The sequence below is a fragment of the Streptomyces sp. KM273126 genome (assembly GCF_004337435.2).
Taxonomy (GTDB): domain Bacteria; phylum Actinomycetota; class Actinomycetes; order Streptomycetales; family Streptomycetaceae; genus Streptomyces; species Streptomyces acidicola.
This window is the reverse complement of the sequence record NZ_SJXB02000002.1, coordinates 2,297,194-2,353,676: the sequence shown is the minus strand read 5'-3', so window position 1 is coordinate 2,353,676 and position 56,483 is coordinate 2,297,194. Positions and strand designations below refer to the sequence as shown.

The following is a 56,483-nucleotide window of genomic DNA, read 5'->3' as shown; positions in this document are numbered from 1 at the left end:
CTCAACTGCAACGGCAACCCCCTCAACCCGCTCCCGGGGGTCGGCCCGAAGCACGCCGACGACCTTCGCCGCACCATCCGCCTCGCGGGCCTGCTCGGTGTGAAGCACATCGTGACCATGTCCGGCACCCCGGGCTCGGACCCCGACGCCAAGTACCCCTCCTGGGTCGTCAACCCCTGGGACGGCGTCTACATGGACGTCCTCGACTACCAGTGGGGCGTGGCCGTCGAGTTCTGGAAGGAGATCGACGGCCTCGCCCGCGCGAACGACGTCCGGGTCGCCATCGAGATGCACCCGCACAACCTGGTCTTCTCCCCGGTCACCCTGAAGCGGCTCGTCGACGAGGTCGGCACGACGAACATCGGTGCCGAGATGGACCCGTCCCACCTGATGTGGCAAGGCATGGACGTGGTCGCGTGCATCAAGTGGCTGGGCCCGCTGGTGTTCCACGCCGCCGCGAAGGACGCGACGCTCTGCCCGGGCGCCGACATCCGCGGCGTACTCGACACGTCGTTCACCCGCGTGCCCGCCGACGTGCCCGGCAAGGTGCCCACCGGCTACGGGTTCTGGTGCAACGCCTGGCCGGAGAACCCGGCGTGGAAGTTCGTCGCCGTCGGCATCGGAAACGACGTCCCCTACTGGACCGAGTTCCTGCGCGCCCTCGCCGAGATCGACCCGGACATGGCCGTGAACATCGAGCACGAGGACGCCGCCTACTCCCAGACCGAAGGACTCGCCCTGGCCGCCAAGAACCTCCATGCCGCCGCCGCGGCTCTCTGACCCGGCCTGCGTGGCCCCGTGCCCGGTCAGCGGGCATGGGGCTGTGGCTGTGGCTGTGGCTGTGGCCAAGAATCCGGCGGCTAACCCGCCAGTGCCTCGTCCTCGACCGGCTCGTCCTGGGCCATGAGGCCGGCCACCCACAACGGCATCAGCCAATGGGTCACGAGGACGGCGATGAGTACGGGCGCCACGTACGCCCTCAGCGCGTCGCCACCGACCCCGCCGACGATCAGCAGGCCGGCCGCGGCCGAGGCCAGCAGCAGGGTCATCGCCCTGTGGGAAACGGCCAGGACCCGGCGGCGTTCGGCCGACTGGCGCTCGTCCAAGGCCCGTTCGCGCAGTTCCAGCAGGCCGCGGGTGGCGCCGTTGATCACCCCGGTGGCGACCATCCAGGGCAGCAGCAGTACCGCCGTCGCGATGATGGCCCACAGGGGCTCCGCGTTCGCCAGGTAGATGTAGGCCATCAGCGCCTCCATGGCCACGGTGAGCGCGACATGCACAGCCACGACCACCCGCCGGCGCGCGGCCGTGGCGTACAGCGGCCGCCCCGCGGGGTCGTTCATCAGTTTCAGCATGCTCCGGTCGTAGCCGGTCATCCGCGTCGCCGTCATGGCTGTTTCCTCCCGTAGACCTCGTCCGTGAGCGGCCGGAACGGTTCGAGGGAGAACAACGCCTCCACCGGCAGCTCGAAGTGCTTCGCGATCTTCAGCGCCAGGTCGAGGCTCGGGTTGTACTGCCCCCGCTCGATGTAGCCGATGGTCTGGTAGTGCGCCCCCACCGCCTCGGCCAGGCTCTGGCGCGACACCTTCCGTTCGGCACGCACCATCGCCAACCTGTTATGCACCTGCTCGCTCATGTATAAGAAGTACTACATTCCAGAGGGCAACTGCAATCCCACTCGCCGCCGTCTCGCTGCCGTGCGCACCCGACCGGGGCTGTGGAACTGCGTGGCGGCCGGTTCCAGTGCATTGTGGTGGCATGGAGAGCCACGCCCCTGTAGTGGTGCTGCCGCCCTCGCCGGACGGTGGACGGCAGGTGACGATCCATGGCGAGGACGTGGGCACCGCGTACAGCCTGTTCGACGTGCTGGACCTTCTGCGCGATGCCGGCCTGCCCACCGAGGACCGGGCCGTCGACGATCCCGAGCTGATCGAGTGGCGCGGCGGCGGGCCGTACGACTGGAACGGCGCCGCGTAGCGGCCTGCGCACCGGCCCTCCACAAGTGGATCCGCACCTCCCTGCGCGGGGTTGCCGTTTCGCCGCCTTCGAGTTCGTTTAGTGCACGTAGGTACGAGGGAAACCACTTCTGTCCCACAGGAAGTCAATTGACCTTGTTGGTGGCCGTAGTTGACCGGGGGGAACGGAAATGCGCAACGGGGATCGTGACAGACTGCCGACCTGCTCGGCGGATCATCCCGGGATGTCGACCGAGGGCGGGATCGAGGTTCAACGGCAGCTGGAAACGCTCGTCAGGGACTTCCGCACCAGTGAGCCGCCGATGCCGGTCGTGGTCCTGCACGCCGAGGAAGCAGCCGACGACGCTCAGGTCACCCGTCTTGTCACCGAACTGCGCGATGGGCAGGACACACACGGAACACGCTGCGCCGTCGCGCCCCCGGCACAGGAAGGCCCGACGGAGATCCTGCGGGCCGCGCGTCTCGTGCGCGAACTCGGCGATCCGAGGCGTTGGGGCAACCGGCGCTCGATCTACCGGCGGTACGCGTTCCCGCGCGTTCGACTCGTGCACGCCATCGAGGACGCCGTCCGCGCACTGGGCACCGACTGGCCCGGTCCGCCGGCCGGATCCGCGGCACCTGAGGCCGGGCATGATCCCGCGCAGGCTCTGCTGAACCAGCTGGCCAGACAGCGGTGGCGGCCCGAGGGGGCCGCGCGCTGGCATTCGGGGCTGCCCATGTTCGACATGGCGCACATACTCCCGGCCAGCCTGGTGACGGTGCTTGCCGCGCTCCTCGCCCGAAGCGACTGGTACATGGCGGTCGCGTCAGGCGTCGGCTTTCTGTTGCTGCTCGCGGTGCTCAACTACGTACTGCCGGGGCGCGCGCCGATCTTCCTGTGGTTGCGCCGGGAGAGCCGCTGGTTCATGACCACGACCTTCCTCAGGGCAGCGGCGCAGGACCGTCCCACCGAGGTCTCGCTGCTGCGGCCGGTCCGCTCCTGGAAGGCGATCGCGGCGCGCGCGTACGACGTGGCGGAGGCGCTGAAGGCGGGCCACGAGTTCCAGCTCCAGCTCTACGTGCTGGCCCTGTTCGAGGACCTGCGGGACAACCACCGTCGGCGCAGCTGGGATCTGCGCGGTTTCAAACGGCTGCGACCGCCGCTGCTGTTCGTACCGGGGGCCGGCACGGACAACGGCGGCATCGAGCTGATCAAAGCCGTCAGCGACGTGCGCAGCCGCCGGAGCGAACTGGATCCGCTGCTCCTCGTCGCGGCCGTGGGCGCTGACGACGTACGGCGACTGGAGCGCAGCGTCGTCCAGGGGACGCGTGCCGACGGGCCGGACCAGCAGGGGTTCCAGACCCGGTTGCGGGGCTGGTACGACGAGTGGGCGAGGAACCTGCGCGCGGAACAGTCACCGAGCCGTGAACGAGCCGTTCTGCCCTGGGTGTTGAAGATCCCCCTCCCCCGGGACGAGCTGAGACGTCTCCCGGACAGACAGCGGCACTGTGTGAAGGCTCCCGCACGGCCCTCGGTCGCCCGCATGGTCTGGGCCCTGCACACCCTCGCCCTGGTGCTGGTCCTGACCGCCGCGACCACGGCCTGGCGCGCCGAGAGACTCTCCAAGGAGTACTGCTCCTCGTCCGTCCTGTCCGCCAACCGGGACACGGAACGCAGACCCGCGCCCGACGGCGGTACGGAGTGCATAGGGATCGCCACGGGCGACGTGCGCTTCGCCGACTGGCTGCCGGACGACGCCAAGGAACCGGACACCAAGGCACAGACCGACAGGAGCGGGGCGCCCTGGACCCTCGCCGAGCTGGAAGATCGTATCGCCCGGCAGAACGACGAGGTCCTCGGCGACGACCGAGGCTACGTCACCCTGGTGTACGCGGGCCCGCTCAGCGCCGACCCCGACGGCGGCTCCTCACCGGTGAAGGGCCTGGAGGAACTGGCGGGCGTGTACCTGGCGCAGGCCGTCATCAACGACACCTTCCCCGTGAAGCTGCGCGTCCTGGTCGCCAACGGCGGCGTGGATCTGCACCACCAGACCGACATGGCCGACGCCATAGCGGCGTACGCGGCGAAGGACCCGACAGTGGTGGGCGTCGTCGGTACCGGACGCGACCTCAAGTCCAGTGCGGCGACGACTCTCAAACTCAGGAACGCCGGGCTGCCCGTCGTGTCCGGGACGAACTCCGCCACCTATCTGCCACGCGACTTCGCCAACTGGTTCAGCCTGGCCGCCACCGACGAGTGGCAGTCCGCCCAACTCGGTCTGATCGCCCAACAGTTGCGTACACGTGCCCGCACCCAGTACGGCCTGGTGCTGGCCCGGGACACCAAGAAGACCGACGACCGCTACACCACCGAGCAGGCGCGCTACGGCGGGAGGATGCTCGACAGGTACGGCTTCACGCTGCTGTCCGAGCGCCGATACACCCTCAGCGGCGGCAAGCCCGAGTTCCGCCGGCACACCGAGGAGCTCTGCCGGGGGACGCACGTACCGTCCGTGATCTACTTCGCGGGCCGTGTCGAGGACGTCGACCCGCTGATGACCCAGCTCGGTACGGAACCCGGTTGTGCGGGGAAGAAGATGTCCATCATCACGGGCGACGACCTCTCCAAGGCCAACTTCTCGCAGGGCGAGGACGGCGTGGCCCCCAACGTCACGCTGTACCACGCCGCGCTCGCCGAACTGGCCAAGGCGGCCCGTGACACGGACTTCTACAAGGACGCCCGCACCTACCTTCCGGGGCTCGACGAGCAGCGTGTCGGCCCCGACACGCCCGCGTTCGCCAGCGGCCAGACTGCCTTGTCACACGACGCGACGCAGGCCCTGTACTGGGCGGCCTCCCTCGACAACGCCCCGCAGAGCCGGGCGGCGACCTGGGTGAACCTCCGAACCGTCAAGCTTCAGGGCATGGCCACGGGCACGATCGACTTCACCGACGCGCCGCTCTTCGGCGACAGGAAGGGCCACGGCATCGTCCTCACGGAAGTCTGGCGCACCGCCGACGGGGACTCGAAGTCTCGTGTCGTGTGCAGCAGGGTGGCCGGCGACGCTCGGGCGCTGACCGTGAAGGAGTGTGCCATCGAGCGCCGCGGCTGAGCCACGCTCCACGAGCACGCCGGGCGCACCCACGAGTCGTTCTTCCGCCTCTTGTTCGCCTCCGACATTCTGGAGGTCTGCCGCCGGGCCGGTCGACACCTCCCGGTGGCTCTTCGGTGAGGACCGCCAGGGCGTACGGCCCGGCGGCCGACGAACAGCGCGACAGCTCCCCACCCATGGCCCACCGGGTCACCCACGGGATCAGTCCACCCGCATCAGTCCACCCGGATCAGTCCACCGGATCGAGAGAGGTGCCGGATATGAAGCACTCCCAGCGGCTCGGCGTCAGTGCCGCCGCCCTTGCCATCCTCGCCGCGCTTTCCGCCTGCGGAGGAGGGGATTCAGCGTCCTCGTCGTCGCCCAGAGGCACGTCAGGTGCCCCGGCGACGCTCAACGTCGCCATCCCCTCGGCCGTGGTCGCTCCCAAGGAGGAGGTCGCCACGTACGCGGTGGGCGACGCCGAGGGTTACTTCGCCGAGGAGAAGCTGAAGGTCGACGTGATCAACACCGACGGCTCGGTCGCCGCGGTCCAGGCCGTCGCCTCGGGCAGCGCCGACATCACTCCGGCCGACGCGGGAGCCATCCTCGCCGCGCGGGAGAAGGGCGTCCCCGTCAGGGCCGTCGGCGGTCTGGTGCGGAACTGGCCGTGGCGCATGGCCGTCCGGCCGGACAGCGAGATCAAGACCCCTGCCGATCTCAAGGGCAGGAAGGTGGGGGTCATCAGCCTCGCCTCCGGCTCGGCCATCTACGCCCGGGCGTACGCGGGCGACGCCGGACTGGACGCGGCCAAGGACGTCGAGTTACTGCCGGTCGGTGTGGGCGCGCAGGCCCTGTCCGCGCTGGAGGACGGCAAGGTCGACGTGCTCGCGCTGTTCACGCAGGCGTACACCACGATCGAGAACACCGGCGCAGAGTTCCGCTACCTGGACAACTCCGAGGCCTTCGAGGGCATCCGCTCCCTGACCTTCGCGGTGACCGAGAGGACCCTGAAGGAGAAGAAGGACGTGTTGACGCGCTATCTGCGCGCTTCGTACAAGGCACTGCTCTTCTCCGCCGTCAACCCCGAGGCCGCCATGCGCGACGGCTACGAGGTCTTCCCCCGGCTGCTGACCGGCAAGAAGGCCGACGACCGCGTCGGCGACGACAGCAGGAGCCTCGACGCGTGGATCAGGACCGCCGTCCCCGCCGCCGGTGAGCCCGAGAGCTTCAGCAACTGGGGGGCGATCAGCGAAGCGGAGTGGAACAAGACGGTCGCCTACACCAAGGCGTCCGGCCAGATCACCCAGGACATCGATCTCGCGGAGCTGTGGGACGACAGCCTGCTCCAGGGTGCCAACGACTTCGACAACGCGGCCGTGATCGAGAAGGCGAAAGCCGCCGAACAGTGAGCGACCCGACGCCGCCGGCAGGGAGATCAGGAAGCCGCTATGGACGAAGACCGCTGGATCGAAGTCGACGGACTGCACAAGATCTACCGGCCGCGCAAGTCCCGGCCGACCCACGCACTCTCGGACATCACCTTCACTGTCCGGCGCGGTGAGTTCGTCTCGGTCGTCGGGCCCTCGGGGTGCGGCAAGACCACATTGCTGAAGATCCTCGCCGGGATCGTCCGCGGGAGCGAGGGGACGGTCCGTGTCGCGGGCCGCGACGTGACCGGGCCGCTGCCCGAAGTGGGCATGGTCTTCCAGGCGGCCACCCTCCTGCCGTGGCGCACGATCCTGCAGAACGTGATGGTGCCCGTGGAGGTGCGGAAGCTCGACGCCCGTGTGTACCGGGAGCGGGCCGAGAGGCTGCTCGGGATGGTCGGCCTCGACGGCTTCGAGGGCAAGTACCCGCATGAGCTGAGCGGCGGGATGCAGCAGCGCGCCGGAATCTGCCGGGCCCTGGTGCACGACCCGGCCGTGTTGCTGATGGACGAGCCCTTCGGTGCGCTGGACGCCCTGACCCGCGAGTACATGAACGTCGAACTGCTGCGGATCTGGCGGGAGAGCGGCCAGACGATCGTGTTCGTCACCCACTCCATCCCCGAGGCGGTCTTCCTCTCCGACCGGGTGGTGGTGCTCAGTCCCCGTCCCGGCCGGGTCGCCGAGATCGTCGACATCGGGCTGGAACGCCCGCGCTCGATCGGCGCCATGGCCTCGGACCGGGCCGGGGCCCATGTGGGCCGGATCCGCAGACACTTCAACGCCACCTGGGTGATCGACTCATGAAACGCTTCCGAGTGGACCTGAGGGAACGCCCCGAACTGCTGCTGGTTCCGGGCGTCTTCGCGATCGTCGTGCTGGCCTGGGAGTTCGCCGTTCCCGCCTTCGGGATCGACGACTACGTGCTGCCGCGCCCCTCCCAGATCCTCGACGCCCTGCTGGCGCAGTTGGGCGACCCGTTGTTCTGGGGCCATCTGAAGGTCACGGTGCTGGAGTCGCTGTACGGCTTTCTCCTCGGCGTGGGGGCGGCGCTGGTGCTGGGTACGGCGATCTCGCAGGTGCGGCTGATCGAGCGCACCTTCATGCCGTACGTCGTCGCCTTCCAGACGGTGCCCAAGGTGGCCCTCGCGCCGCTGTTCGTGGTGTGGTTCGGCTTCGGTATGACGAGCAAGGTCGTCATGGCGGCGGTGATCTCGTTCTTCCCGATGCTGGTCAATGTGATCGAGGGGCTGCGCTCGGCCGATGCCGACCGGATCCAGATGCTCACGGTGTTCGGCGCCGGCCGGTTCCAGGTCTTCAGGATGGTGCGTCTGCCGAGCGCGCTCCCCTTCATCTTCGCCGGTCTCGACATCGGGATCGTCTTCTCGATCCTCGGCGCCGTCGTCGGCGAGTTCATCGGCGCGAAGGAGGGCCTGGGATACCTCCTGCTGCAGACCAACTACAACTTCGACATCGCGGGGATGTTCGCCGTGCTGGTGGTGCTTTCCGTACTGGGGCTGATCGCCCACTTCATCATCCGGTTCGCCCAGCGGCGCCTGGTGTTCTGGGCCGAGGAGAACCGGGTGATCGGCGCATGAGGAGTTCAGGACAACAGCGGCAGGAGGCCGACGTGGCTGAGATGACAGAGTATGACCTGTTGGTGAAGAACGCCCGCGTCGTCACCCACGACCGTGACGACGCCCGGACCGCGGACATCGCCGTCAGCGGAGGGCGCATCGCCGCCGTGGCGCCCGGCATCCCCGTGGGGGGCACCCGTCGCGTGGTCGACGCCGGCGGCAGGCTGGCGTTCCCCGGCGTGGTCGACGCCCACCAGCACTGGGGGATCTACAACCCGCCGGCCGAGGACGCGGTCACCGAGAGCCGCGCGTGCGCGCAGGGCGGGGTGACCACCGCCCTGACCTACCTGCGGACCGGTCGGTACTACCTCAACAAGGGCGGCGCGTACGCCGACTTCTTCCCCGAGGTACTGGACGCCGTCTCGGGCCGCGCCCACATCGACTACGGCTTCCACCTCGCGCCGATGTCACGCGCTCACATTGCCGAGATCCCCGACCTGATCGAGCGGTTCGGCGTCAGCTCGTTCAAGGTCTTCATGTTCTACGGCGGCCACGGCCTGCACGGCAGGTCCGACGACCAGAACGCGTTCCTCATGCTCCCCGAGGACGAACGGTACGACTACGCGCACTTCGAGTTCGTCATGCGCGGGGTGCAGGCCGCACGCGAGCGGTTCCCCGGCCTCGCCGACGAGATCTCGCTCTCCCTGCACTGCGAGACCGCCGAGATCATGACCGCCTACACCAAGCTGGTCGAGGAGGCGGGCGACCTCACCGGGCTCGCCGCGTACAGCGCCTCCCGGCCGCAGCACTCCGAAGGACTCGCGGTCTCCATCGCCTCCTACCTGGCGCACGAGACGGAGCTGCCGACCATCAACCTGCTGCACCTGTCCTCGCGCAAGGCGGTCGACGCCGCCGTACGGATGAGCCGGGCGTTCCCGCACATCGACTTCCGCCGCGAGGTCACCGTCGGGCATCTGCTCGCCGACATCACCACCGCGCACGGCCTCGGTGGCAAGGTCAACCCGCCGCTGCGGCCCCGCGACGACGTCGAGGCGCTGTGGGAGTACGTACTCGACGGCACGGTCGACTGGGTCGTCAGCGACCACGCCTGCTGCCGTGAGGAGGTGAAGTTCGGCGAGCCCAAGGACGATGTCTTCCTCGCCAGGTCCGGATTCGGCGGAGCCGAGTACCTCCTCGCGGGCGTGATCACCGAGGGGACGAAGCGCGGCCTGTCGCTGGGCCGGATCGCCGCGCTGACGTCCTGGAACCCGGCCCGGCGCTACGGGCTGCGCACGAAGGGCGCCATCGCTCCCGGCTTCGACGCGGACATCGCTCTGGTCGATCCTGGCCGTACCTGGACCGTGCGCGCCGCGGAGTCGGAGTCGACGCAGGAGTACACCCCCTTCGAGGGCTTCGAGCTGACCGCGCAGGTCACCGACACCTTCCTGAGGGGCCACCACGTCCTGCGGGCGGGCAAGGTCGCCGGTGAGCCCGTCGGCGCCTACCTGCATCGCCCGGCCCGCACCACGTAGGCGGTGTCCGTCTCGGACGCTGTGTCAGCCGCTGCGGTCCGTGAAGGCGCCGTGGGCGTCGAAGGCCAGCGCGGCGAAGCGTTCGCCGATGCGGCGGTGGGTGGCGGCGTCCGGGTGGAGCTCGTCGGGCAGGGGCAGTTCGGCGAAATCGGCCTCGCCGTAGAGGTCGCGGCCGTCGAGGTGATGGAGGTTCGGGTCCTCGGCCGCCCGCTGCTCCACGATGCGGGCCAGCTCGTCCCGTATGACGCCGAGGGTCAGCTTCCCGAGGGCGCGTTCCGCCGGGTCGCCCATGGCGACGAACCGCAGTCGGCCGGCGCTGAGGTTGCTGAAGTCCGGGGCGCTGGGCCCCGGCGTGTCCTCGTGGATGGGGCACAGGATGGGCGAGACGACCAGCAGCGGTGCCGTGGGGTGGCCTTCGCGGATGGTGTCGAGGAAGCCGTGGACGGCGGGGGTGAAGGCGCGCAGGCGCATGAGGTCGGCGTTGACCAGGTTGATACCGATCTTGACACTGATCAAATCGGCGGGGGTGTCGCGGATGGTACGGGCCGTGAACGGGTCGAGCAGCGCGCTGCCGCCCAGGCCCAGGTTGATCAGTTCCACACCGCCGAGGGAGGCGGCGAGTGCGGGCCAGGTGGTGGTGGGGCCGACGGCGTCGGAGCCCTGACTGATCGAGCTGCCGTGGTGCAGCCACACCCTGCGGCCCGGATCCACGGCGGGTTCGATGGGGGCATCCGTGCGCAGGGCGGCGAGTTCGGTGGTCTCGTTGTGCGGCAGCCAGATCTCGACGTCCTTGACGGTGCCGGGAAGTCCGGTGAAGCGGAGGGTGCCGGGCGGGCCGGAGTGCCGCTCGGCCGTCCCGCCGGACATGTCGATGGTCAGGGTGTTGCCGCCCGTCACGCTGCCCTGGCCGGCCAGGCGGCCGTCGACGATCAGGTCGTACACGCCGTCCGGGCGGGGTGGGGCACCCACGTAGACACGTTTGGTGGGCAGCGTGTCCAGCTCGACCGCGGTGGCCCGGGTGCGGAAGGCCAGGCGTACGCCCGACGGCTGGGCCTCGGCCATGGCCAGTTGCGGGTCGGCGCACTGGGCGCGGGCCCGGGCCGGCAGCCGGTGCGGCAGGACGCCGTACTCGGTGCGCTCCACGTCCAGGGCGCCGCGCAGGAGGTCCGCGGTGACGGGCGTGGTGATCCAGTGGTTGTCCATGTTGTTATCCATGGGTGTGTGCTGCCTCACCTTGTTGATCAGTGTGCGGGACCTGCTGGACTAGGCGGACGGTGCCGGCCAGTTCCGCAGCAGGGCATCGAGGGCGTCGACGATGCGTGTCCAGGTGGTCTGCGTGTCGGGGGCGCTGTGACTGAACCCTCCTCCCAGTTCCAGGCTGACGTAGCCGTGGAAGACGCTGCCCAGGAGCCGGACGGCGTGCGTCTGGTCCGGCTCCGTCAGGTCGTAGCCGCGCAGGATCGCCCGCGTCATCTGGGCGTGTCTGACACCCGCGCTGGCGGCCGCCGCCTCCGGGTCGAGCCTCAACTGGGCTGCGGCGTAGCGGCCGGGGTGCTCCCGGGCGTAGTCACGGTAGACGTTCGCCAGGGCGGCCAGGGCGTCCTTGCCGGCCCGCCCGGCAAGCGCGGCGGCACCCCGGTCGGCGAGCTCTTCCAGGGCGAGCAGACAGATCAGGGTCTTGAGGTCGTGGGAGTTCTTCACGTGTGAGTACAGGCTCGCGACCTTGACGTCGAACCGCCTGGCGAGCGCCGAGACCGTCACCTCGTCGAAGCCGACCTCATCGGCCAGTTCCGCACCCGCCCGGGCCAGGCGTTCCCGGGTCAGCCCTGCGCGCGCCATAACCATCCCCTCGTTGAACCATATCGATTATGCAATAACCTAAAGGCTCTAGGCAAACAGCTAGGCAAACAGGGTAGCGGTGTATGAGACGGCTCTCGTACGTCGCAATCCGTCGCAACCCGGGGGCCGACGTGCGCCGACGCCCCGCCCGGTGGAGTCTGAAGGGCATGGAGCTCAAGGGCGCACGCCGACGGGGCGGCGGGGAGGACGATGTGGAGGCCGTGCTCGACGACCTCTACACCACTCCCCCGGCCCACTTCGTCCCGCGCCGCGAGGAGCTGGCCGCCGCCGCGAGGACGGCGGGCCGCGCCGAGGACTCCAGCCGGATCCGCGCGGCCCGCCGCCCCACACTGGCGGCGTGGGCCGCGAACCTGCTCCTCCGCTCCAAGCCGCAGGAAAGCCGGCAGTTCCTGGAGCTCGGGAGCGCGCTGCGCGAGGCCCACCGCACCCTGGACCCCGGCGCGGTCAAGGACCTGTCCGCGCAGCGGCGGCGCGTCGTCGCCGCCCTGTCCCGGCAGGCGGCACAGCTCGCCCTCGATGCCGGGCACCGGCTGTCGGACTCGGTGCAGTACGAGGTCGAATCCACCCTGAACGCGGTGCTCACCGACCCGGACGCCGCCGACCTGTGGGCTACCGGCCGCCTGCACGGCGCCCTCACCCCACCGGCCGCCTTCCCGTCCGGCGCCGCTCCGGCGGCCGGAACCCGGCCGAAGGCGGCACCCCCGACGACCGCACCTGCGTCGCCCCGGGCGCAGCGGACCGACGAACTCGCCGAGCGGCGACGCGCACGGGAGGAGAAACTCGCCCAGGCCCGCAGGGCGGCCGAGGATGCTGCGCGGCGGCTCCGCGACCAGCGCAGGGAGCACGCGGCTGCCGAAGCCTCGCTGGAGCAGGCACGCGACCGCCAGGACCGGGCTCAGCAGCGGGTGGTCGACGCGGAACAGCAGTTGCAGCAGGCGCGCGAGGCCCTCAAGCCGGCCGTCCGGGAACAGCGGCAGGCGGAGAAACAGCTCCGGGCCTCCGCCGATGCCCTGGCCCGCGCCGAACGAGAGGCCCGCGAGACCGCGCGGGAAGTGCAGCGCCTCGGCAGGGGGCAACGCTCATGAGGCGGAAGCCACCGGCACCGTGGCGGGAGAGGACCGACGAGTCCCAAGATCGGGACTCATCGATCCTGATCAACGCTGTTGTACGGGTTCACGTTGTACGGGTTCACGTTGAAGACTCGCCTCCAGGTCGTCGAGGGCCTGGCGCGCGGCTGTGATGCGGTCGCGCAGTTCGCGTTCGGCGTCGGCCGGAGGCCCGGCGGACGCGGGAAGGGCCGTCCCGGGCCGCCTGTTCCCGTCGCCCTGTTCCCGCTCCAGTTCGCGTGCCTCCTCCAGAGAGCTGATGACCACACCGATGAGGACGTTCACGAGCACGAAGGAGGCGAACAGGACGTAGGAGGCGTAGTAGACGATGCTCCAGCGGGAGATCTCCAGACCCGCGCGGACCGCGTCGCCGAGTCCGTCCAGGGTCATGAGGAGGAAGAGGGTGAGCACCGCGCGGCCGAGAGAGCCGTAGTGCTCGGGGTTGGCGTCGGCGAAGAAGACCCAGCCGACCATGGCGTAGACGTACAGGAGCAGGGCGCCGACGACCAGGAAGCTGAACGTGCCGGGCAGACTGCGGCCCACGGCGACCATGAAGACGCGCAACTGCGGCAGGAAACGGGCGGTGCGCAGGACACGGGCGAGGCGCAGCAGCCGCAGGACCGTGCTGTTCTCGCGGACGAAGGGCAGGAACGCGGAAGCGACCACGGCCAGGTCGAACAGGTTCCACGGGTCGCGGAAGAACTCGCGCGGACGGTCGGCGTGCGCGCAGGCACGCAGGAGTATCTCGACGGTGAAGGCGGCCAGGCAGAGGTGTTCGGCGAGGCGTAACCAGTACCGCCAGCCCTCGGCGAGTGCGCTGTACGTCTCCACTCCCAGCAGGGCCCCATTGGTGAGGATGAGGATGAAGACGGTGAGGGCGAACCACCGGGCCTCCGTGACGGTGCGTGCCCACTGTGCCAGCGCCTGGCGGGAGCCCCACCATGCCTTGGCCGTACGATCGTGACGGTCGATCATCCTGCTGTACCTGCTCCTTCGCGCAGCGCGACATTCCCGGCCAACCGGGGTGGCAGCCGGGTCTGTCGAGCGATCATGCTCCAGGAGAGACTTTTACAGCACTGTAGATACGCATATCTCGCGGGTGGCCATCCGAACGGGTCAGGGGCGCGCTGCCCGGTGTCGCCGCGACGTCACCGTATGGCGGCGGGATCGAGGTCCGTCCCGACGACGAGCGTCACCACGCCCGCGGCGGCGCTCGCGTCCTGTGTGGCCTCCGTGCCGGGCAGCCGGGACGACAGTACCTCGGCCTGCTCACGCAGCTCGCCCGGGTACGTGACCTTGGTCGTCCGGGTGGTCTCGGGAGCGTTGCCCGTTCCGACGACGGTGAGTCCGGCCTCACGCAGCCTCTCGGCGACGGCGGCGGCACGCCCGGTGACGCCCGTGCCGTTGAGGACCTGGATGCGTACGGAGGAGGCGTACACCTGGTTCTTCCCGTCCGCCGTCAGCTTCTTCTTGTCGACCTCCCGGTCCTTGGCGAGGGAGGTGAACAGGTCGGCGGCCTGGGGGTACTGCCACACGACGTTGGCCTTGTCGGTGGCCACGTCGGCCTCGCGCGGGTAGTTGGGGACGGTGAGGAAGGTCAGCCGGTCGTTCGGTATGCCCTTGAGCTCGGAGGCGAGGCCGTAGAGCGGCTTGATACCGGCCAGGTCCTCGTCCGTGGTCAGGGACTTCGTGGCGGACTCCAGGAAGCCGTACAGCGCGTTGGGGCTGGTCAGTTTGGACTGTGCCTTTTCCGCCAGAGCCTTCATGAACTCCTGCTGGCGGCCGATACGGCCGATGTCGGAGCCGTCTCCGACGCTGTAGCGGGCGCGTACGTAGCCCAGCGCGGCCTCGTCCTTGACGGTCTGGCAGCCGGCTTCCAGATCCAGGTGCGCCTTCTCGTCGTTGATGGCCTGCTCGGGGCAGACCTCTATGCCGTCCAGGGCGTTGACCATCCCCTTGAAGCCCTGGAAGTCCACGGACATGAAGTGGTCGATACGCAGGCCGGTGTTCGCCTCGACCGTCCTGATGCTGCAGGCGGCCGCCTCGCCGACGTCGCCGCTGCTGCCACCGATCGCGAACGCCGCGTTGATCTTGGAGTGTTGGGAGGCGGAAGTGGCGCCGTCGCCGCTGTCGCACTCCGGTATCTCCACCCACGAGTCACGCGGGAACGACACCACCGTGGCCCACTTCCGGTCCGCCGGGATGTGCACCACCATCAGCGTGTCCGACTGCATGGTGGTCAGGCCCTTGCCGTACCCGGCATTGGCACCGTCACGGCTGTCCGAGCCGACGACCAGGATGTTCTTCGAACCGGGGCTGAGGTTGACGGGACGGTTCCCGCCGAGCTTGTTGTCGAGATCGGCGGACCCGATGTTGTCGTCCAGGCTCTGGTACATCCAGGCACCGACCCCGCCGGCGCCGAGGACGCACACGGCCAGTCCCCCGGCGCCCCACACGACGATCCGCCCCCGCCTGGTCAGCCGCGTCGGCCGGCCCTCACGCGGCGTACTCCTCGGTTTCCCCCTGTTGCCCACCGGCGCCCTTCCCCCGTCTCGGCCGCACCGGGCCGGTCAACTCCCTCTGCACGTCCGATGCCGGTGCGCACCGAACGACGTAACTCTAGGCCCACACAGGGACACTTAGGCGCGGTCACCGCGTTCAGTGGTGTCCCGGGCCGAGGCGGGCGAGATGGCGGTCGTGGACGCGGCTGAGGAGCAGCAGCGAGCACGTGGCGCCGATCAGGGCGCAGAACATGTCCCACTGGGTGTCCCACACGTCGCCCTGGGTGGCCAGGAACGCGTCGGCGGCGTGACCGCCCGTCACGGCCGCGGCCCACTCCAGCATCTCGAAGACCGCGCTGAAGGCGAGGCAGGCGCACACGGTGAGCGGGGCCAGCCAGCGGCTGCCGCGCAGCGGTGACGTCCTGGTGAGGATCTCGCGCACCAGGATGGCCGGTACGAAGCCCTGCATGAGGTGGCCGAAGCGGTCGTAGGGATTGCGCTCCAGGCCGAGCCAGTCGCGCACCCAGTCACCCGCGGGCACCTCGGCGTAGGTGTAGTGACCGCCCACGACGAGGACCAGGGCGTGGGCGGCCAGCAGGCAGCACAGCAGATCGCTGAGCGGGAACCGCTTGCGGAACAGGACCGCCAGTGGCAGGCCGACCATCACCCACACGGTTTCCAGCAGCCAGGTCGTCGGGTCCTTCGGGTGCCACGCCGACACGGCGAGCGCGAGGGCGACGACGGCGAGCAGGACGGCCGGCAGCCGCCGTCCGTTGCCACGGCCGGGGCGTCGAGCCGCGGACGGCCGGGATTCCGCCGAGGGGCGGACGGCGGTCGGGAAGGCGGACATGATGATGATCTCCTCGTTTCAGGGTGGTCATCATCTTCCGGTCGCTCCCGACCGCCGGGCATGAGTACGGGTACTCATCGGCACTGGTACACATCGGCACCTCGGGTGCCGGCCGGGTACTACTTGGTCGTGTCGCCCACCCGCTTCGTCACGTCGACGACCTTCCACCGCTGGTTGGACCCGGAGTTCGGGGTCCAGGTGGTGACGGCCGCGCCCTCGTTGGTCGCCTGGCCGCCTACCTCCAGGAGCCGGTGGGTGGCGACGTTGACGAGCGTCCAGGTGCCGTCGCCCGTGCTGGACATGAGCCACTGGGCGGCCTTGTCGCGCTCGCCCTCGTCGGGCTCCACCACCGGGGAACCGTCACGGACGGCGAGCCGCTTGCCCTCGCCTGGGTTGGTGAAGACGTACCGGTCGAGGACCCCGGGGCCGGAGCGCACCGAACGCAGCTGCCACTGCTGGCCGGGGGCGGCGGCGTCCGTGGCGCCGGACCGGATGACCAGGTTGGTGCCGTTCTCGGCGACGGTGACGGCCTTGCCGCTCTGGACGCCGGTCAGGGTGTAGGTGTGTCCCTTGCGCAGCAGCGGGGCGTCCTTGGCGACGCCGGACACGCCCTTGATGACGAAGGACGTCACGGACTGGGCGGGCACGGTGAAGGTGGCCTCGCGGTCGGTGACCTTGATCGGGTCGTGCTTCTCCAGCTTGCCGTTCGCGTCGGTGACGACCGGGGTGACGGTCGCGCCCCGGCTGACGTCGCGGAACTTCGACAGGTCGACCGTGACCGTGCGGGCCTCGGTGGTGCTGTTGACGTGGACGAGCGAGGCGCCCTCGCCGTCCTTCGCCACCGCGGCCGCGCTGGAGGTGTCGTTCACCTTGATCAGCCGGTCGCCGGGCTTGATGAAGTGGGTGAAGTTCCGCGCGGTGTCGAACTTGGTGTTCGTGTAGATGGGGCAGGTATCGAGGGTGTCCTCGGAGGTGCAGCTGAACGGGAGCTGGATGCTGCCCCAGTTGCCGCCCTTGGCGGACTCACCGCCGGGCTTCATGTTGTCGTAGTCCTCGACGGGCTGCCAGAACACCCAGGCGCGCGGCTCCAGTTCACGCAGGTCGTCGACGATGCGCTGGGCGAGACCGAGACCCGGCCGCATGTCCGTGAAGCTCTGGCCGTCGCCCCAGTCGCCCTCGACCTCGCTCATCCACAGCCGCTTGTTCTCGGCCTTGGAGATGTCGCGCACGGTGGTGCGCTGGCCCGTGCCGTAGGTGTGGACGTTCATCTGGCCGACGAGGTCACGGGACTCGGGCGAGTACGTGTTCCAGTTCTGCGCGAAGATCGACGGGTTGGTCTCGTCCATCGCGGCGATCTGGGCCCTGGTCTTCGCCTTCTTCAGGGCGGGCGCCAGGGCCCTGATCACCTTGTCCTGGAGCTCGGGGCCGATGTGCGCCCCTTCCTGGCGTCCGCCGACGGGCTCGCCGTCGGGGCCCAGGCGGGTGCTCCAGTAGTTGGTGTTGGGCTCGTTGAAGGGGTCGACGGTGTCGACCTTGATGCCCTCCGCCCGCTCCAGCCGCCTGGTCGCGCCCGCCATATAGGCGGCGAAGTCGTCGATGGACTCGGTCTTGAGCTGGTCGTCGGTGGCGTTGAAGCCGCCGGATACATAGCCGCTGACCGTCATGAACCACGGCGGGGAGTTGCTGAACGTCTCCCAGTGGTCGATGTCGTCCTTGATGCGCTCGACCCACCAGCGCTGGGTGACGTCGGCGTTCTCGTTCCAGTCGGCCGGGTCGTCGGCGCTCCACCAGTCGGTGTCCTCGCGGGTGGTGCCCTCGGGGGCGTTCCACCAGCCCTCCACGGCTCCGCCGGCCCGCAGGTAGTCCTTGACGTCGGGGGCGTTGCCGCCGCCGATGTTGTAGCGGGCGATGTTGAGGGCGAGGCCGTCGTCGTCGAAGAGGAGCTTCGCGAGCTTCTCGCGGATCTCCTTGGGATAGTCGCCGGTGGCGTTGGCGAACCATACGAGACTCGTGCCCCAGCCCTCGAACTTCTCCTGCTGGTACGAGGGGTCCGGCTGGACGGTGACGGAGGCGGCGGCCGCCTCCGGCGTCTGCGCCTGGAGCGGCGGGGCGGTGACCAGAGCGGCCCCGGTCGCCAGGGCGGTGAGACTCGCGGCTCCGAGGAGCCGTCTGCTGCGGGTACGGCGTGCCATCGTGTGCTCCCAACTCAGGTGTGGTCGCTGCGGTGGCCCCTCCCGCCCGTCGGGGGCGGGAGGGGATGGCCCTCGAACGCGTGCGGAGCCGTTCGAGGAGTCAGGCGGTGGGCTGTCGCAGTACGGCGACGTCCCTGGGGTGCAGGACGGGAGAGCCGTCGGCGCCGGTCGTGCCGACCAGGACCTCTCCGGCCAGGCCGGGCAGCGGCACCGTCCCGTCGGTCCGGTTGACCAGGAACAGGAAACGGCCGCCGGGACCGCTGCGTACGGTCAGCTCGACCAACCCCCGTGCGGAGGCGGGCAGTTCGCTCTCGACTCCGGCCGGGGCGAGCAGCCGCGGCAGCAGGGCGGTGAGCCCTTCGGTGCCAAGGCGGGTGGAGACGTACGCGGCCGAACCGCTGCCCGTGGACCGGCGGGTGACGGCGGGGCGCCCCGCGTGCATGCCGGTGCGGTAGGCGGCCAGGACGTCCGTCTCCGGGTCGGTGACGGTGATCCGGTCGGTCCACAGGCTGCCGGTGGTGGCGTCGTCCAGTTCGACGGTGTCCCCGGCGAGCAGTGGGCCGAACTCCTCGATGCGGATGCCGAGCAGGTCGCGCAGGGCGCCCGGGTAGCCGCCGAGCCAGATGTGGTCGTTCTCGTCGACGATTCCGGAGAAGTACGTGGTGACGAGGTGGCCGCCGCTCTCGGCGTACCGCGTGAGCTCCTTGGCGAGGTCGGCGGGGACGACGTGGAGCACGGGCGCGATGAGCACCTGGTAGCGGTCGAGGTCGGTGCGGGTGGTGACGATGTCGGCGCGGACACCGAGGGCGAGGAGCGCCGAGTACCAGTCGAGCGCTTCCTGGCGGTAGTCGAGCAGGGAGGTCGGGTGGGAGTCCTGCTCACTCGCCCACCACGACTCCCAGTCGAAGACGATGCCCACCGGGGCGGCCTCGCGCTCGGAACCGGCCACGGAAGCCAGGGTCTTGAGGGTGTCGCCGAGGGCCACGACCGCGCGGAAGAGGTCGCTGTCCTCCCCGGCGTGCGGCACCATCGCCGAGTGGTACTTCTCGGCGCCCGCGGCCGACTGCCTCCACTGGAAGAAGCAGACGGCGTCGGCGCCGTGCGCGACGTGGAGGAGCGAGTCGCGGGCCAGATCGCCGGGCCGCTTGGCGAGGTTGACGGGCTGCCAGTTGACGGCGCTGGTGGAGTGCTCCATCAGGAACCAGGGCCGTCCGCCGGCGATGCCGCTGGTGAGGTTGGCGGAGAAGGACAGCTCGTCGCGGTCCTGGGGGCCGGGGTGGACGTAGTGGTCGTTGGAGACGAAGTCGATCTCGTCCGCCCAGTCCGGGTAGTTCATGCCCTTGGTGCCGCCCATCACCATGAAGTTCGTGGTGACGGGCACGTCGGGGGTGATCTCCCGCAGCACGTCCCGCTCCGCCCGCAGGTACTCCTTCAGCGCGTCCGAGGAGAAGCGCTTGAAGTCCAGCTGCTGGGTGGGGTTGGGGTGGGAGCCGGCCAGCCGGGGCGGCAGGATCTGCTCCCAGTCGCCGTAGCGCTGGGACCAGAACGCGGTGCCCCAGGCGTGGTTGAGCGCGTCGAGTGTCGTGTAGCGGGTGCGCAGCCAGTCACGGAAGGCGCGGGCCGCGTCGTCGGAGTAGTCGTAGACGTTGTGGCAGCCGAGCTCGTTGGACACGTGCCAGGCCACCAGGGCGGGATGACCGGCGTAGCGCTCGGCCATCGCCCGCACCAGGCGCAGGGCGTGTTCGCGGAAGACCGGAGAGGTGGGGCGCCAGTGCTGTCGCGCTCCCGGCCACACGGTCTCACCGGTGGCGGTCACCGGGAGGATCTCCGGGTGGGCCGTGGTGAGCCAGGGGGGCGGGGACGCGGTGGCGGTGGCCAGGTCGACCCCGATGCCGCCCTGGTGCAACAGGTCCATGACATCGTCGAGCCACGCGAAGTCCCATGCGTCCTGGGCCGGCTGGATGCGGGCCCAGGAGAAGATCCCCACGGAGACGACGGTGACGCCGGCCTCGCGCATCAGCCGGACATCCTCCTCCCACACCTCGCGCGGCCACTGCTCGGGGTTGTAGTCGGCGCCGTAGCCGAGACGGGGGGTGGAGTCACCGTCCGGCCCGCTCAGCAGGCGGGTCAGGCGGGTGGAGGTCATGGTGGTCCTTCCGGTGTGTCGCACGGGGGCGGCACGATGGTGCCGCCCCTCGCACGGCGGTCCTACTTCTCGACGGTGAAGCCCTGCTCGTTGCCGTACTTGACCGAGGCGTCCTGCCAGGCCTTCAGGCCGTCGGCAAGCTTGGTGCCGGACACGTAGGCCTTGCCGACGGTGTCGTTGAAGATCGAGTTGGCGTACTGCTGGAAGGGCAGGTACGACCAGTCGTCGGCGACGTTCGCGGCCGACTCGGCGAAGATCTCGTTGGCCTTCTGCCCGCCGAAGTACTCGAACTCCTTGTTCTTGAACTCCGTGGACTGGACGTCCGCGGTGGTCGCCGGGAAGGCGCCCTCCTTGATGCGGCTCTGCACACCGTCACCGGAGTTGGCGTACTCGACGAAGGCGTAGGCGAGTTCCTTGTTCTTGCCCAGCGTGGGGATGGTCAGCGAGCTGCCGCCGTTCTCGGCGCTCGCCTTGTCGCCCTTGGTCCAGGCAGGCAGCGGGGCCGCTCGCCAGTCACCGGAGGCGTTCGGCACACCGGTGACGAAGTTTGCGGGCATCCAGGCGCCGCTGGGCAGCGTGGCGATGGTGCCGTCGCCCAGGCCCTTGTACCAGTCGTCGGTCCAGCCGGTGATGGGCGCGACGAGCTTCTCGTCGATGAGCTTCTGCCGGTTGTCGGTGAACTTCTTGGCAGCCGCGTCGGAGAAGTCGATCTTCACCTTGGTGCCGTCGACCTGGTAGGGACGCGAACCGGCCTGCCAGAGCAGGCTGGTGGTGAGGCCCGCGTCACCGGCGTCGGCGGCGATGAAGACCTTGGGGTCGGCCTGTTGCAGCTTGCGGGCCGCGTCGACGTACTCGTCCCAGGTGGTCGGGACCGCGACCTTGTACTTGTCGAAGATCTTCTTGTTGTAGAACATCGCCATCGGGCCGGAGTCCATCGGCAGGCCGTAGACGGCGTCACTTCCCTGGGTCACCGCGTTCCACGGACCCGCGGTGTACTTGTCCTTCAACTTGTCCGCACCGAAGGGGGCCAGATCGGTGAGGCCCTTGGTCAGGGCGTACTGACCCAGCGCGAAGTACTCGACCTGCGCGACGTCGGGCACGCCCTTCTCGGCTTCGATGGCGTTCGACAGGGCGGTGTAGTGCTTGTCGCCGGACCGCTCGCCGACGAGGTCGATCTTGACCTTGGGGTACTTCTTCTGGAAGTCGGCGGCGACCGTCTTGAGGGTGGGCTCCCAGGCCCAGACCGTGACCGTGCCGCCCTTCTCCAGGGCTGCCTTGAGGTCCGCGGCGGAGACCGGCTTCTGGTCGGAGCCCCCGTCGTCGGAGCCGCCGCAGGCGGTCGCGCCCAGGGCGAGGGCGGAGAACAGGGCTATGCCGCGCAGCAGGCGGCCGGTGGTTCTGCGCATGGAGGTGCTTCCACTTCTTTGTGGGTGGGACAGATGAGGGTGGAACGAGGTGCGACTGAGGAGGTGGTGCGCAGGAGGGCTACTCCTTGACGCTTCCCGCGGCGAGCCCGGACTGCCAGTACTTCTGCAGCAGCAGGAACGCGGCGATCAGCGGCACGATGGTGAGCAGTGATCCGGTGATCACCAGGTTGAAGATCACGTCCCCGCCGATCGTCTCGGCCTGGGAGTTCCAGACACTCAGGCCCAGGGTCAGCGGGTACCAGTCCGAGTCCTTGAGCATGATCAGCGGCAGGAAGTAGTTGTTCCAGGTCGCGACCGTCGTGAACAGCAGCACGGTCACGATGCCGGGGGCGAGCAGCGGCAGGGCGACCTGGAAGAAGGTGCGTGCCTCGTTCGCTCCGTCCATGCGGGCGGCTTCCAGCAGTTCGGTGGGGATGGCCTCGGTGGCGAAGACCCACATCAGGTACAGGCCGAAGGGCGAGACGAGCGAGGGGATGATCACCGCCCACGGGGTGTCGGTCAGCCCCATCTTGCTGAACATCAGGAACGTCGGCACCGCGAGGGCGGTCCCCGGGACGGCGACCGCGCCGATGACCACGGCGAACACGGCGCGTTTCCCCGGGAAGTCGAACTTCGCCAGCGCGTAACCGCCCAGGATCGCCAGGAAGGTGGCCCCACCGGCACCGACCACGACGTACAGCAGGGTGTTCAGCAGCCAGCGCGTGAAGACGCCGTCGTTGTAGGTGAACGTGTCCCTGATGTTGTCCCAGAGGGCGAAGTCGTCGGCGAACCACAGCCCGCCCGAATCGGCCAGCCCCTCCTGGGTCTTGGTGGCGCTGATGACGAGCCAGATCAGCGGCACCACGGTGTAGAGCAGCATCAGACCGGTGAGCACGGTCAGCAGAACGCTGCGCTTGGGGCGCCCGGGAGTGTGCCGACGGGGCGTACGCAGACGGGACGCGCCCTTGCCCGCGCCGGCGGCCTGGGCGGGTATGGACTCGGAAGCGGTGGTGACGGGGCTGCTCATCGGGTCACGCTCCCTTGCGCATGCCGCGCAGCTGCACGATGTAGGCGATCACCATGGTGATCAGTCCCATGATGATCGCGACCGTCGCGGAGTAGTTCTGCTGCTGGCCGTTGAAGGACAGCGAGTACGTGTAGAAGTTCGGGGTGAAGTCGGTGGTGATGGCGTTGCGTGCGAGCTGCCGGAGGATGTTCGGCTCGTTGAACAACTGGAAGCTGCCGATGATCGAGAAGATCGTCGCGATGACGAGGGCTCCGCGGATGGCGGGGAGCTTGATGGCGGTGATGACGCGGATCTGTCCGGCGCCGTCGATCTCCGCGGCCTCGTAGAGGGAGTGCGGGATGACGCGGAGCGCGGAGTAGAAGATCAGCATGTTGTAGCCGACGAACTCCCAGGTGACGATGTTGCCGATCGACGCCAGCACCAGGTCGGGCGAGAGCGGGTCGGGCAGGGTCACGCCGAAGGCCTCGTTGATGTCCCCGACGAGCCCGTAGCGGGTGCCGTACATGAAGCCCCACATCAAGGTGGCGACCACGGCCGGTACCGCGTACGGCAGGAAGATCGCGATGCGGAAGAAGTCCCTGCCGTAGAGGCGGCCGCTGTCCAGGGCGAGAGCGATCAGCAGGGCGATGCCCAGCATGATCGGTACCTGGACGACGAGAAACAGCGAGACCCGTCCGAGGGAGGCCCAGAACCGGTCGTCCTCCAGGGCCTGCGTGTAGTTGTCCAGGCCGACGAAGGTGGTGCCGCCGATCAGCTGGTCACGGAAGAGGCTGAGATAGATCGAGTACGCGATCGGCGCCAGGAAGACGAGGGCGAACACGGCCACGAAGGGGCCGAGGAAACCCCACCCGGTCCAGGAGCGGCGGTCTCGTCTCGCCGGGGGCGGCGCCGGTCGCGGTTCCACGGCCGCCGGAGGTTGTTGCGTCGTCATGTCGTTCCTCGCTCGTCACATCCCGGAACCGGCGGTGCCGCCCGATGTCGAGGAGGCCGCACCGCGCGATGTTTACGTAAACATCTCCTCGGAAAGGAGGCCGTGCGCTGTTATGTTTACGTAAACATCCAATGGCGGAATGTCTACACCGCCCCGATCACGGCGGTCAAGGGATCCTTGGCGAATCCGTGACGCAAGCTGCGCAGGAGAGGAGGCGGCCGAGGGATGGACACGGCTGACAGAACGCCGACGGGCGTCCCCGGTGGTGGTCGAAGACGATCCCGGGCCGGGATCAGGTCCCAGACCGCCTCCATGGCCGACGTCGCCCGGCTGGCGGGGGTCTCCTCGCAGACCGTGTCACGCGTCTCCAACGGCTACACCGGGGTGACCGAGGAGACCCGGCAGCAGGTGCTGGCGGCCATGAAGGAGCTGGGCTACCGGCCCAACAGCGCCGCCCGGGCCCTCAAGCGGGGCGAGTTCCGCACGATCGGCGTCATCACCTTCTCGCTCTCCACCACGGGCAACGTCCGCACCCTGGAGGCGATCGCCAACTCGGCGGCCCACGAGGGGTACGCGGTGACGCTGCTGCCGGTCGCCGTGCCCACCCAGGACGAGGTCCGTGGCGCGTTCTCCCGGCTCGAGGAGCTCGCGGTCGACGCGGTGATCGTCATCATGGAGGTCCATCTGCTCGACGCGGCGACCATCGCGCTGCCGCCGCACGTCCAGGTCGTGGTCGTCGACTCCGACGCCGGCGACCGCTACACCGTCGTCGACACCGACCAGGCCGGCGGCAGCCACGCCGCCGTACGGCACCTGCTCGACCTGGGCCACGCCACGGTGTGGCACCTGGGCGGCCCGGACGGATCCTTCGCCGCCCAGCGCCGAGCGGACGCCTGGCACGCGGCCCTCATCGAGGCGGACCGCACCCCGCCGCCGCTGGTCCGGGGCGACTGGTCCGCGGAGTCCGGCTACCGCGCCGGGCTCGTCCTCGCCGACCACGAGGACTGCACCGCAGTCTTCGCGGCCAACGACCAGATGGCGCTGGGCCTGCTGCGGGCCCTCCACGAACGCGGCCGGCGCGTCCCCGAGGACGTCAGCGTCATCGGCTTCGACGACATCCCCGAGGCGGGCTCCTTCCTGCCCCCGCTCACCACCCTCCACCAGGACTTCGCCGAGGTGGGGCGGCTCTGTGTCGAGAACGTCCTGCGCAAGATGCGCCACGAGGGCGCGGAGCGCGGCACGACCCTGGTGCCGACCCGGCTGGTGGTACGGGAGAGCACGGCTCCGCCGCCTTCGCTCGCCTAGGGCCTCGTCGAATTCCTCTGCCCCGCGACGCCTGGCACGCTCCCCCACCGCCTCAAGGGCGTGGGAGGTACCCCCACTCGCCGCACCGGGCGAAAGCCCACGTACGTCCGGTCCGTCAACGGGGTCTTCCGCCCGGCACGCCGAGAGCACGCACCAGACGCCGCGGGGCCTCCCTTCGGGCGACGACAGGAATTTGACGACAGGCCCTGGCCGCCTTCGCGAATTCCGGGTTCCCCGGACGACGCGGGACGGGAATCCTGTCGTCCGCGCGGCCTCTCCCCCACACTGGTTCGGATCCCGCGGAGGGGAGCCGTATGAACGCCGAGCCCGAGCAGCGGACTTCCGCTCCCCGACGTCGTGAACTGGACGTCCTCCGGACGCTCGTGGTACTGGGTCTGGTCTTCTTCCATGCCGCCCTGGTGTTCGACCCCAGGGACGACTTCTACGTCAAGAACGCGGACACGACCGAAGCCGTCACCGTCCTGGCGGGCCTGGCGGTGGTGTGGGCGATGCCCATGTTGTTCCTCGTCGCCGGTCTCGGTGCCCGGCACTCCATCCGCCGCCGCGGCACGGGGCGCTTCGCCCGTGAACGCCTGCTGCGCCTGGGCGTTCCGCTGGTGTTCGTCACGGTCGTCCTCAATCCCCTCCCCCAGTGGCTGCGGGCGCGGGCAGCCGATCCCGGCCACCACGAGTCGTACTGGAGCTTCTGGCCCCGCTTCCTCACCGTCCACCTGGACCTCGGTGACTTCCCGTTCCTCCTCGACGGGGACCACTTCGACACGGGGCACCTGTGGTTCGTCGTCCTCCTGCTCACCTTCTGTCTGCTCCTCGCCCCCCTCGCCGCCCTCCTCCCGGCCGGCACCGACGGTGCGGGTATGGCGGTGGCGCGCCGCCCGTGGCTGCTCCTGCTGCCCGCGCTGCCGCTCGCCGCGGTCAACTCCCTGCTCGGCATGGAGGAGGGGTACGCGGGCTGGAACCGCTGGGCGTATCTGATCTTCTTCCTCTGCGGCTACGCCCTCGCCGACGACGACCAGGTCCGCACCGTCCTGCGCCGCCTCGCGCTGCCGGTGGGCGTGCTCGGGCTCGTCCTGTTCGCCGCCACCGCGCCCGGCTTCCTCTCCGGCGACGACCCGTTCACCGCACGGACCGGGACCGCGATGGCCACGCGGGCCCTCTTCGGTGCGGCCGGGTGGTGCTGGGTGACCGCCATCCTCGGGTTCCTCGACCGGCCACGCGAACCGGGCGCGTCCGCCCTCGACCGGCACGGGCGCGGACGGGACCTGCTCGCGTACTTCGCCGTCGCCGCGCTGCCGCTGTACGTGCTGCACCAGCCCGTCGTGGTCGCCTTCGCGTACGGAGTGGTGGGGTGGTCCGCACCGATCGTGGTCAAGTACGTGGTCATCGTGACCGCTTCCCTGGCCGTGCTCCTCCCCGTCTACGAATTCGCGGTGCGCAGAACCCGTGTGACGCGCTTTCTGTTCGGCATGCGCCCCGAGCCCAGCTCCGTGCGGCCCCGAACCACCTGACCCACCGCTGACCCGTCACCAACGAGGGGTGGGTGCCCGCGATTCCGGCCGGCGCCACGACAGCCACAGGGCGACCGCTTCCGCGATGGGCTGCCCCGTCTCCAGTTCGACGAAGCCGAACTGCCCGCCCTGGTTGCACTCCAGGAACCACCACACCCCGTCCTCGTCCTCGGCGAAGTCGAAGGCGGCGTACGCGAGACCGGCGAGGGACAGGTACTCCAGCGCCGACGTGGTGATGCGGTCGGGCACCGGGACGGCCTCCCAGCCGTACTCGGTATCGCCGTAGCGGCCGTCGATCTGACCGGGGGCGGCCCGCTTACGAGCGGCGAACAGACGGTCGCCTACGCAGGTCAGGCGGATGTCGGCCCTCTTTGGTACGTACCGCTGCAGCAGCGCGGGGCCGGCGGCCACCGCGCCGAAGTCGATGCCGGGCCCGATCAGCGTCGTCGGCAGGGCGACGGCGGGGTCGTCGGGCGGCGGGCCCGAGGCCGACTTCACGACCACGTCCCGGTGCAGCTCGGCGAACTGCTCGGCCACCCTCGGTGCCGTGGTGAAGACGGTCGGCGGTACGGCGAAGCCGCTGAAGTGGGCGACCCTCAACTGCCATGGTTTGTGCCGCGCCTGGTCGGCGTTGCCCGGGTGGTTCATCCACGCGGGCGAGGCCGAGTAGAGCATGCCGTAGAGCGCCTGCCGCGTCTCGGCGGTCAGCCAGGCGGACGGCTGGGCCGCGTGGGCGGCGGGGTCGCCCGGCCTGCGCACCCACACGGAGCGCAGGCCGCCCATGCTCAGCACATGCCCGTTGACCGACAGATGGCCGTCGAAGTCGCCGTGTGCGTAGTCCGCCGACAGCACGGCCTTACCCGGGATGTCGGCCGGATCGAGGCGCATCACCGGCGCGCCCAGCCTGTTGAGCTCCGCCACCACCATGTCGGCGGTGACGTCCTGCTCCGACGTGAGGATCAGTACGGTCACGGGCGGCGGCTGTCAGTCGTCGAAGTGTGTCTGGGAGCCCGCCGTGGACGTCGTGGTGCCGACCGCGAGCAGGAGGTCCCGGTCGGCGACGGCGGGACGGCCGTCGCCGAGCACGTTCAGCTGCAACGAAGCGTCGAAGCTGTAGGGCTCCACCACGATCGGCAGGGCTCTGGGCCGGACGTAGTTCAAGGTGAACGGTCGCAAGGCGAACCTCCCAGGTCGAACGATGTCTGTACGCATTCCTTAACGTCCGTATCTCGTAAGGAATTCATCACTTTCCGCCACATCAGGGTGAAGGTCATCACATCAACCTCGGGGCTCGTTTTTGCGTCCGCCCCCTGTGGGCACGGGTCCTGAGGCGCCGTCAGAGATGCGGAATGCATGCCGTTCACGACCCCGGCGCATGGTGGTGAAGGTCAGGCACGGCGTGAAAGGCTCGCCCCGCACGGTCACCGTCAGGGGTCGGTGACGTACGGGATCGGCACAGGAGAGGCGGCGGCATGCGCATCGGACTGCTCGGTACAGGACCGTGGGCCGACATGGCTCATGCCCCGGCGTTGAGCGGGCATCCCGGACTGGACTTCGTGGGGGTGTGGGGCCGGCGCGCGGAGGCGGCCGAGGAACTGGCCGGCCGGCACGGCACACGGGCGTACGAGGACATCGACGCGCTGCTCGCCGAGGTGGACGCGGTCGCGGTCGCGCTGCCTCCGTCCGTACAGGCCCCGCTCGCCGTGCGTGCCGCGCGGGCGCGGTGCCATCTGCTGCTGGACAAGCCCGTCGCGACCAGCGTCGAGGAGGGGCGGGCCGTCGTCGAGGCGGCCCGCGGGACCGGGGTTTCCTCGGTCGTGTTCTTCACCTCGCGTTTCCAGACGGCGACAGAGGCCTGGATCACCGAACAGGCGGCCATGGACGGCTGGTTCACGGCGCGGGCGGAGTGGCTCGGCTCGGTGTTCACCAGCGACAGTCCGTTCGGTGCGTCGCCGTGGCGCCGGGAGAAGGGAGGACTGTGGGACGTCGGTCCGCACGCCCTGTCGCTGCTGCTGCCGGTGCTCGGCGACGTCGCGCGGGTGGCGGCCGCCGCACGCGGCCCGGAGGACACCGTCCATCTGGTCCTCGAACACGCGGGCGGGGCGTCGAGCACTCTGACCCTCGGCCTCACGGCTCCGCCGGCGGCCGCCGGGGCCACGGTGGAGCTGCGCGGCAAGGCCGGAGTCACGGTTCTGCCCCCGTCCTCCGAAGGGGCGGTGGAGGCTCTCAAGCGGGCCGCCGACGCCCTCCTCTCCGCCGTCGAGAGCGGCCGCCCGCACGACTGCGACGCCGCCTTCGGCCTGCGGGTGACGGAGATACTCGCCGAGGCCGAGGGACAGTTGGGCGGTGCGGGCGAGTAGCGCTGACCACGCGTACCTTCTCGTTCCCTACGACACCGCGCCGCAACTCGGCCGCTACGAGGGCTGGTCGACACGCACCGTGGTGACGGATGCTGTGGCCGCACTCGTTCATGTCACACACGACGGCGAAGGAGGCTGCCCGGTGCTGGCTGTGGCTGTGGGGGATCCGGTCCGTTGACTTCCTCCCCCTCGTGAACGAGGGGGAATCCTACGGCTCGCGCCGTGGGGCTTTCTGCTTCATCGCCGACTGCCCGCCCGGAGTTCCCCGTTGAGGTCTAACACCGGCTCCACAGACAGACACCGCCAGCCCGGCGGCCAGAAGGTTCTCCGCCGCGTTCACGTCCCGGTCGTGGGTCGTGCCACAAAGGCCGCACGTCCAGGTACGGACGTTCAGCGGCATCGCCTCGGCGAGGCTGCCGCAGGCGGAGCACAGCCTGGACGAGGGAAAGAAGCCGTCCACCGCGATCACTTCCCGCCCGTACCAGTCGGCCTTGTACTCCAGCATGCTGCGGAACTCGGCCCATGCGGCATCCGAGATGGCGCGGGCCAGGTTCCGGTTTTTGACCATGTTGCGTACGGTCAGGTCCTCGATCACGAGCGTTTGGTTTTCGCGCACGAGTCGAGTGGTCAGCTTGTGCAGGTGGTCCCGCCTGCGGTCGGTGATCCGGGCGTGGATCTTCGCGACCCGCTCACGGGCCTTGCGCCGGTTGGCGCCATCGCCCTTGGCCTTGCGGGACAGCTGCCGCTGAGCCTTCGCCAGACGCTCGCGGTCGCGGCGCTCGTGCCGGGGGTTGGCGATCTTCTCCCCGCTGGAGAGGGTCAGCAGGTGGTCCAGGCCGACGTCGATGCCGACTGCCGTACCGGCAGCCGAGAGCGGCTTCACGGACGGGTCCTCGCACAGCATCGAGACGAACCAGCGTCCGGCGCTGTCCCGGCTGACGGTCACCGTGGTCGGCACCGCCCCCTCGGGCAGGGGACGCGACCAGACGATATCGAGCGGGTCGGCCATCTTCGCCAGCATCAGACGGCCATCGCGCAAGCGAAACGCCGACGAGGTGTACTCCGCGCTCGCACGGGACTTCTTCTTCGCCTTGAAGCGCGGGTACTTGGCGCGTTTGGCGAAGAAGTTCGCGAAGGCCGTCTGCAGGTGCCGCAGTGCCTGCTAGGACACCTCGCCCAGGTAGGCCAGTTCCTCGGTCTTCTTCCACGCCGTCAGCATCGCCGAGGTCCGGTTGTAGTTGACCCGCTCCTGCCGCGCCCACGCCTCGGTACGGGCCGCGAGCGCCATGTTGTAGACCTTCCGCACACATCCGAACGTGCGCGACAGCTCGGCTGCCTGCGCATCTGTCGGATAGAAGCGGTACTTGAAAGCCCGCTTCACGTGAGCGGCCATGACTCACAAACCAGCACAGCAACGTGTGAGCATCTGCTGACAGTTGGTCACAGACGCCGATCCGCCCAGAGGGTCAATCGGCTCTCCCTGCCCTGCTCCGCAGGAGTCCGTTTCCTTCCCCGCCTGAAGGCGGGGGTATCCACGGAGGAATCCAGATGAGCGATGCCGAGGACGACGCGCGGAAGATCGACAGGGGGCGCCCCCACCCGGGTTGTCCGGTCCGCCGGGCGGACGACGGGTCGTGGCAGGTGCACGGTTATACGGCCGCACGCTCGGTGCTGCGCAGTTCCGGGACCGTGCAGGCCGGGCTGGGCATCGAGACCGTGGAGAAACTGCCACCGAACGTCCGCCGCCCGGTGCTGTACCGGGACGGCCCCGAACACCGGGAACACCGGCGGCAGACCGCGCGCTTCTTCACCCCGCGCCGGGTGGACGAGCACTACCGCGAGCTCATGGAGCGCATCGCGGAGCAGCAGTTGGAGACGCTGCGTACGAAGGGCGAGGCACAACTGGCCGACCTCGGCTTCGGCATGGCCATCGGAGTGGTGAGCGAGATCGTCGGCCTGCGGTACAGCAGGCCGGGCATCCGCCGACGGCTGGAGCGCTTCTTCCCGGAGAAGTTCGGTAAACCGGGTCTGACCAGTGCGCGGGGCATCTACTGGTTCTTCCGGCAGAACACCAACTGGCTCCGTATCTACCTCGCCGACGTCCGCCCCGCCATCCGCGCGCACCGGCGCCGCGCACACGACGATCTGATCTCGCATCTGATCGACGAGGGCTGCACGGACGCCGAGATCCTCGGCGAGTGCCTCACCTTCGCCGCCGCCGGAATGGTCACCACGCGGGAGTTCATCTCCGTGGCCGCGTGGCACCTGTTCAGCGACGCGGAGCTGCTCGGACGTTACCGGGCCGCGGACGAGGCAGGACGCCTCGCTGTCCTCCACGAGATCCTGCGGCTGGAGCCCGTGGTCGGCAGGCTGCGCCGCCGGGCAACGGCCGAACTGCGGGTGCCTTCGGCCGACGGGCCCGTTCTCGTGCGGCCCGGCGAGTTCGTCGACATCTTCCTCGACGACGCCAACACCGATGCGGACGTGGTGGGTTACCGGCCATTGCGGGTCCAGCCGGGCCGGGACCTGGCGGAGGGCCCCGGCGCGGCGGGCCTGTCCTTCGGCGACGGCGCGCACCGCTGTCCCGGGGCGGTCGTCGCGATCCAGGAGGCCGACATCCTTCTCACTCGTCTCTTCGCTCTGGACGGCGTCCGGATGACGGCACAACCACGTATCTCCTTCAAGGACGACATCGGGGGTTACGAGATCCGTGGCCTGACGGTGGCGCTGGGCGGGGCCTGACCGGGACCTGACCGGGGTCAGCGCGTCTTGGCGAAGAACTCGCGTACGTCGCCGACGAGGAGGTCCGGTGCCTCCATGGCGAGGAAGTGTCCGCCGGGGTCGAGTTCGGTCCACCGGACGACGTTGTGGTCGCGCTCGGCCCGGCGGCGGACGGTCACGTCGTGGGTGGAGGAGCATGGGCGCGATGCCCGAACTGCCGCTTACCTTGCACACATTCCTTGACCGCGCGATCACTGCGCTATACGGCCGGTGGGGTGGAGAAACCGAAACCCGGCAGCGACGGCACGACCAGGTGGAAGGCGACCGCCGGGTCATCGCCGTGGGCGCGGGAATCGACGCGCTACGGGCCGGGTAGCCGCTCGCTCTTCCGGTCCGGTCTCACGGGGCCCGGGCCCAGGGTCGCGTCAGGAGCTCGTCAGGATGACGAGTTGCCGGGTGGCCCGGGTCATCGCGACATAGCGGTCGACGGCTCCTTCGACACCCTCACCGAACTCCTCCGGGTCGACGAGGACGACCAGGTCGAACTCAAGCCCCTTCGACAGCTCCGGGGTCAGCGACCGGACGCGGGACGTCGTCCGGAACGTGGGATCGCCGATCACGCAGGCGATCCCGTCGGCATGCTCGGCGAGCCAGGCGTCGAGGATCGAGCTCAGATCCGAAGCGGATCCGTGTACGACGGGGACGTCGCCACTGCGGATGGAGGTCGGCACGTTGGCGTCCGGGAGCACGGCCCTGATGACCGGTTCGGCTTCCGCCATGATCTCTTCCGGCGTCCGGTAGTTGATGCTCAGGGAGGCCAGATTGATCCGGTCGAGCCCGATCCGATCGAGCCGTTCCTGCCACGACTCCGTGAACCCGTGCCTGGCCTGGGCGCGGTCCCCGACGATGGTGAAACTCCGGGACGGGCACCGGAGCAGCAGCATCTGCCACTCCGCGTCGGTCAGTTCCTGCGCCTCGTCCACGACGATGTGCGCGAACGGCCCGGCGAGCAGGTCCGGATCGAGGACGGACAGTTCCGACTCGTCCACCAGGCTGACCTGGGCGTCCTCGCCACGCAGCATCCTCACCAGGCCTTCGCCCTCGTCACCGTCGGCGCCGGAGTCGGCTGCGGCCTGGATGAGGTTGTCGACGACCTGCGTCATGCGTGCGCGCTGGGCGGCGAGGACGGCCTCGTGGCGGCGCTTGCGCCGTGCCGCCTCCGGGTCGCCGAGCCGCTGCCGTGCCGCGTCCAGGAGCGGCAGGTCGGACACCGTCCAGGCCTGGGGATCCGCGCGCTGGAGCCGCTGAACGTCGTCGCGGCTGAGCCACGGAGCGCACATCCGCAGGTAGGCGGGGACCGACCACAGGTCGCCGACGAGGTCGGCCGCTTCCAGTAGCGGCCACGCGCGGTTGAAGGCCGTGAGCAGCTCCCTGTTCTGCGTCAGCGATCTGCGGAGCAGGTCGGGCGAGACGTCGCCGTCGACCGCCGCGTCGTCGTCGTGCTTGTCCACCAGGATCGTGAGCAGGTCCTCCCAGACCTGGTCGCGCGCCTCGTTGTGCGGAGTGCCGGGTTCCGCCGCTTCGAAGGCGATGGCCCAGTCGTCGGCGCTCAGCCGGATGTCGGACCAGTGGGTGGTGATAGCCATCCCCTCGGTGGGCGGCTCCTCGTAGAACCTGACGGCCTTCTCGATCGCCTTCACGAGGTCCGCGGACGACTTCAGGCGGGCCACGTCCGGGTCGGCCTCGACCGTCGCCTCGGCTCCCTCGGCGACGAGGTCCCGCAGGGTGCAGATCTGCACGCCCTCCTCTCCGAGGCTGGGGAGGACGTCGGCGACGTAGGCCAGGTAGGGCCGGTGCGGACCGACGAACAGCACGCCGCCCCGGCGGTGACCGAGACGCGGGTCGGAGTGGAGGAGGTAGGCGGAGCGGTGCAGAGCGACGACGGTCTTGCCCGTACCCGGACCGCCGTCGACGACGAGAGCGCCGCGGGATCCCGCGCGGATGATGGCGTCCTGGTCGGCCTGGATGGTGCCGAGCACGTCTCGCATCCTTGGTGACCGGTCGCTGCCCAGGCTGGCGATGAAGGCGGACTGGTCGTCCAGCGCGGCGTGCCCGGTGAAACCGTCCGAGGTGAACACCTCGTCCCAGTAGTCGCTGATCCGGCCGCCGGTCCAGCGATACCTGCGACGGCTCGCCAGACCCATCGGGTTGGCGTGGGTGGCTCCGAAGAACGGCTCGGCCGCCGGGGAGCGCCAGTCGACCAGCAGCCGACGCCCCGTACTGTCCGTGAGGCCGAGTCGTCCGACGTACACGGGCTCGGAGTCGTCCGCGCCGACCACGTGGCCGAGGCACAGGTCCAGACCGAAGCGACGCAGTGTGCGCAGGCGAGCGGTCAGCCGGTGGATCTCCACGTCCCGGTCCATCGCCTGCTGGCCCATGCCGCCGGGCGCCCTGCGCTGGGCGTCGAGGCGTTCGGACAGTTCGGCGATCGTCTGCGCGAGGCACTCCGCGATGGCCGCGAAGTGCTGCTCGTCGTCGGCGATCAGCTTCGGGTCGGCCTTGGGGGCGAGGCGGTCGGGAAGGTCGAACGCGCTGGTGGTCAGGGGTTCCATGTCATCAGTTCCGATCTGAGGCCGCTCGCGGCCATGGCGTGCGGCACGGCGTCCGGACCGGCGTGCCGAGCCTGGGGGCCATGACGGGCGGCGCTCCGCCTGAGGTGGCCCCGGGCCGTTGTCGGTTCAGATCGCCAGGGTGTGCGGGTTCTCGTGTTCCGGGTCCTGGCTCGACAGTCCCGCGTGGCTCACGCGGGCACTGGCGGCCTTTCGCGGCTGATCTCGAACAGCAGCTGCGCGGCCACCGTCGCCCCGTCGGTGCGGACCATGCCGGCCACGGCGGTCGCTCGTGCGCGGGACTCGGGGGTCAGGGCCGTCCTGAGCGCGGCCGACAGGGACTCGAAGGTCGGCGTCGGACCGTCGTGAGCCGCGCCGATGCCCAGGTCGGCAACCCGGCCGGCCCAGTACGGCTGGTCCGTGCCCTGGGGTACCACCACCTGGGACGCGCCGGCCCGCGTGGCCGTCGTCGTGGTGCCCGCCCCACCGTGGTGCACGACGGCGGCCACCCGGCTGAACAGCGCCTGCTGGTTGACCTCGCCGACGACGAAGCAGTCGTCCCGGTCGTCGATCAGGGCCAGGTCGGCCCAGCCGCGGGCGACGACCGCGCGGCGGCCCTGCGCGCGGACCGCCTCGATGGCCACCCGGGCGACGTCCGTCGAGGTGTGCATGGGCATGCTGCCGAAGCCCACGTACACCGGTGGTGTGCCGGCGTCCAGGAACGCCACCAACTCGGCCGGGAGCGGCTGAAGGTCGGGCAGGATCCACGCGCCGGTCTGGACGACGTCGAAGTCCGGCGTCTCCTGGCACGGGTCCAGGACCGGGTCCGTCGCCAGCCACGGCCGGTCGCCGATGACGTAGTCGCGGACGTTGTCCACCGGTGGCAGGCCGTGCGCCGCCCGGTTCGTGTTGAGCGCCTCGCCGAACAGCGCGTTGATGCTCTGGGCGTCCAGGTCCCACAGCACCCGGTTGTCGGTCACCTCCGGCGGGAACGGCCGGCCCGGATACGCCAACGGCGCGTGGTGCGGCGACGGCAGGGTGAGCTGCTGGAAGGTCACGGACACGGAGGGGATGCCCAGCTTCTCGGCCACCGATCGAGCGCCGGCTGCGGCCGGCATCACGCCGGTCGCCACCAGCACGTCGCATCCCTCGGCCGCCGCGGTGACCGCGTCGAACTGGTGGGCGATCAGCTGGGCCGCGCGCTCGGGCAGCGACGACGGCGGCGGCGCCGCGGTCGTCAGTGCGCGCGCCGACGGGCCGACCGGCACCAGCGGCACGCCGACCCCGGCCAACCGCTGCGCGAAGTCCTCGTCCGGTGGCGCGCACACCCGCACCTCCGCACCGAGTGCCCGCAACCGCTCGGCGAGTCCCGCCAGCGGTTCGACGTCTCCGCGCGACCCATACGTCGACAGCACCACACGCACTTCGCAACACCCATTTCCGTAGGTTGTGGCTTCGGCCGGTGATTCTGCGGCACGACCCGGGTCTTGCGGCAAGCCCCCCAGTGCGCTATAAGTTGAGAGTGGCAAGGAATGGGTGTTCTCCTTGCCCTCTTTTTTTGCCCTGTTTTGTCCGCTGTGCATGGGCAGCCCCCTCGCGAAGGGGCGGCGCGCCGCGAACTCAGCTCCTCAGTTTCTCCGCCGTCTTCCGCCGTCAGTCGAAGCGCACCGGCAGCGCGGTCAGGCCGCGGAGCAGCGTGCTGGTTCGCCAGGCGAGTGCCGTCGGGTCGGTGGCGAGCCTGAGCGTGGGGCGGTGGGCCAGGAGCAGGCGCAGAGCCACGGTCGCCTCGACGCGGGCCAGGGGCGCGCCGAGGCAGTGGTGCAGGCCGTGCCCGAATCCGAGGTGTGCCGGCCCCTCCCGCCGTATGTCGAAACGGTCGGGCTCGGGGAAGTGCAGGGGGTCGCGGGAAGCCGCGGCGAGCGAGATCAGCACGGGGTCGCCTGCCGGAATGCGCGTGCCCGCGAGGTCCAGCGCTTCGGCCGCGAAACGGAACGCGGCCGCGTGGACGGGTGAGTTGTAGCGCAGGGACTCCTCGACCGTGGCCGCCGTGAGGCGTGGATCGGCGCGGAGGAGGGCGAACTGGTCGGGGTGCGCCAGCAGGACGTGGACGGTTGAGGAGATCAGGTTGACCGTCGTCTCATGGCCGGCGACGAGGATGAGGAAGGCCATGCCGAGCAGTTCCTCGGCGGTGAGGTGCGCGGGAGCCGGGCGGGCCGTCCCGTCGTGAAGCGCGCTGTCGTGGGGTGCGCGGGCGCCGGCGTCGGCCGCGTTTTCCCCGGCAGCCGCGACGAGACCGCCGAGCAGGTCGGCGTCCGGTGCTCCCGGGTCACGTACGACCGCGTCGTGCTTGGCCTCGATGAGGTCGGTCAGGTAGGCCGTCAGGGCTGCCGCGGCCGAGGTCGCCACCTCGGGCGAGGTGGGCATGACGAGTTCGTTGGACCAGGTGTGGAAGCGGGCGCGATCAGGATCGGGGACCCCCAGCACGTCGCAGATCACGGTGACCGGCAGCGGCAGCGCGTACCGGCTCACCAGGTCCACCGGCCCGCGTTCCGGGAGCGCGTCGAGCAGATCACCAGCCACGGATTCGATCCGCGGGCGCAGCGCGGCGATCCGTCCGGCGGTGAAGTGCGCCGCGACGAGACGTCGCAGCCGGGTGTGCTGCGGCGGGTCGGTCTGGAGCATGTTGCGCCCGATGGCGTGGCCGCCGTCGCTGCGCCAGGACGCGGAGTGCCGGATGTCGTTGCGCAGGCGCGGGTCGGTCAGTGCGGCACGGGCCGCGTCACGCGTGACGACCAGCCAGCACTCACCGCTTCCGGGTACGAGGGCGCGGTGTACGGGACCTTTGGCGCGCAGGGCGGCGTAGACGGGATACGGGTCCGCGGCCAGGTCGTGGCCCACGGGGGCCAGGTCCTGCAGGGTGGGCGCTGTCATGCTGCTTCCCTTTCGGTGCCGGTCTCTTGGTTGGCGGGATGCCGGAAGGCTGTGCCGATGGCCGTGACGGCGTCGACGGCCACGGTCCGCGGCGCGTGCCCGACCCCGGCGACGGGGCCGCCGCAGGCTCCCCCCAGAAAACGGGGAGCACACCCCATTTCATGTCCTGACGGTAGCATCTCTTCCGGGGAGCACTCCCCGATGACAGGGAGAGCTTCCCGGCAGGACGGAGGGCGAGAATGACGGTCGGCACCGGCAGTGCCAACACCGCGAGGACGCCGGGGCGGCGGCGCGACGCGCGACGCAACCGGGAGCTGTTGATCGAGGCGGCACACGAGGTGTTCTCCGAGCAGGGGCTCGAAGCACCGCTGGACGTGATCGCCCGCCGGGCAGGGATCGGCAACGCCACTCTGTACCGGCACTTCCCCAGCCGCCCGGCCCTCGTCGACGCCGTGTTCCGCGATGTACTGAGGGACACCATGACCGTCGGTGAGGAAGCACGGGCCGTCGAGGACGCCTGGGCGGGCCTGACCGGCTACCTGGAGGCCGTCTTCTCGGTCCTGGCCGCCGACCGCGGCACGAACGACCTGATGACCACGCATCTGGAGGGCGTCGACGCGCTACAGTCGGTGCACGCCCACAACCGGGAGACGATCGAGCTGCTGCTGAGCCGTGGCCGCGACCAGGGGACCGTCCGCGCGGACGTCACCACGGAGGACGTCCTGTTCTCCCTTGCCGCTCTCGGCCGGGCTGTCCCGGCCCTCGCCTCGGCGGCCGCCCCGGACGCCTGGCGCCGCCCCCTCACCCTGCTCCTCGACGGGCTGCGCGCCTCGCCGGCCGCGTCCCCCTCCCTCCCCTCGCTCACCACTCCCCAACTCGGAGATGTCCTGCGGGGGTTGGGCCCACACCGTGCACCCCGTGGGCCGGTGGCAGGTCCGGCCTGAGGACGGAGAGCACCCGTCGCGGACCTCCGGCGTGCGCAACCCCGGCCGAGGTAGGAGCGTGGTGGTGTGAGTCGGGTGCGTACCGAGCGGTTGCGCCGGAACCCGGACCGGGACCGGGACCGGCGGAGCTGGTTGCGCGGCGCCGCGCCACCGCCGATATGGGTGCGGGTGCTGCCGGTCGCCCTGCTGGGGGTCGTGTGCGCGGCGACGCTGGCGAGCCGCGAACCGCTCGACATCGGGTTCCTGCTCGGTGCCATCCCGCCGCTGGCCGTGCTGTCGTACGGGCCCGCGGCCACCGCGATCCTCGGCGCCCTGGTGATCGGCCTGTTTCACGTGCCCGCCCTGCAACTGAACCGCCCGGGCAACAGCGATCTGCTGACCCTCGTCTTCGTCGCCGTGCTGAGCGTGTTCGTGGCCTTCGTGCGCAGCCACCGCGACGCCCAGCTGGTCACCGTGCGCACCGTCGCCGAGGCCGCCCAGCGGGCCGTCGTGCCGCCGCTGCCGGAGCGGGTGGGGCCGGTGCGGTGTACGGGCCTGTACCGGGCGGCGCAGCGCGGGACACTCGTCGGCGGTGACTTCTTCGACGTGCGCGACGGCCCGTACGGTGTCCGGGCGGTGATGGGTGACGTTCAGGGGCACGGTCTGTCGGCCGTCGCCACGGTCGCGTCACTACTGGGGGCGTTCCGGGAGTCGGTCCTCGACCAGCGTGACCTGGAGTCGGTCGCGGCCCACCTGGACCGCAGGCTGGTGGTGGACTCCGCAGCCGTACAGCACGCCGAGCTGTTCGCGACGGGCATGCTGCTCGAATTCTCCGCCGACGCCCACACGGTGCGGATCGTGGCCTGCGGTCACCCGCCGCCGCTGCTGATGCGCGACGGGCACGCCACCGAGCTGGCGGTCGCACCGGGGCTGCCGTTCGGGCTCGGCCTGGGCGACGGCCCCCCGGCGGAGGAGCTCTCGGTGGAACTGCGGCCCGGTGACCGTCTGTTCCTGGCCTCCGACGGCGTCCTGGAGGCCAGGGACGAGAGCGGTGCCTTCTATCCCTTGGTCAGCCGGATCGCCTCCCTCGACGATGGGGACCCGGCGACGCTGACCGAGCGCGTCTGGGCCGATCTGGTCCGCCACTGCGGCGTCATCCGGGACGACGCGACGATGCTCGTCCTCACGCCCGACCACGCGGGCCCCGCGGACCCCGCGGACCTCACGAATGGCCATTGATCACACCAGGCACGGCCACGAAACGGGGCGACGGGCGACGGGCGACGGGAAAAGCGGGAGTCGGTGACTGCTGCAGAAGACACGTCCGGCATCAGCCCCTTAACACCCCATCCGTCACTCCAGCATCCCGGACACCATGCGGGCGGTGGCGGGTGATGCTGTCGAGACCGTTGACATGTACGCACCTCGACGACAGTCTGAGAGCGCTCTCAACAGGTACGGACCAACCCCCCACTACGGCTCTCGTACAGGAGGCGGAGAGTGCAGATCGGACGACACAAGCACCGGACCCTGGCCATCACCGCGGCGATCGGTATGGCCCTCACGCTGGCCCTCGGCACACCCGGGACGGGGCCACCCGCCCATGCCGCGGTCCCCGACACCATCCCCCTGAAGATCACCAACAGTTCGGGCCGGAGCGAACCGGTCTACGTCTACAACCTCGGCACCCAGCTCTCGACCGGCAGGCAGGGCTGGGCCGACGCGAACGGTGTGTTCCACGCGTGGCCCGCCGGCGGCAACCCGCCCACGCCGGCACCGGACGCCTCGATCACCGGTCCGGCCGCGGGGCAGTCGACGACGATCCAGGTGCCCAAGTTCTCGGGGCGGATCTATTTCTCGTACGGGCGGAAACTCGACTTCAGGCTGACGACCGGCGGACTTGTGCAGCCGGCCGTGCAGAACCCGAGCGACCCGAACCGCGACATCCTCTTCAACTGGTCCGAGTACACCCTCAACGACTCGGGGCTGTGGCTCAACAGCACCCAGGTCGACATGGTCTCCGCGCCCTACGCGGTCGGCGTGCAGCGCGCCGACGGCAGCACGGCCACCACCGGCCACCTCAAGCCGGGCGGCTACAACGGTTTCTTCAACGCGTTGCGGAACCAGCAGGGCGGCTGGGGCAACCTGATCCAGACCCGCTCCGACGGCACTGTCCTGCGCGCACTCTCCCCGCTCTACGGGCTGGAGACCGGTGCCCTGCCGAGGGCCGTGATGGACGACTACATCAACCGTGTCTGGCAGAAGTACGCCACGACGACGCTGACGGTCACGCCGTTCACCGACCAGCCCGGCACGAAGTACTCCGGCCGGGTGTCGGGCGACGTCATGAACTTCACCAACGGTGCCGGAGCCGTGGTCACCACCTTCCAGAAGCCCGACGCGGACAGCGTCTTCGGCTGCCACAAGCTGCTCGACGCCCCGAACGACGCCGTGCGCGGCCCGATCTCCCGCACCCTGTGCGCGGGCTTCAACCGCTCCACCCTCCTCACCAACCCCAACCAGCCCGACGCCACCTCGGCCGACTTCTACAAGGACGGGGTGACCAACCACTACGCCCGCGCGATCCACGCCCAGATGGCCGACGGCAAGGCGTACGCCTTCGCCTTCGACGACGTCGGCAACCACGAGTCGCTCGTGCACGACGGCAGCCCGCGGGAGGCGTACCTCACGCTGGACCCGCTGAACTGAGTACCCTCCATGGCATGCGGATCTCCGTTTCCTCGGACATGGACGAACCCGTGGCGCGCCTCCTGCTCGCAGAACTGCGGGGGCGCGGCCACGAGGTGGTGGCGCACGGGGCGCTGAGCCCCGACGACGACCCCCAGTGGGCGGCCTGCTCGGAGGCGGCCGCCCGCGAGGTCGCTTCCGGCAGGTCGGACCAGGCGGTCGTGTGCTGCTGGACCGGCACGGGCGCGTCTATCGCCGCGAACAAGGTGCCGGGGGTCCGGGCGGCCCTGTGCACGGACGCGTACACGGCGGACGGCGCACGCCGCTGGAACGACGCCAATGTGCTCGCGCTCAGTCTCCGGCTGACGTCCGAGCCACTGCTCAAGGAGATCCTCGACGCCTGGTTCGCCGCCGAGGCCAGCGAGGACGCCGACGACCGGGCGAACGTGGACCGCGTCGGACGCCTGGACACCGGCCGGACCGCTCCCTAGCCGGCGAGGGCATCCGCGTCGAAGCCGGCGTCCGCGAGGACCGCGGCCGCCGCTCCCCGCCCGACCTGCGCGAGGCCGACGAGCAGGTCGTCGCAGTCGATGAGATCGGAACCTCCCGCTTCGGAGCGCGCCTCCGCGAGCGCGATCGCCTTGCGGGAGTAAGGCGTCCACGCGATCCGCTCAGCCGCCTGGGAGGCGCCCATGCTCAGCCGGGCGGCCACGGCCTCGTGGACGCGCTCGGGCGGGACTCCGGCGTCCCGCAGTAGCCGGGTGGCGCTGTTGTCCTCCACCGTGAGCCCCCACAGGAGGTGCTCGGTGCCGATGTAGTTGTTGCGGTTCTGCACGGCCGCCCGCTTGACGTGCGCCATCGTCGCGCGGAGGGCTTCCGTCATCGTCTCGGGGCTGTAGCGCTTGTGGGGGGCGTGGAAGCGCTGCTGCACGGCCTGCCGGGTCACTCCGAGGGCCGCGCCGATGTCCGTCCACGAAGAGCCGTGCATACGGCAGTGCTCGACGTAGTCCTCGACCAAGTCGTCCGCCAGCGACTGGAGTTGGCCCGATATTTGCGCGGCCGCCGTCAACAGGGCAAGCCAGTCGGGTTGTTCCTGTCCGCCGGGGCGGTGCGCCGTGGCACAGGTCCGGTCCACTTCGGCGATGAGGTCGTCAAGATCCGGGAGAGGCATAACGCAAGTACGCCTTGACAGTTCGGAATTGTCAAGGCGTACTTGCCTTCACCGCAGACCTCCCTCGGGGTGCTTCAGGGCTTGTAGGCCACTCCCCCGTACACGTCCGTCGGCGTCGGGCTCGTGCCGGGCTCCGGGCGCCACAGAGGGCAGGAGACGATGCCGGGGTCGAGGAGCTCCAGGCCCTCGTAGTACGCGGCGAGCTGCGCCGGGCTGCGCAGGACGTACGGGACGGCGCCGGTGTCGTCGTAGCCGTCCTGGGCGCGCTTCAGTTCCTCGTCGGTGTTCGTGCTGTCGTAGTGCACGAAGTAGCTGCCCGAGGGGAGCGCCGCCTGGAGGCGGCTGACGATCGACTTGGCCTTCTCGTAGTCCTGGATGTGACCGAGGATGCCCATGAGCATCAGGGCGACGGGCTTGCCGAAGTCCAGGATCCTGCCCGCCGATTCGAGGATGGCCTCCGGGTCGTGCAGGTCGGCGTCGACGTAGTCGGTGACGCCCTCGGGGGTGCTGGTGAGCAGGGCCTGGGCATGGCGCAGGACGAGGGGGTCGTTGTCGACGTAGACGATGCGGGACTCGGGGGCGACCTTCTGGGCGACCTCGTGGGTGTTGTCGTACGTGGGCAGCCCCGTGCCGATGTCGAGGAACTGGCGGATGCCCCGTTCGCGGGCCACGAAGGTGACCGTGCGGATCAGATAGGTGCGCGAGGCCCTGGCCATCGTTTCGATGTTGGGGGCGATCTCGCGATAGGCGTCACCCGCGACGCGGTCGACCTCGTAGTTGTCCTTGCCGCCCATCCAGTAGTTCCAGATGCGGGCCGAGTGCGGCACCGTGGTGTCGATCTTCGACAGGGCTTCCTGGTCAGGGGTGGGGCGGCCGTCTGTCATGGGGGGTCTCCTGCCTCGCATCGCGGTCGTCGCCAACTTACCGTCAACTGCCGTGCATATCCTGACCGTTGGTACTCCTGGGCCGGGCGGACACGGATGGGGCGCGCCGTCCGGCTCGACGGCGCCGCTTCCGACGTCCAGTGTCACCACGGGCACATGCTGGGCCAGGGTCAGGAACACGCGGGCGTATGCCGCCGTCGCGTCGGCCGTCTCCGCGCCGTGCCGCTGCTCGCACCCGGCGGGCGGCGACGCCGTGAGGTGGAGCATGGCTCCGTCGCGCTCGGCCACGGCCTCGGCGAAGTCGAGGGCCTGGATCCAGGTCACCCGGGAGTGCCCCCGGCGCAACGGTCCGTAGACGAGTTCCCTGATGATGCTGCCGTCGACGACGAGCCGGCCCGGAGCGGCCAGGAGTTCGCGGTAGGGCAGGGCCGGATCGAGGTGGTGCAGGGTCGCCGGCATGCGACGGACCAGGAAGCCGAGGCGGGCGAGCTCGGCGACGAGGGCGTCCCTGCGGGCACCTTCGTGGCCCTCGACGATCACGGTCCGGTACTGGGTGAGGAGGGGCGGCAGGGTCATCCCCGTCCCTCGGGCGAGCCATCGGGAGAGCCAGGGATGCGAACTCGCCCGCCGAGCGGCACCGCTCGTCTCCGGTCGCGAGGCGACGTACGCATGCCGCTCCCTTCGAGTGATGCGGGGCGGGGGGGCAACTCTCACAGTGTGGGAGGCGCTTCCGTACCAGGGGGAGTGCGCGGGCGGGTTGTCCGGTTGTGCGGGCGTAGTGGCTTCGACGGCCGTTTCGACGCCCGCACCGGACTGGGTCAGGCGATCAGGAAGTCCGCCTGGCCCGCCTTCGCTCCCTCCAGGAACGAGATCATCTCGTCCCGTGAGTAGACCAGCGCGGGGCCGGTCGGGTCCGTGGACTGCCGGAAGGCGACGCTGCCGTCGGGCAGTCGCTTGGCCTCGACGCAGGAACCACCGTTCGTGCCGCTCCAGGGCTTGTGCCAGCCCTCGGTGCCGAGGTCGCGGGCGGGCATGCCGTTGTAGATGGGGCCGTCGGTTGCCATGTCACAGCTCCTTACGCAGTGCTGCCAGGATGTCCCTGGTACGGGAGACCGGTTCCGCCTGCACGGACATCCGGTCCAGTACTTCCAGGTAGGTGACGACGTCGGCGGGCTGGTCGACGTACTGGGAGCCCGCGAGGCTTTCGGTGTAGACGATGTCCGGAAGTTCGGAGAACCCGAACCGGAAGTAGTGGAAGGGGCCGAAGGCTCCCGGATGGGGTCCTGCGGCAAAGCGCATGATCTGGATCCTGACCCTCGGGCTCGCCAGCATCTCGGTCATGCGATCGATCTGGGCCCGCATCACCTCGGGGCCGCCGACGGGCCGGCGCAGCACCGTCTCGTCGAGGATGGCCCAGATGGCGGGTGCCTCCGGTTTGGCCAGCAGGTCCTGGCGCCGCAGGCGCAGCGAGACCCGGCGTGCGATGTCCTCCTCGGTCGCGTTCGGGAAGCCGACGCGCATGAGCGCGGCGGCATAGTCCGGGGTCTGCAACAGGCCGGGGACGTACTGGGGTTCGTAGAGCCGGATGACCGCGGCTTCGCTCTCCAGGCTGACGTAGGCGCTGAACCATTCCGGCAGTACGTCGCGGTACTTGTACCACCAGCCCGGCTGGTTGGCCTCACGGGCGAGGGAGACGAAGTCCTCGATCTCCGTGGCGGAGACCCCGTAGGTGCGTAGCAGCTCCTTCACGTAGGGGATGCGGAGTCCGACCTCGGCCTTCTCCATGCGTCGGACCGTCAGGGCGGTGACCTCGATGGCCCGTGCCGCCTCCTCGAAGGACACTCCGGCCTGTTCACGCAGCTGCCTGAGCCGCTTGCCGAGCACCATGCGCAGGACGGTGGGGGCCGCCGGGGCGCCGCCTCCTGAGCGGGTCTCACTCACGTGCTGCCTCCCAGGACGGGATTCACAGCGTGCAGTGTGCCACGCCATCCGTTGACACCGACAGGTCCTTGCGGTTCATTCTGAAATTATCAGAACGCTGGTTGCGAGCTGAGTCTGTCGGCCACCATAGTGATCGAGTGACCTGGCGCACATGCGCGGCAGCGTCACTCGAACTCGTCCGGCCCGCCCGGGAGTTGGCGCCTGAAGCGGGTACGGGTCAACCCGCGCGCCGACATGAAGCGAGACCTGGATGGCCGCCGTGACGAACGGACAACCGAGAAACGCAGGAAAGGGTGCCAAGGACTCTGGCGGCCCCAACAAGGCGTTGGCGGCAACCCTCAAGGAGGCCGGGTGCTCCTACGCCTCGCTCGCGCTCCGGGTCAACGAACTGGGCCGCTGTCAGGGCGCGGACACCAACTACGACAAGGCGTCCGTCACACGCTGGCTCCAGGGCCAGCAGCCCCGCGGCAACACCCCGGAGGTCATCGCGGCGGTCCTCGGCGAACGGCTGGGCCGCCCGCTGACGCCCGCGGACCTCGGTTTCCCGCTCGACGGCGGGCGCCCGGTCGCGGGGCGGGCGCTGGTGTACGGAGACAACGTGGCGGAGACACTGCACACCCTGGTCGAACTCGGTTCCACCGACATCTCCCGGCGCACCCTGCTCGGCGCGGTGCCCTTCGTGCCGGGCGCCCTGATGAGCCCTCAACGGGCCTGGCTGCTCTGGCTGGTGGAGAGCGAGGAGGCCCCGGCCCGGCTCGCGTCCGTGTCGGATGCCGGGCCGGTGGAGCAGGTCCACGCGATGATCGCCCTGTTCGACGAGATGGACAACCACTACGGCGGCGGCGGGGTGCGCACGAGCATCGTGCAGTACCTGTCGGCCGAGGTCGTCCCGATGCTGCAGCAGCGCGGCACGACCGAGCAGCAGCGGCGGGAGCTGTTCGCCGCGGGGGCCCGGCTCGCGGCGATGGCGGGCTGGAGCTCGTACGACGCCGGGGAGTACGGCCTGGCCCAGCGCTATATGACGCAGGCGCTGCGGCTGTGCGCGGAGGGCCGCGACCGTGTACTGGGCGGGCAGATCCTGGCGGGTCTGTCCCACCTGGCGACCAGCCTGGGCCGGCCCGACGAGGGGGTGGCGCTGGCCCGGGCCGGTATCGCCACCGCGCGCGACGCCGGCAGCCCGCTCGGGCTGATGCGCCTGTACGCCATGTCCGCGCGCGGTCACGCGGCGCTCGGCCGGCCGCGCGAGACCACCGAGGCGCTGCGCGCCGCCGAGAAGCAGCTCGACGCGAGCCGCGGGGCCGCGCAGGAGTCGCCGTGGGTCCGTTTCCTCGACCACCACTACCTGCAGGCCGAGTCCGCCGTGTGCTTCCGCGATCTGGGCCTGGCCGCGCAGGCCGAGCAGACCGCGAGCGAGTCCGTGCGCGCGCACGCCGACCGGCGCCGGCGCCAGGCCATCAGCCGGTCGGTGCTGGCGACGGCGCACCTCCAGCAGAACCGCCTGGACGAGGCCGTCGCCACGGCCACCGAAGCGCTCGACGCGCTGAGTGGTGTCCACAGCGAACGGTCGATCCAGGCCCTGCGTGACTTCCGCGGGCGGCTGGCGTCCCGCCGCGACGAGCCGCTTGTGCGGGAGTTCGAGCTGAGGTCGCGGCCGGTGTTGGGGGTGGCGGCCTGAACACCGCGCGTGAGTGCTCCCACAGCCCCGGTTCACCATGGCGGCGAACGTACAGGTCACGCCACTACGTGCCCGCAGCCGAACAACCCCCTCACCACCTCGACCCAGTTGTGTCCGGTGCTGTTGTCTTCGACAACAGCACCGGCGGCCGCCGCCCGGGCGCGCCCCAGACGTAAGGAGGCACACGATGACGGCAGCCAGTGTCGACGCACGTCGCCGCCGGTTCCCTGCCACACCAACACACGGCACCCGGTGGCGCTCGTGCGCCGCGCATGGGGCCGCCCCGGGGCAGGGGGACGGACCGGGGTTATCCACCGACGGGGTGACGCTCACTTGATTTCGCTCAGCAGGGCGCCGCGCCTCTTCCAGGTGGCCGTGGCCGCGGACCCCTCGTGCGCCGGCGGAGTAAGGCGCATGGTCGCCGCCCACCTCAGACTGTGGCGGCTCCCCCACCTCATCGACGATGTCGTGCCGGCGACGGACGAGTTGTTCGCCAACGCGGTGCGGCACGCGGGCACCGGCCCCTCCGGCACCGTCGCCGTGTCGCTGGAGTACTCCGGCGACGAGGTACGCGTCACCCTCGCCGACTCGTCGCCCGTACCGCCCCGGCCGCGCACGCCGGACACGGGCGCCGAGACGGGTCGCGGACTGGCGATCGTCGAGACACTGGCCGACGACTGGGGTACCGACCCGCCCGCGCCCGGCGACATCGGCAAGAAGGTGTGGTTCTCGATCGCCGTCCGGGGGACGACATGAGGGGCGCACCGTCCATGGGACACGAACAGAGGGCCTCCGTACGGGAGCACGCACTCGCCGCCGAACTGGTCCACAGGATCGAGGAGGAGCACCGGCTGGCCCGCGAGGCGCGTTCGGTACCGGCCGCGGTCGGCCGTCATCGCATCACCCGGTGCCGCAAGGACAACGCGGAAGCACTTGAGGCGATGGTCGCCGACCACGGCTGGCCCACCTCCGAGATGGTCGGCGAACCCGCGTCGACGGCCGCGCTGATGATCCTGCTGCACGCCTCGGACCTGGGCTTCCAGCTCACCTGCCGCGACCTGATCGCGGAGGCCGTCGCGGACGGCACCTGCCCGGCCGTGCACCACGCCTACATCGCCGACCACTGCGCCGTCGAGCTGGACCAGCCGCAGTTCTACGGCACGCGCATCAACCCCCACACGCTCCACCCGTACCCCATCCGCCGCCCGGGGACCGTCGACGAGCGCCGCCACGATGTGGGACTCGGTCCGCTGGGCGACCATCTGCGGGCGCTGCGGGGCGGTCTGGGGGCTACGGGGGAGCTTTGACGAAGCACGCGCGGGCGAGCGGGCGAGTTGTTCCCGTCAGTGCTCGCCCCGGCCCAGGAGTGAACGCGCGACACGGAAGCCGGTGTCGTCGATCCGTAGCGTCGGGTGGCTGCGGCGGCGTACGGAGGCGCGGCAGCTCCAGTGCTCGTCGAACCAGCCGCCGCCCCGGAGCACCCGGTAGGAGCCGTAGACCTCCGCGTCGTAGACGTCCCAGCACCACTCCCAGACATTGCCCAGCATGTCGTACAGGCCCCACGGGTTGGGACGTCTGCCGCCGACGTCGTGGATGCGCTCGTGCGAGTTGCCCCGGTGCCAGGCGATCTCGTCGAGGGCGCCGTAGCGCGGGCCGGTGGTACCGGCCCGGCAGGCGTGCTCCCACTCCGCCTCGGTCGGCAGTCGGTACCCGTCGGCGCCGCTGTCCCACTCGACGCGCTCCTCTTCGAGGAGGCGGTACGCGGGTGTCAAACCCTCGCTCAGGGAGAGGGAGTTGCAGTAGCGGACCGCGTCCCACCACGACACGGTCTCGACGGGCAGCCGGTCGCCTTCCGCGGTGCTCGGCCGCTCACCGGTGACCTGTGCGTACCGCGCCTGGGTGACCGGGAACGCGCAGAGTTCGTAGGGTGCCACGTCGACCGTCCAACTCCGCTGTGTCCGGCGGTCCGACAGTGTCACTCGTCCCCGCGAGACAGCGATCATCCCGTTGTCCGTACGCGTGTTCATCGATGTGATCCTACGGGGCGTGGCCCGGCAGCGGGCGGGCTCAGTGGCCGCTGATCGCCCGCGGTGTGTAGGGCCGTTCGAGGTCCTCGATCTCCTTGTCGGTGAGGTCGATATCGAGGGCGGCGACCGCGTCCTCAAGGTGCTGCGGCCTGGTGGCACCCACGATGGGGGCGGTGCTCCGGCGCAGCAGCCAGGCGAGGGCGATCCGCGCACGTGGGACGCCGCGTTCGGTGGCGGTGCGGCCAACGGCCTCGACGATGTCGCGGTCGCCCTCCTGGTAGAGGGTGCTGCCGAACTGATCCGTGCGGCTGCGTTGCGTGGTGGTGTCCCACTCTCGGGCGAGGCGGCCCCGGGCGAGCGGGCTCCACGGCAGGACGCCGACGCCCTGGTCCTCGCACAGCGGCAGCATCTCGCGCTCCTCTTCCCGGTAGAGGAGGTTGTAGTGGTTCTGCATGGACACGAACTGCGTCCAGCCGTTCAGCCGCGCGGTGTACTGGGCCTTGGAGAACTGCCAGGCGTACATCGAACTCGCCCCGATGTAGCGGACCTTGCCCGCCTTGACCACGTCGTGCAGGGCCTCCATGGTCTCCTCGACGGGAGTGTCGGGGTCGAAGCGGTGGATCTGGTACAGGTCCACGTAGTCGGTGCCCAGGCGGCGCAGGCTCCCGTCGATCTCCGTCATGATCGCCTTGCGGGACAGACCGTGGGCGTTGGGGCCCTCGTGCATGGGGCCGTACACCTTGGTCGCGAGGACGATCTCCTCGCGCCGTGCGTACTCGGCGAGCGCCCGGCCGACGATTTCCTCGCTGGTGCCGTCGGAGTACACGTTGGCGGTGTCGAAGAAGTTGATCCCGGCCTCCAGCGCCTGGCGGATCAGCGGGCGTGACGCCTCCTCGTCCAGCGTCCATTCATGAGGACCGCGATCGGGCAGCCCGAAACTCATGCAGCCCACACAGATCCGTGACACGTCCAGACCCGTCGAACCGAGCTTCACGTACCGCATCGTCGCCACTCCTGTCATCGGGGGTGATCCTGAGGAGCAGCGTACGAAGCGTGCGGGAAAGCACGCTGGAGGCGGCCGGGCCGGGCGGGTCGACGGCTCTCAGACCCGGTACCGGCGCAGGGCCGGTGTCGTCGTGGCCAGGAGGAGCATCGCCGCGACGACCAGGAGTCCGCCGCCCGCCACGGCCACGCGCGGGCCGAAGGCCGAACCGGCGGTGCCGTGCAGGACGTCGGCGAGGCGTGGGCCGCCCGCGACGACGACCGTGAAGACGCCCTGCATACGGCCGCGCATCTCGTCGGTGGCGGCCGAGAGGAGGATGGCGCCGCGGAAGACCATGGACACCATGTCGGCGGCTCCTGCGACGGCGAGGAACGCCACCGCCAGCCACAGGCTCGTGCTCAGCCCGAACCCCGTGATCGCCACGCCCCAGGCCACAACGGCCGCGATGACCATGAGTCCGTGCCGACGCGCGCGGGAGAACGTGCCCGAGAACAGCCCGCCGAGCACGGCACCGATGGGAATCGCCGCGAACAGCAGCCCGAGCGCGAGGCCCTCCCCATAGGGGGCGTACGTCTCGGCGGCGAGTTGAGGGAAGAGGGCGCGGGGCATGCCGAGGACCATCGCGATGATGTCGGCGAGGAAGGACAACAGCAGCACTTTGTGCAGCGAGATGTAGCGGAAGCCCGCGGCGACCTCGCGCCAGCCGGCCCGCCGCTGCCCGGAACCGGCGGTGGTCAGGGGCGGCAGCGCGGGGAGCCGTGCGACCGCCCAGACGGTGACGCACAGCGCCAGCGCGTCGATCAGGTACAGCTCCGCCAGTCCCACGACCGGGATCAGGGCGCCGGCGAGGAGCGGGCCCACCACGAGGCCGGTCTGCATCACGGTGGAGCCCAGCGCATTGGCCGCGGCGAGTTCGTCGCCGGGCACCAGGCGGGCGATGGAGGCGTTGCGGGCCGGTGCGTTCAGGCCGAAGAACGCCTGCTGGAGGGCGAGCAGGACCATCAGCACCGGGACCGAGTCGAGTCCGGTGACGGCCTGGAGCCAGAAGAGGACGGAGGTGACTGCTATGCCCGCGTTGGTGATCAGCATGAGCGTGCGGCGGTCCATGCTGTCGGCGACCGCGCCGCCCCACAGCGCGAAGACCATCAGCGGCAGGAGCCCGGCGAGGCTCGCGTAGCCGACCCATGCGGAGGAACCCGTGATGTCGTAGATCTGCTTGGGTACCGCGACGGCGGTCAGCTGACTGCCGACCGCCGTGACGATGGTCGAGGACCACAGACGGCGGTAGGCGGGGCGGCGCAGCGGACGGGTGTCCATCGCCCAGCGGCGCCACCCGCGGGCGCGGGACCCGGCCGGCTCCCCTGTCCCGTCTGTGCCGCCGTCCGGTCCCGTATCGCTGCTCGTACTGTTCTCGCTCGTGTCCACCGGCGTCCTGGTTGCTCGCTACATCTTTCGGTACGGGCATCACTATCGCCCACCCGGCGGCGGGCTCGGCAGGCGGGTGGCGGACCAGGCCACGGCCGGCGGACGGTCGCGCGCTCAGTCACCGGTGGCCGCTCACGCCCTGGCGATCAGAGTCGCGCCCAAGGCGAGCATGGTCGCGGCGACGAGACCGTCCAGTACCCGCCATGCCGACGGCCGGGACAGGAAACGGCTGAGGAGGCGGGCGCCGAAGCCGAGGGCGGCGAACCAGCACAGGCTCGCGGCGGCGGCGCCGAGACCGAAGGTCCAGCGCAGGGGGCCGCGTTCGGCGGCGACGGAACCGAGCAGGAACACGGTGTCGAGGTAGACGTGCGGGTTGAGCCAGGTCAGCGCCAGGCAGGTGAGGACCGCCCGGCGGCGTGAACCGGTCGCCCCGGGCTCCGGACGCAGCGCCCCGGGTCGCAGGACGCGTCGCGCGGCCAGGACGCCGTAGACCAGGAGGAAGGCGCCTCCGAGCAGTGCCACCGCCGTCAGGGCCGCCGGCCAGGCCACGACCAGGGCGCCGACTCCGGCGACCCCGAGGGCGATCAGCACCGCGTCGGAGAGCGCGCAGATCGCCACGACAGGCAGCACCGCGTCCCGGTGGATGCCCTGGCGGAGGACGAACGCGTTCTGGGCGCCGATCGCGACGATGAGGGAGAGGCCGGTGCCGAACCCGGCGGCCAGCGTGATGAGAGCGGTGTTCACCCGCCCGACGCTAAGGGCCGGGCACACAACAGTACAGCTAAAGATTCTTACGTAACATTAGCGATCGTGATGTCAGACCTTCCGATCGACCTGGTGCGCACCCTGCTCGCGGTGGTGGACGAGGGGACGTTCGACGCGGCGGCAGGCGCTCTGCACGTGACGCCCTCGGCGGTCAGCCAGCGGGTCAAGGCGCTCGAACAGCGCACCGGCCGGGTGCTGCTGGTCCGCACGAAGCCGGTACGGCCCACCGAGTCGGGCGCGGTGATCGTGCGGTTCGCCCGCCAGCTGGCCCGTCTCGAACAGGACGCCCACACCGCCCTCGGCATGACCGGCTCCGCGGAGACCACACGTGTGTCGATCGCGGTGAACGCCGACTCGCTGGCGACCTGGTTCCTGCCCGCCCTGACACGGGTGCCCGAGGAGCTGCGGGCCTGCTACGAGCTGCGGCGCGAGGACGAGGACCACACGGCCCAGCTCCTGCGCGAGGGGCTGGTGATGGCCGCGGTCACCTCGTCACCGGACGCGGTGGCCGGCTGCTCGGTGCGCGCGCTGGGCCGGATGCGGTACCTCCCTGTCGCCGCCCCCGCCTTCGCGCAGCGGTGGCTCGGCGCGGGGTCCGACGTGCCCTTGCGCGAGGTGATCGCCGACGCGCCGGTCGTGGCCTTCGACCGGCGGGACGACTTCCAGGACGCGTTCGTCCGAAGGCTGAGGCGAGGTCACCGCGCAAGCGCGCAACAGCATTTCGTGCCGACCTCGGAGGGCTTCGTCGATGCCGTCGCCGCGGGGATGGGCTGGGGCATGCTGCCCGCCGCACAGGCGGAGCCGCTGCTCGACGCCGGCCGGCTGGTCCTTCTGGCACCGGACCGGAGTACGGAAGTCCCCCTGTTCTGGCAGCAGTGGAAACTCGACTCCCCCGCGCTCACCGCCGTCGCGGAGGCCGTCGCGGCCGCCGCGGCCGACGCGCTCGGCACGTGATGCCGGCGCCCCGCCGCAGGGGCCGAGACGGGGCACGGGATCAGGCTCCGCCGGCCCCGGGGCTGAACGGGCCCTCCAGCGCCGCCCATTGGAGCAGCATGATGGTCTTCGCGTCGGCGATCTCGCCGGTGCGGATCATCTCCAGTGCCCGGCGGAAGGGCAGTTCGACGATCTCGATGTCCTCGCCCTCCTCGTCCAGTCCCCCGCCCTCGTGCGTACGGGTCGACGGGCCGTACGAGGCGGCGTAGAAGCTCACCCGCTCGGTAACGGAACCCGGGCTCATGTACACGTCGAAGACGTGCCGGACCTCGCCGATGGTGTGGCCCGTCTCCTCGACGACCTCGCGCCGCACCGCGACCTCGGGGTGCTCGTCCTCCTCGTCGAGCAGCCCGCCCGGCGTCTCGATCAGCATGCCGTCCGGGTGGCCGTTGACGTACACGGGGTAGCGGAACTGCCGGGTGAGCAGCACGGTCTGCCGGTCCGCGTCGTACAGCAGCATGGTGGCGCCGTTGCCCCGGTCGTGGGTCTCGCGCTCCTGGGTGCTCCAGGTGCCGTCGGCGTGCTGGAATTCGAAGGTGGTGGTGCGCTCCACGTACCAGTGGCAGGACAGCAGCTTCACGTCCCGCACCTTGATCCGCGGGTTGCCCGTCAGTTCCCGCCCGACGCGGTCGAGTCCGGTACGGCCGCGGCGGTCCGGGGTGTCGATGCCCGCGGTCATCGCGTGCGGGCCGGGTGCGAGCAGGGAACCCCGGGAACCGTGCGCGAGCAGGGACAACACGGGGAACAGGCACAGCTGAACTTGGTCATGATCGCTTCTACCATTCCGGTCCGGCCGGTGTCAGGCGTTCCCCCCACGGGTGGGTTCGGCGCGTGTCGCCCGCGGTGCGGCGCCGTCTGCGGCCGCCGGCACGCCCCGCGTCCTCCTTCAGGATGCGGGGGCGTCACGCTGGTGCCGGGCCAGGGTGTGTGCGATGTCGCGCGTCGCCGGGTACAGGCGGCGGTAGAGCTCGTACAACTCGTCGTACCGGGACCGGAGTCGGGCATCGGGTGTGACGCGTTCGCGTACGGGGTTCCAGGCGTCCATGTGCGCCGCTCCGAGCGCGCCCGCGGCCAGGAACGCGGCGCCGTAGCTGGCCCCGAGGGTGACGCTCCTGATCTCCTGGCCCAGGCCGGTCACGTCGGAGACGACACGCGTCCACAGTCCGCCGCGGGTGCCGCCGCCGACGGCCACCACGCGGTCGATGCGGGCACCGGCGGCGCGCATCGCCTCGACGTTGTGCCGCACGCCGAACGCCGTCGCCTCCAGAGCGGCGCGATAGAGGTCGCCGCGGGTGTGCTCCACCGTCAGCCCGGCGATCAGGCCCCGTGCGTCGGGGTCGGCGACCGGGGTCCGCTCCCCGGCGAAGTACGGGAGCATCAGCAGGCCCCGGGCACCCGGCCCCGACCGCTCGGCCTCCGCGAGGAGGGTGGTGGTGTCGGGCGCGCCGAACAGCTCCCGCAGCCAGTCGGTGACCATGCCGGAGGTGGCCATGCCGCCCGCGAGGCTGCGTGTTCCGGGCAACGCGCCGACCGTGCTCCACAGTTGGGGCACGAGTACACGCTCGGCGGCCGTGTTGATCAGGAACATGGTGCTGCCATACATGAGCATCAGGTCACCGGTGTGCTGGGCATCTACGCTCAGCGCCTCCGACCAGGCGTCGATCGTGCCGGTGATCACAGGAATGCCTGTCGGAAGCCCGGTGGCGGCGGCCGCTTCGGCGGTGATGTGACCGGCGATGTCTCCGGGCCAGCGCAGGGGCGGGAGTTCGAGGTGCGGAGCGATGTGCCGGGCCCACGGTGCGTACCAGTCCTGGGCGAGGGAGTCGTAGAGCGGCACGGCCTGGCTGGCGGAGTGGTGGTCGAGGACGTAGGCGCCGGTCAGCCGGTGGACGAGGTAGGAGCTCGGCATGTACAGCCGCCGGGCGCGGGCGGTCACCTCGGGCTCGTGCTCCGTCAGCCATGCGATCTTCGGGCCGACGGCCTGGGTGGAGAGCACCGACCCACAGCGCTCCAGCACCTCGTCCCGGCCCAGCTCGCCCTCCAGACGCGCGATCTGCTCGGTCGCCCGGGTGTCGACGCCGTAGAGGATCGCCGGACGCAGCGGGACGCCCGCCTCGTCGGTCAGCGCGACACAGGGGCCCATGCCGCTGACGCCCACGGCCCTGACCGGCGCTCCCGACTCGCTCAGCTCGCGGGCGAGGGAGACGAATTCGTCCCACCACACGCGGGCGTCCATCTCCACGTGGCCGGGGCGCGGCCGGCTGACCGCGTGCGGCCGTACGGCGGTGGCCAGCAGCGTCCCGTCGTCACCGACGAGCACTCCTTTGCTGCTGGACGTCCCGATGTCGACTCCGAGCACGGTCATGCGGTCACGGCTCCCCTCACTGCGTGGATACGAGCAGTCAGCAATCCTCTCGCCCCGACGGTGGGTTGACACAAAGAAGTACGGCGAGCTTGGCGGAGGCGGTGGCTCCGGGACAGCATGCCTGCATGAAGGGTGATCTCTTTTCCAGCGAGCACATGGTGCAACCGGCGTACGCGCCGGGCATGAGCGTGCAGAACGCGAAGACCATCAAGTACGCCGTCGACGGGGAGATGCTGGCGCGGCAGGGGGCGATGATCGCCTACCGGGGGAATCTGCAGTTCGAACGCAGGGGCCAGGGCGTGGGCGGCATGCTCAAGCGCGCGGTCACCGGCGAGGGGCTGGCGCTGATGGCGGTGCGCGGGCAGGGCGAGGCGTGGTTCGCGCATGAGGCGCAGAACTGCTTCATCGTCGACATCGAGGCGGGGGACGCGCTCACCGTCAACGGGCGCAACGTGCTGTGTTTCGACCCCACGCTGGCGTACGAGATCAAGACGGTGAAGGGTGCGGGCATCACCGGCGGCGGTCTGTTCAACAGCGTGTTCACCGGACAGGGGAAGCTCGGGTTGATGTGCGAGGGCAATCCGCTGGTCATCCCGGTGTCGCACCAGCAGCCCGTGTTCGTGGACACCGACGCCGTGGTGGGCTGGTCGGCACAGCTGCACACGTCGCTGCACCGGTCGCAGTCCTTCGGGTCGATGATCCGCGGCGGCTCCGGGGAGGCCGTCCAGCTGAAGCTGGAGGGTGAGGGTTTCGTGGTCGTACGGCCGAGCGAGGCCACCCCGCACAAGCCTCAGTAGCACAGCGGCGGGTGCCCCGCCGTGGCTGCCGACGGGGCACCCGTCCCTCAGGACACCCACTCGATCGAACATTCATCCGAATGCGAGGTACGCTGGCGTGTATGGCCACGCACCTCCAGGGCTCGCTCTTCGACCAGTCCGACACGGTCCAGCTCGCACCGCTGGAGGAGACACGCCGGGTCGTGCTCGGCGCGGGAGCCTGGATCGACCTGCTGCCCGGCTGGCTCAGCGGGGCAGACGCCCTCTTCGCGCACCTCGCCGAGGAGGTGCCCTGGCGGGCCGAGCGGCGGCAGATGTACGAGCAGGTCGTCGACGTACCCCGGCTGCTGGCGTACTACGCGGCCGAGGATCCGCTGCCGCACTCGGTGCTCGACGAGGCCCGCGACGCGCTCACCGCGCGCTACGCCGACGAGCTGGGCGAACCGTTCGTCACGGCCGGCCTCTGCTACTACCGCGACGGCCGGGACAGTGTGGCCTGGCACGGCGACCGGATCGGCCGGGGCGCCCGCCAGGACACGATGGTGGCCATCCTGTCGGTGGGCACGGCACGCGACCTGGCCCTGCGGCCACGCCAGGGCGGCCACACCCTGCGGTTCCCCCTGGGCCACGGCGATCTGATCGTGATGGGCGGCTCCTGCCAGCGCACATGGGACCACGCGGTGCCCAAGACAAACCGCGCGGCGGGGCCGCGCATCAGCATCCAGTTCCGGCCGCAGGGCGTGAACTGATGTGTCGCCGCCCTGCACGCGCTACTTCCGCGCGGCCAGTGCCCGGG

General features: G+C 70.3%; 51 protein-coding genes and 1 pseudogene (2 of these 52 only partly in view). 22 read left to right on the top strand and 30 right to left on the bottom strand.

Features of this window, described 5'->3' with window-relative positions:
• Positions 1–780: the 3' portion of a sugar phosphate isomerase/epimerase gene (locus tag E0500_RS41030; protein ID WP_131560976.1), read on the top strand. The gene continues 219 nt to the left of window position 1, outside the view; the window shows 780 of its 999 coding nt (coding positions 220–999); its start codon lies off the left edge, out of view; its stop codon occupies positions 778–780.
• A gap of 80 nt (positions 781–860) precedes the next feature.
• Here E0500_RS41030 and E0500_RS41025 read toward each other — a convergent pair whose 3' ends face one another.
• Entirely contained in the window at positions 861–1,391 is a 531-nt protein-coding gene (locus tag E0500_RS41025) for a hypothetical protein (protein ID WP_131560974.1), read from the bottom strand.
• Positions 1,388–1,636, bottom strand: a complete 249-nt coding sequence (locus E0500_RS41020; RefSeq protein ID WP_131560972.1) for a helix-turn-helix transcriptional regulator — start codon at positions 1,634–1,636, stop codon at positions 1,388–1,390. The genes E0500_RS41025 and E0500_RS41020 overlap by 4 nt, the downstream gene beginning before the upstream one ends.
• A gap of 122 nt (positions 1,637–1,758) precedes the next feature.
• Here E0500_RS41020 and E0500_RS41015 point away from each other — a divergent pair, with 122 nt between their 5' ends.
• The 6 genes from E0500_RS41015 (at position 1,759) to E0500_RS40990 (ending at position 9,580) form a co-directional block, all read left to right on the top strand.
• The gene (locus E0500_RS41015) at positions 1,759–1,977 is read left to right on the top strand and encodes a hypothetical protein (RefSeq protein WP_131560970.1); all 219 of its coding nucleotides are present in this window, start codon (positions 1,759–1,761) and stop codon (positions 1,975–1,977) included.
• A gap of 223 nt (positions 1,978–2,200) precedes the next feature.
• Positions 2,201–5,068: an ABC transporter substrate-binding protein gene (locus tag E0500_RS41010; protein WP_131560968.1), complete on the top strand. Its 2,868-nt coding sequence runs from the start codon at positions 2,201–2,203 to the stop codon at positions 5,066–5,068.
• 260 nt (positions 5,069–5,328) lie between these two features.
• The gene (locus E0500_RS41005; RefSeq protein ID WP_131560966.1) at positions 5,329–6,456 is read left to right on the top strand and encodes an ABC transporter substrate-binding protein; all 1,128 of its coding nucleotides are present in this window, start codon (positions 5,329–5,331) and stop codon (positions 6,454–6,456) included.
• Positions 6,457–6,495: 39 nt separating this feature from the next.
• Positions 6,496–7,278: an ABC transporter ATP-binding protein gene (locus E0500_RS41000; protein WP_131560964.1), complete on the top strand. Its 783-nt coding sequence runs from the start codon at positions 6,496–6,498 to the stop codon at positions 7,276–7,278.
• Positions 7,275–8,069 (top strand): ABC transporter permease, encoded by a 795-nt coding sequence (locus E0500_RS40995; protein WP_131560963.1) that lies wholly within the window; start codon positions 7,275–7,277, stop codon positions 8,067–8,069. The genes E0500_RS41000 and E0500_RS40995 overlap by 4 nt, the downstream gene beginning before the upstream one ends.
• Positions 8,070–8,110: 41 nt before the next feature.
• On the top strand, positions 8,111–9,580 hold the full coding sequence (locus E0500_RS40990; protein WP_131561044.1) for a dihydroorotase family protein: 1,470 nt from the start codon (positions 8,111–8,113) through the stop codon (positions 9,578–9,580).
• Between the two features lie 24 nt (positions 9,581–9,604).
• On the opposite strand, the gene E0500_RS40985 is transcribed toward E0500_RS40990, so the two are convergent.
• Positions 9,605–10,795 (bottom strand): GDSL-type esterase/lipase family protein, encoded by a 1,191-nt coding sequence (locus tag E0500_RS40985; protein ID WP_131560961.1) that lies wholly within the window; start codon positions 10,793–10,795, stop codon positions 9,605–9,607.
• Between the two features lie 48 nt (positions 10,796–10,843).
• Positions 10,844–11,419: a TetR/AcrR family transcriptional regulator gene (locus E0500_RS40980; protein ID WP_131560959.1), complete on the bottom strand. Its 576-nt coding sequence runs from the start codon at positions 11,417–11,419 to the stop codon at positions 10,844–10,846.
• Between the two features lie 167 nt (positions 11,420–11,586).
• On the opposite strand from E0500_RS40980, the gene E0500_RS40975 reads away from it, so the two are divergent.
• Positions 11,587–12,525 carry a hypothetical protein gene (locus tag E0500_RS40975; protein ID WP_131560957.1) on the top strand — a complete coding sequence of 313 codons (939 nt, stop codon included), beginning with the start codon at positions 11,587–11,589 and terminating at the stop codon, positions 12,523–12,525.
• 69 nt (positions 12,526–12,594) lie between these two features.
• On the opposite strand, the gene E0500_RS40970 is transcribed toward E0500_RS40975, so the two are convergent.
• From E0500_RS40970 to E0500_RS40935, 8 genes are all read right to left on the bottom strand, one after another.
• Complete coding sequence (locus E0500_RS40970; protein WP_131560955.1) at positions 12,595–13,521, bottom strand: ion transporter; 927 nt, start codon at positions 13,519–13,521, stop codon at positions 12,595–12,597.
• Positions 13,522–13,694: 173 nt separating this feature from the next.
• Positions 13,695–15,080, bottom strand: coding sequence for an LCP family protein (locus tag E0500_RS40965; protein ID WP_309505311.1), 1,386 nt, complete (start codon positions 15,078–15,080; stop codon positions 13,695–13,697).
• 124 nt (positions 15,081–15,204) lie between these two features.
• Entirely contained in the window at positions 15,205–15,897 is a 693-nt protein-coding gene (locus E0500_RS40960; protein WP_131566994.1) for a DUF2238 domain-containing protein, read from the bottom strand.
• Positions 15,898–16,016: 119 nt separating this feature from the next.
• Positions 16,017–18,089, bottom strand: coding sequence for an RICIN domain-containing protein (locus E0500_RS40955; RefSeq protein ID WP_131566991.1), 2,073 nt, complete (start codon positions 18,087–18,089; stop codon positions 16,017–16,019).
• 100 nt (positions 18,090–18,189) lie between these two features.
• Positions 18,190–20,235 (bottom strand): beta-galactosidase, encoded by a 2,046-nt coding sequence (locus tag E0500_RS40950; RefSeq protein WP_131566988.1) that lies wholly within the window; start codon positions 20,233–20,235, stop codon positions 18,190–18,192.
• A gap of 62 nt (positions 20,236–20,297) precedes the next feature.
• On the bottom strand, positions 20,298–21,641 hold the full coding sequence (locus E0500_RS40945; RefSeq protein ID WP_131566983.1) for an ABC transporter substrate-binding protein: 1,344 nt from the start codon (positions 21,639–21,641) through the stop codon (positions 20,298–20,300).
• 79 nt (positions 21,642–21,720) lie between these two features.
• Positions 21,721–22,668 carry a carbohydrate ABC transporter permease gene (locus E0500_RS40940; protein ID WP_131566980.1) on the bottom strand — a complete coding sequence of 316 codons (948 nt, stop codon included), beginning with the start codon at positions 22,666–22,668 and terminating at the stop codon, positions 21,721–21,723.
• 4 nt (positions 22,669–22,672) lie between these two features.
• Positions 22,673–23,599 carry a carbohydrate ABC transporter permease gene (locus tag E0500_RS40935; protein ID WP_131566976.1) on the bottom strand — a complete coding sequence of 309 codons (927 nt, stop codon included), beginning with the start codon at positions 23,597–23,599 and terminating at the stop codon, positions 22,673–22,675.
• 225 nt (positions 23,600–23,824) lie between these two features.
• Between E0500_RS40935 and E0500_RS40930 the strand changes: the two genes are divergently transcribed.
• Together E0500_RS40930 and E0500_RS40925 are read left to right on the top strand one after the other, a co-directional pair.
• On the top strand, positions 23,825–24,904 hold the full coding sequence (locus E0500_RS40930; protein ID WP_399120891.1) for a LacI family DNA-binding transcriptional regulator: 1,080 nt from the start codon (positions 23,825–23,827) through the stop codon (positions 24,902–24,904).
• A 314-nt stretch (positions 24,905–25,218) separates the two neighbouring features.
• Positions 25,219–26,430 (top strand): acyltransferase, encoded by a 1,212-nt coding sequence (locus tag E0500_RS40925; protein ID WP_131566973.1) that lies wholly within the window; start codon positions 25,219–25,221, stop codon positions 26,428–26,430.
• Between the two features lie 15 nt (positions 26,431–26,445).
• On the opposite strand, the gene E0500_RS40920 is transcribed toward E0500_RS40925, so the two are convergent.
• Together E0500_RS40920 and tgmA are read right to left on the bottom strand one after the other, a co-directional pair.
• Positions 26,446–27,402: an MvdC/MvdD family ATP grasp protein gene (locus E0500_RS40920; protein ID WP_181587392.1), complete on the bottom strand. Its 957-nt coding sequence runs from the start codon at positions 27,400–27,402 to the stop codon at positions 26,446–26,448.
• A gap of 12 nt (positions 27,403–27,414) precedes the next feature.
• Positions 27,415–27,606: a putative ATP-grasp-modified RiPP gene (gene tgmA, locus E0500_RS40915; RefSeq protein WP_131566970.1), complete on the bottom strand. Its 192-nt coding sequence runs from the start codon at positions 27,604–27,606 to the stop codon at positions 27,415–27,417.
• A gap of 296 nt (positions 27,607–27,902) precedes the next feature.
• Between tgmA and E0500_RS40910 the strand changes: the two genes are divergently transcribed.
• Positions 27,903–28,790: a Gfo/Idh/MocA family protein gene (locus E0500_RS40910; protein WP_131566967.1), complete on the top strand. Its 888-nt coding sequence runs from the start codon at positions 27,903–27,905 to the stop codon at positions 28,788–28,790.
• A 208-nt stretch (positions 28,791–28,998) separates the two neighbouring features.
• On the opposite strand, the pseudogene E0500_RS40905 reads toward E0500_RS40910, so the two are convergent.
• A pseudogene (locus E0500_RS40905) lies at positions 28,999–30,183 on the bottom strand (RNA-guided endonuclease InsQ/TnpB family protein).
• Between the two features lie 155 nt (positions 30,184–30,338).
• Here E0500_RS40905 and E0500_RS40900 point away from each other — a divergent pair.
• On the top strand, positions 30,339–31,532 hold the full coding sequence (locus E0500_RS40900; protein ID WP_131566964.1) for a cytochrome P450: 1,194 nt from the start codon (positions 30,339–30,341) through the stop codon (positions 31,530–31,532).
• 17 nt (positions 31,533–31,549) lie between these two features.
• Here E0500_RS40900 and E0500_RS40895 read toward each other — a convergent pair whose 3' ends face one another.
• The 4 genes from E0500_RS40895 to E0500_RS40880 all read right to left on the bottom strand — a co-directional run bounded on the left by E0500_RS40895 (position 31,550) and on the right by E0500_RS40880 (position 37,051).
• A complete protein-coding gene (locus E0500_RS40895) occupies positions 31,550–31,690 on the bottom strand; it encodes a hypothetical protein (protein WP_399120887.1) in 141 nt (46 codons plus the stop codon).
• A gap of 246 nt (positions 31,691–31,936) precedes the next feature.
• Positions 31,937–34,123, bottom strand: a complete 2,187-nt coding sequence (helR, locus tag E0500_RS40890; protein ID WP_131566961.1) for an RNA polymerase recycling motor ATPase HelR — start codon at positions 34,121–34,123, stop codon at positions 31,937–31,939.
• Positions 34,124–34,311: 188 nt separating this feature from the next.
• Positions 34,312–35,538 carry a glycosyltransferase gene (locus E0500_RS40885; protein ID WP_309505338.1) on the bottom strand — a complete coding sequence of 409 codons (1,227 nt, stop codon included), beginning with the start codon at positions 35,536–35,538 and terminating at the stop codon, positions 34,312–34,314.
• Positions 35,539–35,773: 235 nt separating this feature from the next.
• A complete protein-coding gene (locus E0500_RS40880; protein WP_131566953.1) occupies positions 35,774–37,051 on the bottom strand; it encodes a cytochrome P450 in 1,278 nt (425 codons plus the stop codon).
• A gap of 239 nt (positions 37,052–37,290) precedes the next feature.
• Between E0500_RS40880 and E0500_RS40875 the strand changes: the two genes are divergently transcribed.
• The 4 genes from E0500_RS40875 (at position 37,291) to E0500_RS40860 (ending at position 41,153) form a co-directional block, all read left to right on the top strand.
• A complete protein-coding gene (locus E0500_RS40875) occupies positions 37,291–37,995 on the top strand; it encodes a TetR/AcrR family transcriptional regulator (protein ID WP_181587391.1) in 705 nt (234 codons plus the stop codon).
• 66 nt (positions 37,996–38,061) lie between these two features.
• The gene (locus E0500_RS40870) at positions 38,062–39,213 is read left to right on the top strand and encodes a PP2C family protein-serine/threonine phosphatase (RefSeq protein ID WP_309505310.1); all 1,152 of its coding nucleotides are present in this window, start codon (positions 38,062–38,064) and stop codon (positions 39,211–39,213) included.
• Between the two features lie 315 nt (positions 39,214–39,528).
• Complete coding sequence (locus E0500_RS40865; RefSeq protein ID WP_131561135.1) at positions 39,529–40,683, top strand: glycoside hydrolase family 64 protein; 1,155 nt, start codon at positions 39,529–39,531, stop codon at positions 40,681–40,683.
• A 14-nt stretch (positions 40,684–40,697) separates the two neighbouring features.
• Entirely contained in the window at positions 40,698–41,153 is a 456-nt protein-coding gene (locus tag E0500_RS40860) for an RpiB/LacA/LacB family sugar-phosphate isomerase (protein ID WP_131561122.1), read from the top strand.
• Here E0500_RS40860 and E0500_RS40855 read toward each other — a convergent pair.
• The 4 genes from E0500_RS40855 to E0500_RS40840 form a co-directional block, all read right to left on the bottom strand.
• Positions 41,150–41,833, bottom strand: a complete 684-nt coding sequence (locus E0500_RS40855; RefSeq protein ID WP_131561120.1) for a Clp protease N-terminal domain-containing protein — start codon at positions 41,831–41,833, stop codon at positions 41,150–41,152. The two genes, E0500_RS40860 and E0500_RS40855, sit on opposite strands and share 4 nt — an antisense overlap.
• A 74-nt stretch (positions 41,834–41,907) precedes the next feature.
• Positions 41,908–42,717, bottom strand: coding sequence for an SAM-dependent methyltransferase (locus E0500_RS40850; protein WP_131561133.1), 810 nt, complete (start codon positions 42,715–42,717; stop codon positions 41,908–41,910).
• A gap of 818 nt (positions 42,718–43,535) precedes the next feature.
• Positions 43,536–43,781, bottom strand: coding sequence for a DUF397 domain-containing protein (locus E0500_RS40845; RefSeq protein WP_131561118.1), 246 nt, complete (start codon positions 43,779–43,781; stop codon positions 43,536–43,538).
• 1 nt (position 43,782) lies between these two features.
• Positions 43,783–44,604 carry a helix-turn-helix transcriptional regulator gene (locus E0500_RS40840; protein ID WP_131561131.1) on the bottom strand — a complete coding sequence of 274 codons (822 nt, stop codon included), beginning with the start codon at positions 44,602–44,604 and terminating at the stop codon, positions 43,783–43,785.
• A 304-nt stretch (positions 44,605–44,908) separates the two neighbouring features.
• Here E0500_RS40840 and E0500_RS40835 point away from each other — a divergent pair, with 304 nt between their 5' ends.
• The 3 genes from E0500_RS40835 to E0500_RS40825 all read left to right on the top strand — a co-directional run bounded on the left by E0500_RS40835 (position 44,909) and on the right by E0500_RS40825 (position 47,640).
• The gene (locus tag E0500_RS40835; RefSeq protein WP_131561116.1) at positions 44,909–46,333 is read left to right on the top strand and encodes a hypothetical protein; all 1,425 of its coding nucleotides are present in this window, start codon (positions 44,909–44,911) and stop codon (positions 46,331–46,333) included.
• Between the two features lie 369 nt (positions 46,334–46,702).
• Complete coding sequence (locus tag E0500_RS40830) at positions 46,703–47,089, top strand: ATP-binding protein (RefSeq protein WP_309505337.1); 387 nt, start codon at positions 46,703–46,705, stop codon at positions 47,087–47,089.
• Between the two features lie 14 nt (positions 47,090–47,103).
• A complete protein-coding gene (locus tag E0500_RS40825) occupies positions 47,104–47,640 on the top strand; it encodes a DUF6624 domain-containing protein (RefSeq protein ID WP_131561113.1) in 537 nt (178 codons plus the stop codon).
• Between the two features lie 36 nt (positions 47,641–47,676).
• On the opposite strand, the gene E0500_RS40820 is transcribed toward E0500_RS40825, so the two are convergent.
• The 4 genes from E0500_RS40820 to E0500_RS40805 form a co-directional block, all read right to left on the bottom strand.
• Positions 47,677–48,360, bottom strand: coding sequence for an SUMF1/EgtB/PvdO family nonheme iron enzyme (locus E0500_RS40820; RefSeq protein ID WP_131561111.1), 684 nt, complete (start codon positions 48,358–48,360; stop codon positions 47,677–47,679).
• Positions 48,361–48,400: 40 nt separating this feature from the next.
• Complete coding sequence (locus E0500_RS40815; RefSeq protein ID WP_131561129.1) at positions 48,401–49,363, bottom strand: aldo/keto reductase; 963 nt, start codon at positions 49,361–49,363, stop codon at positions 48,401–48,403.
• A 99-nt stretch (positions 49,364–49,462) separates the two neighbouring features.
• On the bottom strand, positions 49,463–50,788 hold the full coding sequence (locus E0500_RS40810; RefSeq protein ID WP_131561109.1) for an MFS transporter: 1,326 nt from the start codon (positions 50,786–50,788) through the stop codon (positions 49,463–49,465).
• A gap of 132 nt (positions 50,789–50,920) precedes the next feature.
• Entirely contained in the window at positions 50,921–51,532 is a 612-nt protein-coding gene (locus E0500_RS40805; protein WP_131561107.1) for a LysE/ArgO family amino acid transporter, read from the bottom strand.
• A 66-nt stretch (positions 51,533–51,598) separates the two neighbouring features.
• On the opposite strand from E0500_RS40805, the gene E0500_RS40800 reads away from it, so the two are divergent.
• The gene (locus tag E0500_RS40800; RefSeq protein WP_131561105.1) at positions 51,599–52,507 is read left to right on the top strand and encodes a LysR family transcriptional regulator ArgP; all 909 of its coding nucleotides are present in this window, start codon (positions 51,599–51,601) and stop codon (positions 52,505–52,507) included.
• Positions 52,508–52,547: 40 nt separating this feature from the next.
• Here E0500_RS40800 and E0500_RS40795 read toward each other — a convergent pair whose 3' ends face one another.
• The gene (locus E0500_RS40795) at positions 52,548–53,225 is read right to left on the bottom strand and encodes an NUDIX domain-containing protein (protein ID WP_131561127.1); all 678 of its coding nucleotides are present in this window, start codon (positions 53,223–53,225) and stop codon (positions 52,548–52,550) included.
• A gap of 207 nt (positions 53,226–53,432) precedes the next feature.
• The gene (locus tag E0500_RS40790; RefSeq protein WP_131561103.1) at positions 53,433–54,911 is read right to left on the bottom strand and encodes an FGGY-family carbohydrate kinase; all 1,479 of its coding nucleotides are present in this window, start codon (positions 54,909–54,911) and stop codon (positions 53,433–53,435) included.
• Between the two features lie 125 nt (positions 54,912–55,036).
• Here E0500_RS40790 and E0500_RS40785 point away from each other — a divergent pair, with 125 nt between their 5' ends.
• Together E0500_RS40785 and E0500_RS40780 are read left to right on the top strand one after the other, a co-directional pair.
• Positions 55,037–55,708 carry an AIM24 family protein gene (locus E0500_RS40785; RefSeq protein ID WP_131561102.1) on the top strand — a complete coding sequence of 224 codons (672 nt, stop codon included), beginning with the start codon at positions 55,037–55,039 and terminating at the stop codon, positions 55,706–55,708.
• Positions 55,709–55,809: 101 nt separating this feature from the next.
• Positions 55,810–56,436: an alpha-ketoglutarate-dependent dioxygenase AlkB gene (locus E0500_RS40780; protein ID WP_131561100.1), complete on the top strand. Its 627-nt coding sequence runs from the start codon at positions 55,810–55,812 to the stop codon at positions 56,434–56,436.
• A 21-nt stretch (positions 56,437–56,457) separates the two neighbouring features.
• Here the strand turns inward: E0500_RS40780 and E0500_RS40775 are convergent, their stop codons facing one another.
• Positions 56,458–56,483, bottom strand: the 3' end of a protein-coding gene (locus E0500_RS40775; RefSeq protein WP_181587390.1) for an FAD-dependent monooxygenase. Its footprint extends 1,186 nt past the window's final position; 26 of the gene's 1,212 nt are visible here — the last part of the coding sequence; its start codon lies beyond the right edge, outside the window; it ends in the stop codon at positions 56,458–56,460.

What these genes read in the sequence shown, in the direction of transcription:
- E0500_RS41025 (WP_131560974.1), bottom strand. Translation starts at nt 1,391, where the DNA reads ATGACGGCGACGCGGATGACCGGCTACGACCGGAGCATGCTGAAACTG.
- E0500_RS41020 (WP_131560972.1), bottom strand. Translation starts at nt 1,636, where the DNA reads ATGAGCGAGCAGGTGCATAACAGGTTGGCGATGGTGCGTGCCGAACGG.
- E0500_RS41015 (WP_131560970.1), top strand. Translation starts at nt 1,759, where the DNA reads ATGGAGAGCCACGCCCCTGTAGTGGTGCTGCCGCCCTCGCCGGACGGT.
- E0500_RS41010 (WP_131560968.1), top strand. Translation starts at nt 2,201, where the DNA reads ATGTCGACCGAGGGCGGGATCGAGGTTCAACGGCAGCTGGAAACGCTC.
- E0500_RS41005 (WP_131560966.1), top strand. Translation starts at nt 5,329, where the DNA reads ATGAAGCACTCCCAGCGGCTCGGCGTCAGTGCCGCCGCCCTTGCCATC.
- E0500_RS41000 (WP_131560964.1), top strand. Translation starts at nt 6,496, where the DNA reads ATGGACGAAGACCGCTGGATCGAAGTCGACGGACTGCACAAGATCTAC.
- E0500_RS40995 (WP_131560963.1), top strand. Translation starts at nt 7,275, where the DNA reads ATGAAACGCTTCCGAGTGGACCTGAGGGAACGCCCCGAACTGCTGCTG.
- E0500_RS40990 (WP_131561044.1), top strand. Translation starts at nt 8,111, where the DNA reads ATGACAGAGTATGACCTGTTGGTGAAGAACGCCCGCGTCGTCACCCAC.
- E0500_RS40985 (WP_131560961.1), bottom strand. Translation starts at nt 10,795, where the DNA reads ATGGATAACAACATGGACAACCACTGGATCACCACGCCCGTCACCGCG.
- E0500_RS40980 (WP_131560959.1), bottom strand. Translation starts at nt 11,419, where the DNA reads ATGGCGCGCGCAGGGCTGACCCGGGAACGCCTGGCCCGGGCGGGTGCG.
- E0500_RS40975 (WP_131560957.1), top strand. Translation starts at nt 11,587, where the DNA reads ATGGAGCTCAAGGGCGCACGCCGACGGGGCGGCGGGGAGGACGATGTG.
- E0500_RS40970 (WP_131560955.1), bottom strand. Translation starts at nt 13,521, where the DNA reads ATGATCGACCGTCACGATCGTACGGCCAAGGCATGGTGGGGCTCCCGC.
- E0500_RS40960 (WP_131566994.1), bottom strand. Translation starts at nt 15,897, where the DNA reads ATGTCCGCCTTCCCGACCGCCGTCCGCCCCTCGGCGGAATCCCGGCCG.
- E0500_RS40955 (WP_131566991.1), bottom strand. Translation starts at nt 18,089, where the DNA reads ATGGCACGCCGTACCCGCAGCAGACGGCTCCTCGGAGCCGCGAGTCTC.
- E0500_RS40950 (WP_131566988.1), bottom strand. Translation starts at nt 20,235, where the DNA reads ATGACCTCCACCCGCCTGACCCGCCTGCTGAGCGGGCCGGACGGTGAC.
- E0500_RS40945 (WP_131566983.1), bottom strand. Translation starts at nt 21,641, where the DNA reads ATGCGCAGAACCACCGGCCGCCTGCTGCGCGGCATAGCCCTGTTCTCC.
- E0500_RS40940 (WP_131566980.1), bottom strand. Translation starts at nt 22,668, where the DNA reads ATGAGCAGCCCCGTCACCACCGCTTCCGAGTCCATACCCGCCCAGGCC.
- E0500_RS40935 (WP_131566976.1), bottom strand. Translation starts at nt 23,599, where the DNA reads ATGACGACGCAACAACCTCCGGCGGCCGTGGAACCGCGACCGGCGCCG.
- E0500_RS40930 (WP_399120891.1), top strand. Translation starts at nt 23,825, where the DNA reads ATGGACACGGCTGACAGAACGCCGACGGGCGTCCCCGGTGGTGGTCGA.
- E0500_RS40925 (WP_131566973.1), top strand. Translation starts at nt 25,219, where the DNA reads ATGAACGCCGAGCCCGAGCAGCGGACTTCCGCTCCCCGACGTCGTGAA.
- E0500_RS40910 (WP_131566967.1), top strand. Translation starts at nt 27,903, where the DNA reads ATGCGCATCGGACTGCTCGGTACAGGACCGTGGGCCGACATGGCTCAT.
- E0500_RS40900 (WP_131566964.1), top strand. Translation starts at nt 30,339, where the DNA reads ATGAGCGATGCCGAGGACGACGCGCGGAAGATCGACAGGGGGCGCCCC.
- helR (WP_131566961.1), bottom strand. Translation starts at nt 34,123, where the DNA reads ATGGAACCCCTGACCACCAGCGCGTTCGACCTTCCCGACCGCCTCGCC.
- E0500_RS40880 (WP_131566953.1), bottom strand. Translation starts at nt 37,051, where the DNA reads ATGACAGCGCCCACCCTGCAGGACCTGGCCCCCGTGGGCCACGACCTG.
- E0500_RS40875 (WP_181587391.1), top strand. Translation starts at nt 37,291, where the DNA reads ATGACGGTCGGCACCGGCAGTGCCAACACCGCGAGGACGCCGGGGCGG.
- E0500_RS40865 (WP_131561135.1), top strand. Translation starts at nt 39,529, where the DNA reads ATGGCCCTCACGCTGGCCCTCGGCACACCCGGGACGGGGCCACCCGCC.
- E0500_RS40860 (WP_131561122.1), top strand. Translation starts at nt 40,698, where the DNA reads ATGCGGATCTCCGTTTCCTCGGACATGGACGAACCCGTGGCGCGCCTC.
- E0500_RS40855 (WP_131561120.1), bottom strand. Translation starts at nt 41,833, where the DNA reads ATGCCTCTCCCGGATCTTGACGACCTCATCGCCGAAGTGGACCGGACC.
- E0500_RS40850 (WP_131561133.1), bottom strand. Translation starts at nt 42,717, where the DNA reads ATGACAGACGGCCGCCCCACCCCTGACCAGGAAGCCCTGTCGAAGATC.
- E0500_RS40845 (WP_131561118.1), bottom strand. Translation starts at nt 43,781, where the DNA reads ATGGCAACCGACGGCCCCATCTACAACGGCATGCCCGCCCGCGACCTC.
- E0500_RS40840 (WP_131561131.1), bottom strand. Translation starts at nt 44,604, where the DNA reads ATGGTGCTCGGCAAGCGGCTCAGGCAGCTGCGTGAACAGGCCGGAGTG.
- E0500_RS40835 (WP_131561116.1), top strand. Translation starts at nt 44,909, where the DNA reads ATGGCCGCCGTGACGAACGGACAACCGAGAAACGCAGGAAAGGGTGCC.
- E0500_RS40825 (WP_131561113.1), top strand. Translation starts at nt 47,104, where the DNA reads ATGGGACACGAACAGAGGGCCTCCGTACGGGAGCACGCACTCGCCGCC.
- E0500_RS40820 (WP_131561111.1), bottom strand. Translation starts at nt 48,360, where the DNA reads ATGAACACGCGTACGGACAACGGGATGATCGCTGTCTCGCGGGGACGA.
- E0500_RS40815 (WP_131561129.1), bottom strand. Translation starts at nt 49,363, where the DNA reads ATGCGGTACGTGAAGCTCGGTTCGACGGGTCTGGACGTGTCACGGATC.
- E0500_RS40795 (WP_131561127.1), bottom strand. Translation starts at nt 53,225, where the DNA reads ATGACCGCGGGCATCGACACCCCGGACCGCCGCGGCCGTACCGGACTC.
- E0500_RS40790 (WP_131561103.1), bottom strand. Translation starts at nt 54,911, where the DNA reads ATGACCGTGCTCGGAGTCGACATCGGGACGTCCAGCAGCAAAGGAGTG.
- E0500_RS40785 (WP_131561102.1), top strand. Translation starts at nt 55,037, where the DNA reads ATGAAGGGTGATCTCTTTTCCAGCGAGCACATGGTGCAACCGGCGTAC.
- E0500_RS40780 (WP_131561100.1), top strand. Translation starts at nt 55,810, where the DNA reads ATGGCCACGCACCTCCAGGGCTCGCTCTTCGACCAGTCCGACACGGTC.